The following is a 57,671-nucleotide window of genomic DNA, read 5'->3' as shown; positions in this document are numbered from 1 at the left end:
GCGGCAATTACCGCTACAACCTGATGGACGAAAACATCCGCCGCTTCAACGCCGAGGTTCCGCAGATCTGGCAATGGGACGACCATGAAGTGGTCAACAACTGGTCGCCGGGCAAGCCGTTGGATGATCGCTACAAGATCAAAGATATCCACAGCCTGGTCGGTCGCGCGCGTCAGGCTTGGCTCGAATACGCACCGATGCGGTTGCAGAGCGCCGATGGTGGCGGGCGGGTTTATCGCAAGCTCGGTTACGGTCCATTGCTCGATGTGTTCGTGCTCGATATGCGCAGCTATCGCGGGGCCAATGACGACAACCTGGGTGCCGCTAAACCTTTCCTTGGCCGTGAACAACTGGACTGGCTCAAGCGTGAGTTGAAGGCCTCAAATGCCCAGTGGAAAGTCATCGCCGCCGACATGCCGATTGGTCTCGGCGTATCGGATGGTGAAGTCAGCCCCGGTGTGATGCGTTGGGAAGCCGTGGCCAATGGCGATCCGGGACCGGCCCAGGGGCGTGAACTGGAAATCGCCGAATTGTTGGGTTTTCTGCGGGCGCAGCAGGTGCGCAATTTTGTCTGGCTGACGGCGGATGTGCATTACTGCGCCGCGCACCATTACCACCCGGACCGTGCGGCGTTTCAGGATTTCGAACCGTTCTGGGAGTTTGTCGCCGGGCCTTTGAATGCGGGTAGCTTCGGGCCTGATCAGATGGATAAAACCTTTGGTCCGCAGGTGGTGTTTGAGAAAGCACCGCCGGCACAGAACACCTCACCGTTTGCCGGGTTCCAGTTTTTTGGTGAGGTGAATATTGATGGGCAGACGGGGGAGATGAGTGTGGTGTTGCGGGATCTGGATGGGGGTTCTGTTTTCGAACAGAAATTGCAGCCGGTTTGAAATGAAGTCGCGAGCAGACACCAGATCCCTGTGGGAGCGAGCTTGCTCCCACATGGGATGTGGCGGGGTCAGTAGACGTCGCGGCGGTAACGGCCTTGCTCGATCAGGCGGTCGACCTCTGCAATTCCGAGTATTTCGTTGAGCACGTGATCCACGCCTGAAGCCATCCCTTGCAAGCTGCCGCAGATGTAAATGACCGCACCCTCGGCCAGCCATTTTTTCAACTCGCCCGCCGATTCGCGCAGTCGATCCTGCACGTAGATCTTCTCGGCCTGATCCCGCGAGAACGCCAGGTCCAGCCGCTCCAGATCGCCCGAAATCAACCACTCCTCAAGCTCATCGCGACACAAGTAGTCATGCTCGCGATTGCGTTCGCCGAACAACAGCCAATGACGTTGCTGCCCATCGGCAATCCGCGCCTTGAGCAAACTGCGCAGCCCGGCCAGGCCGGTGCCGTTGCCCAGCAGGATCATCGGTACCGGCTCGGTCGGCAGGTGGAAACCGCTGTTGCGCCGTACGCGCAGGCTGATGGTGGCGCCCACCGGGGCGTGTTCGGTCAGCCAGCCGGAGCCGACGCCCAGGCTGCCGTCAGGATGCAGTTCCTGGCGCACGATCAGTTCGAGGATGCCATCGGCGGCGATCGAGGCAATGGAGTATTCGCGCATGGCCAAGGGCACCAGCGCATCCATTAGCGCCTGGGCATGCAGGCCGACCAGGTGAGCTCTGTTTTCCGGCAGTTGTCGACTGGCGAGGGCTTGCTCCAGAGGTTGCGACAGGCCATCGAGCGCAACCGTGGCGCGACCGTCAATGCCCAGGCCGTCTAGGAAATGTTCGATCGCCCACGGACAATTGCGCGGCAACACTTCCACCAGGTCACCGGCCAGCCAACTGCTGGTGGTGGGGGCGGTGAGGCCGAGCAAGTAAACGCCCGAACCGCTGCTGTCAGGGTTGAGCAGCTCACGGCGGGTCAGGTTCCAGTTGTCATAGCTTGGCGCTTGCCAGGTGTCCACGGGCGCCTGTCCGGTCAGCAGACCCAGTTGCTGCTGCCAGTGACGCAAGGCGTAAGGGTCGCCGCTGTCGACTTCCACCGGGGCGAACAGGGTCTTGCCGCCGTGCTCGCCCAGCCACGTGTGCAAGCGTCGAGCGAAACCGCAGAAATGTTGGTACTGGCGATCGCCAATCCCCAGCACGGCGTAGTTCAGGCTTTCCAGGCTTAACGTCCGGCCCAGCACTTTGCGCTCAAACCCCCGGGCGCTGTCCGGTGCTTCACCGTCGCCGAAGGTGCTGACCACGAACAACGCATTGCTGGAATCACGCAAGTCTTGCTCGCTGACGTCCGCCAGCGGCTGAACCTTCACCGGCAGGCCCGCAGCCTGCAATTGCCCGGCGGTCTGCCACGCCAGTTGCTCGGCAAAGCCGCTCTGGCTGGCGAAGCCGATCAGCCACGCCGGTGCGTCACTGTCCGGTTGTGCGAGGTCTTTGCGGGCATCCTTGATCTGTTTTTTCTTGCGTCGACGATCGAGGTACAACAACCAGCCAGTGACGAAAAACAGCGGCATCGTCAGCGCACTAATCGTCAGGATGATCCGCCCGATGATTCCGAAGTAGCTGCCGACGTGCAGCGCGTAAATGCTGGTCAGCAGTTGCGCCTTGAGGCTCTTGTCGCTGTAGCGATCATGCCGCGCGACGATACCGGTCGCCGGGTCCAGCGAGATCTTGTTCAGTGCGCGGTCGTGGGGCGAGCTGTTCAACAGGTAGAACACGGTGGCCGGTTGTCCGGCCACGGGCGGCATGCGGATGTTGTAGGCACTCAGTGCCGGGCCGGCAGCGCTGTAGATGCTGCTCCACATCGCTGCGTAATCGACGGTGGGCGCCGGGCCGCTTGGCGCCGGGCCGCGACCGCCGCGAACGCGCTCGTTCTGCGGTGAGTCGGAAAGCAATCGGGTCAGGCCCTTGTTGTACCACTCATAGGACCAGGACAACCCGGTGAGCGCTGCCAGTAGGTAAAACACCAGGCACCAGGTACCGGCCACCGAGTGCAAATCCCAGTTGAAGCTGCGGCCCTTTTTCTTCCAGTCGAGGGTCAGCCAGGCGCGCCAGCTTTTCCACTGACGCGGCCAGCGCAGGTAAAGACCGGACAGGCAGAAGAACACCAGAATCAGCGTGCACGCGCCGGTGATCTGCCGACCGGTATCGCCCATAGCGAGGAAACGGTGCAGTTGCAGCATCAGGCCGAAGAAATCCTGGCCAGTGGCGTCGCCCATGAACTCGGCGGTGTATGGGTCGAAGTAGCGCATCTGCCCACGGCGTTCGCCCGGTGGCGGAGTGAAGATCACGCGCGCGGCGTTACCGCTGTCGGTCTCGACCCAGAGCATCGAGACTTTCTTGCCCGAGGCGCCCTCGATTTTCTCCACCAGTTCGGCAGGCGGCAGGACGCCGGCGACCTGCTTCTCGACCTGCAACACAGAAGGGTTCAGCGCGCGCAGGATTTCATCCTGAAACGATACCGTCGCCCCGGTGATGCCCATCAGGGCCAGGACCAGTCCGGCGCTGATGCCGAAAAACCAGTGCAACTGGAACAGGGTTTTCTTCAACACGTCGCTCGCCTTGTTCGTTCGAAAATAATGATCACGGCGCGCATTATGCCGTGGGTTGTCGAGAAACATTCTTTATTACGCACAAAAGCCCCGTTCACCTGGATGAACGGGGCCTGGCCTTATGTAGGAGCTGGCGAAGCCTGCGATCTTTTGATCTTTGGCAATTTCAGCGATGCCAAAGATCGTCCGAACGCGGCCCGAGCCTTCGGCAGCTCCTACAGTTTTGGGCTAGAAGTGGAAGTTGGCGCTCAGCAGGGCGGTACGGCCCGCCGCCACGTGGGCGTAGTGGTTCTGCAGTATCTGATCGAAGTAACGCTCGTCGGTCAGGTTCTGTACGTTGAGTTGCAGGTCGACGTTCTTGGTCAGGGCGTAGCTGGCCATCGCGTCGTAACGCCAGTAGGACGGGATCTCCACCGAGTTGGCGACGTTGCCGAACTGGGAATCGACGTAGGTCGCACCGGCACCGACGGTCAACTTGTCCGGCACCAGATCGTAGGTCGACCAGAACGTGAAGTTGTTCTGTGGAGTGCTCGGCATGTGGTTGCCTTCATCGGCGGCGAGGGTGGTTTTGACCACTTCGCTTTCCATGTAGGTGTAGCCGCCGAAGACCCTCCAGTTACGGGTGAGCTTGCCGCTGTAGCTCAGTTCCACACCATTGACCTGCTGTTCGCCGTCCAGCACTTGAGTGGTGCCGCCGTCCGGATCGTTGATGCGGGCGTTGGTTTTTTCGGTGCGGAACAGTGCGGCGGTCAGCGACAGGTCGTCACCGAAGAAGTCCCACTTGGTGCCGATCTCGTAGTTGCGGTTCTTTTCCGGGTCCAGATCGGTGTTGTTCGCCGCCAGTTCCAGGCCACCATTGCCGCTGGTTTCACCGGACGGGTTGCTGGAGGTGGAGTAGGCCGCGTAGATGCTGCCGTTAGGCAACACGTTGTAGACCACGCCGATCTGGTAGTTGACCAGGTCGCTGGTGTTCTCACGGGAGAAGTCGTTCGCTGGCGCTGTGCTGCTCGCGTTGGCGTGGCCGCTGGATTCGACCTGGTAGTTGTCATAACGCAGGCCCAGGTTGAGGGACCATTGCTCGTTGAACTTCAGCGTGTCGAACACGTAGGCCGCAGCGGTCTTGGTGTCGGTGTCGGTGAACGCGGCGCTGTCGGTGATCGAGCCGTTCCAGTTATCCCCAGGCGTCGGGTTTTGCAGGCTGGTGCAGTCGCCAGAGTTGAACAGGGCGCGGTTGCACCGGGTGCCGCTGGCGGTCGAGGTCAGGATGTACGGGCGGTTGTGGGTGTCTTGATAAGAAAACTCAAGGCCGGTGACCAGGCTGTGCTCGATAGCGCCGGTGTTGAACTTGGCGCTCAGGTCGGTCTGGTTGATCCAGCCGCTGGACGTCGAGTTACGGCTTTTCGCGCCGCGATACACGCTGCCAAGAGCCACGTTGCCCTTGCTGTCGTCCGGGTTGGTGACGATGTAGTCGAGGGTCGAACGGGACATGCGGAAGCTGTTCGACACGGTCAGGTCATCATTCAGATCGTGTTCGATCTTGAGGGTGCCGCTGTCATTGCTGGTCTTGCGATAGTCGCGACCGGTGAGGCCGTAGAAGTTGTCGCGATCGACATGCACAGGTTTATCGACGTTGTACTTGCTGCGGTTGGGGCTCAAGGTCAACGGGAGGCCGTAGTCGGGCATGTCGTCGGTTTCGACGTGGTAGTAGCCGACGGTCAGGCGGGTGTCGGTACCCAGGCCGAACGCGAAGGAAGGTGCCACGCCCCAACGGCTGACGTCCACGGCATCACGGCCGGCGACGTTGGCTTCGTGCTTCATCAGGTTCAGACGGAAGGCCGAGGTGTCGGTCATCTGCTGGTTCAGGTCGAGGGTGGTGCGCTTGGTCTGGTCCGAGCCCCAGGTGAAACCGCCGTTGTAGGCATTGCCCAGTTTGGCGGTCTTGCTCACCAGGTTCAGGCTGCCACCGGTGGAACCGGCGCCGGTGAAGGCTGATCCCGGGCCCTTGCTGACTTCGATCGATTCTACGTTGAAGATCTCGCGGCTCTGGGAGGCCGGGTCGCGCATGCCGTCGATGAACACGTCGCTTTCTGCATTGAAGCCGCGAATGATCGGGCGATCGCCGGCCGGGTTGCCGCCTTCACCGGCACCGAACGTGATACCCGGTGTGGTGCGCAGCGCGTCGACCAGACTGGTGGCACCCGTGTCGCGAATCACTTGTTGTGGAATCACGGTGACGCTTTTCGGCGTTTCGCGCAGCGGCGCGGTGTATTTCTTGTTGGCCGAGGTATCGGTCTTGTAGGAGGTCTCGTCCTGGGCTGCGCCGGTGATATCGGTAGCGCCCAGGGAAATCACGTTGCTCGGTGCTTTTTCGTCGGTCTTTTCAGCCGCGAAAGCCATGTGGCCCGCAGAGCTGGCAGTGATCGCCACGCCAATTGCAGACGCGAGCAAACGCGGTGAACTGACCGGTAATTGTAGTTGTTGGCGTGACATGAGAATTCCCCTCCCCAAGGATTTGAGGCCGCGGAATATAGGGTAAACAGGTATTTGTATCAATTGCGAAACGTTACTATTCGCGAGGAATTTACATTCTTTACAATTTACCCTTACGGTTTTTGCTGTCTCGTACGTCGCGGGGGTTTTACAGGGTCAATAAGAATCAATACCATTGCCGTCTCTTTGTCTTCAGGTGTCATCCCATGCTGCTGCACATTCCCGGCGTGTTCGCGAAAGAAGAAGTGCAGCGCATCCGCGAGGCCCTGGAGCAGGCAGATTGGGCCGACGGCAAAATCACTGCCGGCTACCAGTCGGCCAAAGCCAAGCACAATCTGCAACTGCCTGAAGGTCATCCGCTGGCCAAGGAAGTTGGCGCGGCGATGTTGGAACGGCTGTGGAAAAATCCGCTGTTCATGTCAGCTGCGTTGCCGCACAAGGTCTTTCCTCCGTTACTGAACTGTTACACGGCCGGCGGCAGTTTCGACTTTCACATCGACAACGCCGTGCGCCAGCCCAAAGGCAGCATCGAGCGGGTGCGCACCGATTTGTCGGCCACTCTGTTCTTCAGCGAACCGGACGATTACGACGGCGGCGAGCTGGAAATCCAGGACACCTTCGGCACCCAACGGGTGAAGTTGCCTGCCGGCGACATGGTTCTGTACCCCGGCACCAGCCTGCACAAGGTCAACGCCGTGACGCGCGGCACTCGCTACGCCTCGTTCTTCTGGACCCAAAGCCTGGTCCGGGAGGACAGCCAGCGCGCCTTGCTGTTCGAGATGGACGGGGCGATCCAGCAGCTGACCCAGGACATGCCCGATCACCCTTCGCTGATTCGCCTCACCGGTACTTATCACAACCTGTTGCGTCGCTGGGTCGAGGTATGAGTTATCAACTGCGCCGCGAGGAAGTCCTCGACGGTGATCGGCTCAAGTCCATGCTCGACGAAAGCCCGGCGCGCGCGGCACAGGCGATTCTGATCGCCGCCCGTGAAGGTGTACTCGATGCGCAGGCCTTGCTCGGGCAGATTCTGCTGGATGGGCAGGGTATCGAGAAGGATCAGCCGCTGGCCTTACGTTGGTTCGAGATCGCCGCCCAGGGCGGGCACTTGATGGCGCGCAACATGCTCGGTCGTTGTCATGAACATGGCTGGGGTTGCGTTGCCGATGCTTCGGTTGCTGCGGAGCATTATCGCCAGGCCGCCGAAGCCGGACTGGATTGGGCGATGTACAACTACGCCAATCTGCTGGCCACCGGGCGCGGGGTGATCGAGGATCAGTTGCAAGCGCTGAACCTGTATCGCCAGGCGGCCGCGTTGGGCCATGCGAAGTCGATGAACCTGCTGGGGCGTTATCTGGAAGATGGCAAGGTTTGCCTCGCTGATCCACTCGCGGCACGGCAGTGGTATCAGCGATCTGCCGAAGGTGGGGATTTTCGGGGGCAGTTCAGTTACGCGGCGGTGCTGGCCGATGAGGGGCGAGTCTATGAAGCACTTGGCTGGTTGCGCAAGGCGCTGGTCGGGGGGAATGTGAATTTCTTGCGGGTGAGCAGTGAGTCATTACTAGACGCACATCATCCGCAAATTCGTGAGATGGCTGATGCTTACCGGCAGCGATTTTCCCAGCTGGCCGGCCTGTAACGGTTTATCGTTACTTCTATCTTCTTAATAGCGAAGTTGCCTTGATACGCAGGGTTGCGCAATAAAGAGCACCGCACAACAAGGCTTATTATCTTGGTTCCTATGACATAAAGGTCTGGCGATAAAGTATCCGCCGGGATTTTGCCGTTGTTGTTTAAGTGAGTGATTCGGTCAGTAAGTTTGTGGGGTTCATCTTTAAGTCATGACGTCAAGTCGGGTGAGGGCGATGTTTCTCTTGTGGTTTGTCATGATTTTATATATTTGAACTCTGGTGGATAACTGTGGTGCTGTATTAAAGTCTTTTTGCGCGATATCTGTAATTGAGTGGAGTAAACACTCGTCAGTATCGATGGAAACATAAATTTTATATACATCCGAAGAAGACAAGGAGTCTCTAATGGAATTCAAGGTGGACGATAAGATCGTCCAAGCAGCGGCGAAAGCGCCCAAAGTATTTGTGGAAGCGTCAACTGGCGATGGTGAGGTATATAACCGGGAGCCCGGAATGCAGCTGACCGCACAGCAGATTGTCAGTCTGAGGAAGTATGAAACTTTAGGGTTGTCTCTTCCTGTTCGGCTGCAAGATGTTATTGCGTATTTAAATTATGGCGCAGGTGATGAAGGGGGTGTGGGACTTAAGTCCAGGGATTTTCTACGCACATTCACAATGACATATGATCATGCTAAACGCTGGTCGCCATTGCGCGAGAAGATAATGCTGACAGGCACCGACCTTAAAGTTTTCGGTGGTAGCATTATCAGGATTGGCAAAGGAATTGTAGAGGTCTATGAGGATCTCAAAGCATCGAAATATCTGGAAGAGCACAATATCAACACGCCGGAGGAGTATCAGAAACTTAAAGCCAAGATTCCGAATCTTCCCGATCTTGGCTTGCCTGAGGGTGATGTTCCAGACATCAAGGCATACCTCAATGACATGCTGGCGAAGGTCAAGTTATGTCATGACAAGGCCGAAAGGGTTAGAGCCGAACTGGATAGCTTTGGCACTGATATGCGCGCGGAAGTGTTGCCGGAAATAAAGTTGCGATTAGAGTTTGTTTCCAAAAATACGTATCAGGCTGATATTCAGGTCCTGCAAGCTGAAATTGACCAACGCTCGAAAGAGATTGATGAGCTAAATAAGCAATATGACCAACTGGTACAGGAAGCGATCAAGTCGGCAGCGACCCTCAATATTGGCGGGTTGATTCTCGGCATCTATCAGGGTGTCAAGGCTGAAAAGATACGCAGTGAACGAAATATACTGAAGGAAGGGCAACAAGCCGCTAATCAAAAAATGGCCAGTAAAAGCCAGACACTGAACTCCTTGAACAAGGTGCGGGATGACCTTCAGAATCTGAGCTACGTTGCGATCGAGGCTGAAGTCGCGACTCAAAATCTTATGCTGGTATGGAATGCGTTGGCTACTTATATCAATGCATCTGTCCAAGAGGTCGATAAGCTGGAGGAGGCAACTTCTTTGCGGCGATTTAAAAATCAGATACTCAGTATCATTGATCCTTGGGAGCAGATAAAAGTAAGTTCTGATCAATTGCTGGCTGTGTTCGCAGAGGCAGATAAGGAATATGAGAATAATCGTTTGACTTTCAGGAGTAGGGTGCAGATGTTTTCGCTATTTAATAATTCGGATAATTCAGTTTTCAATATGGCGAACTTGCGTGGCCATGATGCCGCGGTGCAAGGAACGAACACCACTGCACAAATGCTCGTCGAACAATACGATTACTTGCCTGGTACTGTCAGAACAATGAATGGTCTGGCGATGACTATCAATAAGACAACGTCTGATCTGCGCAGTCAGGCGCAGACAAACAGTATCAAATTGGAACGTGCGGAGAAAAAACTGAAAGCCTATCAGGCAGAGCTTGAGTATCCGGACGATGTGGACGAGGTTCGTGAGGATATGGAGGCGGAACTCAAAATTGTATTCAATGCAATGTCCGCACAAACTGAAGATTTAAAAAGTTTTCATGCAAGTATCAGCTCTCCCTATGACAGAACTGCCTCGGAAAAATGGGTTGTTTCGCTGCAGCAGGATCGGGCATTCGCTGAAGCGCTAAAAACCAAATCCGAAGAAAAATTGGCGGAGCTGACAGAGCAGATGAAGTCCGTGTCCGAGGCGATTGACTTGATCGGGAAAGCAGGAGTCGACAAAATTGGTAAAGAGGCGCAGCTATCACTGGAAAATCTAAAAGCACTGGGTATGGCGCCGCCACAGATTCAAGTCGCATTGTTGGCCGTTGATACGATTAAAAAATTGATCTCTGGTATTGGCGAGGCCATTTCGTATCTCAACATGCTGGCGGCGTACAACAGGCTCAAGGATAAAGCGGGCGATCTGAGAGTGCAGTCGCAAAAACACACTAAAGATATCGCCCAGATTGATGGGAAGATTGAATTGGTACAGACGCTGGACAAGCTGGACGATGGGCGCTGGGAATACGTGAATGAATTCTCGAATCTGGTTGCCGACGTTGAAAAGTTCTCTCGCGAATTCAAGCAAGATAAGTCGCTGCCCGTCGAGTTGCGAGCGGATATCGCAATTGCCCGGATCTCAGACGTTGTTAAATACATGAAGACTATTCAGCAGTCATAAGGAGTCGAGGGGGTGGGCCGTACGCCCACCCCTTCTAAAATGAAAGATGAATAGACTTGCCAATGAATTTACCGCGGCGCAGCGGCGTGTATTAGATCGTTACACCAATTTCCTTGGTTCCCTGCAGCCGACATTCAACAGTATACCGGTTGCATTTGAGCGCCGTAGAAACAGCGGCCATCAACTGGCGGTTCTGGCCAAGGATTCGCGCTTGAACAATGCACCGTTTAATACGCGATATCTACAAGAGCTTTGGGGGCGCACTGAAGAAGCCAAGCGTTTATGCAGAACTTATATTGAAGATCTCGTAACGTTTGCCCGCGAATCTTTAGAAATTACCAAGCAAACTTCCAGGAACGAACCCGTTGGTCAAGTGGATTTCAGGTTGTACAGTTTGTCCAGGTCCCCGACCTGGAAGTTATTTCCGCCAAAGGATGTACGAGACTTGGTTCACGAGTTGTTTCTTCGATTTGATGAGCTAAAAGCTGCGATACGACAACTGAAATATACGATTACGGAGCTGTATGTTGAGTCGTTTGGACTGAAATCAGTATTCACGCGGGCGATGGACCATCGATCCTGTAATTGCCATCCACAACCGACTGTTGCGGAAGAGTTGTTTCGCGAGAATAACACTGCACCTGTCTGGGGCTTCGCTTATTCTTCCAGGGACGCTGTGGTCAGGGCAGCAGAATATAAGGCCGATATTGCAGTGTTATTTGATGGGTTCGCTTCTGTTAACTCGCAGATGGGGCTGTTCATCGAGGAAATGTATCAACGTATAGAGGGCGCGATCAACGAGCTGTTGCGGGCAAAGAGTGTGTCCAGACTAGGGGAGTTGAATTTCAAATTGGGCGCGACTATTGAGGGCGCTAATGAATGTATGGCGATGATGGACCACGTTGAGTCATGGCTGCGGAAATAAAAAAGGTCCATGTTTTCATGGACCTTCTATCTTGTGATATCGCTTACACGTAAAACGACTTCAGCGGCGGGAAGCCATTGAACTCAACCGCGCTATAGCTGGTGGTGTAAGCACCGGTCGACAACCAGTACAAACGATCACCAATCGCCAGGTTCAGCGGCAAACCGTACTTGTAGTTTTCGTACATGATGTCGGCGCTGTCGCAGGTCGGGCCGGCGATGACCACTTCTTCCATCTCGCCTTTCTTCTCGGTCCAGATCGGGAACTTGATGGCTTCGTCCATGGTTTCGATCAGGCCGGAGAACTTGCCTACATCCGTGTACACCCATCGCTCTACAGCGGTACGGGATTTACGGGCGACCAGCACCACTTCACTGACGAGGATGCCGGCGTTGGCGATTAGCGAACGACCCGGTTCCAGGATGATTTCCGGCAGTTCGTCACCGAAGTCTTCCTTGAGGAAACGGATGATTTCTTCAGCGTAGGTTTCCAGGCTGTTGGTGCGGGTGATGTAGTTGGCCGGGAAGCCGCCGCCCATGTTGATCAGCTTCAGGTGAATGCCGTCTTCTTCTTTCAGGCGTTCGAAGATCACTTTGACCTTGGCGATCGCCGCGTCCCAGACGCTGATGTCGCGCTGTTGCGAGCCGACGTGGAACGAGATGCCGTACGGCACCAGGCCCAGGTCGCGAGCGAGGATCAGCAGGTCCATGGCCATGTCGGTCTGGCAGCCGAATTTACGCGACAAAGGCCAGTCAGCGGTGGTCGAGCCTTCGGTGAGGATGCGCACGTAGACTTTCGAACCCGGTGCTGCCTTGGCGATGTTGCGCAGGTCGGCTTCGGAGTCGGTGGCATACAGACGCACGCCCTTCTCGTAGAAGTAGCGAATGTCTTTGGATTTCTTGATGGTGTTGCCGTAGCTGATGCGATCCGGGCCGACGCCCTGGTTCATCACTTTGTCGAGCTCGTAGATCGAAGCGATGTCGAAGTTCGAGCCTTTCTCTTTGAGCAGGTCGATGATTTCGACGGCCGGGTTGGCCTTGACCGCGTAGTAGACCTTGGCGAATTCGAAACCGGCGCGCAGGTCGTCATAGGCCTGGCTGATCATCGCGGTGTCGATCACCACGAACGGGGTTTCTTGTTTGTCGGCGAAGGCCTTCATTTTGTTGAAGGTATCGCGCGCGAAATAGTCTTCGACGTTGATCGACATGCTGGGAACTCCTACTGGCAAACTAGATTAATCAATGGGTGCGAGGGTGTGTCATCAATGAAATCGCGAGTGCGTTGCGCCTGAGCGCGTGCCAGGCAAGGCGCAGGCCGCCGCTCATGGTCATTCCCTTCGCAAGGCCTGCAACGCAGCATGGCGCGCGCTCAGGCACAACCCGAAGGGCCGGGCCTGCTTTTGCGCAGGGCTGCGTTGCTCGTCCCTTATTTGGAACAACCAAACCGCGGGCCTCGCGCCTTGCCCTGCGCAAAAGCAGGCTCCGGCGCACTCGTGATTTCATTGATGACACACCCTCCTGAACGTCCTCCGTATCCCCACTTTGGTTCGCCTACTTCCCAAGGCATGTCGCCGAAAGCAAAAAGGCCATGGGAAGCGGTGCTTTCCCTTGGCCTTGCTGTCTCGTCGTCAGTACTTGAGCCGGATGGATCGTTTCCAGCATGGACGTTCGGCGCGAACTTTAGGGCGTGAGGGGCTTGAGATCAACAAAAAATGTCGCGTTTTTGCACGCATCCGTCGTGCGGTGCGCCTCAGTCACCTGTGTAACCGACCTGCATGACAGTGCGATGTTCCCGAGACGCGGATTTTTTGAGGTGGATTCGCTCCACGAGCGATGACAGAACCTTTCCAATCTCCCTCCGCCAAAAATGAACGTTTAGTTTGGCTATAAGTGTTTCCACTTTTATTTCAATAAGATCTTGGTTTGCGGTTTGAACCTGTCATTTGTGACAGTGGTCAGGTGACGGATATTGATAAATACTTAGTTTGAAAGTTGCTCTTGAATGGTAAGTGGCTTTCAAGAGTTAAATCAGGTTTTCTGAGAAATTATCTCTGGCGAACAGGTATTTGTTTGTGGGCGTAAGTTTGTCTGCGAGTGAGCCGTTGCTTGTCGACTGAAATATCAATGAGGAATAGTTCATGTCTACTCGTTCGGCTAGGACGCTGCTGAAGGCTATCGTGTGTTTGTTGTGTGCATCAAGTTCGCCTTGGTTACAGGCAAGCGCCGGTAATGACGTGGCAACGCTGATGACTTATTACTACAACTTCACCCCGAGGGATTGCGGGAACGGTAGGCTTGCCTCAAATTGCTCCGGCTTGATGCTCAGGGGGACCGACAGCGGGAAGGGGTTCCATGTCTGGAATCCAAGCCCGCCGTCAGTCAAAAGTGGCGGTGTTTCAGTTTCTTATCTAAGGAAGGATGCCGAGTATCAGGATCTCGGGTTGCTGAAGAGTAATGGTTTTGTTTTAAAGCCGAATGACTTTTTATCCCGGGACGAAGTAAAGCTTGATGTGAAATGCGCCTTTCCCATTGATGCCTGGACTGATTACAGGACGGACCAGGGATGCGCCGACAATTCAAATACAGCGGAAAAAGAAAATACTTGCCAGGACGTCGGGATTACCACAGCTGCCGATTGGTTTAAGGATTATCGTCGCGTAAAAAGCAATCATCAAAAGCAATGTGGTTTTGTAATGGATGACCGTGGCAGCTTCAATAAGGGCGACGCTTTTTATCAGTTTATAAAGGCACGAGAGCTAATAAAAGACGAGTCGATGCAGACACAGACCGAATTGCGCCTAGGGACTTGGGAGCAGGATCTGCAGCCGAAGTTTCCAGTATTGGGCTTTATTTACACCGCGCCTTCCGGTCTGAAACTCGCTCAAAGCGATCAGAAGGATTGGTACGACGCTACGCTGGCGAAAACCGGCAAAGGCGATTGGATACCGGTTATTGCCGTCAAGCTTCCTAAAACCACTGCGCAGGACGCAACGTTTACCTACAACACAAGCGATCAGGGAGTTCCACCTGGAGACGCAGACAAAGGCTCATGTGAGAAGTACATCGAGAAAGCCGAATGGAATGAAAAATACTTCGAACCTGACATGAAAAAAACTATTCCCTCCCTGATGGAAACGCCGACGGCTTGCGGTAGAACCATTGGGCCGGACAAAACCAACGTAGCCTATGCGGAATTGTTCAACCTTGCGGCCAATAACAAGAACTGGAACTGGGGGCATGACGGCGGCAGCATGCGGCGGCAGTTCTCCTGCCATGTGGCCAATCCGAAGATCGCTCAGGACAAACCCACCTGGAATCTGGAACCCGCCCGCCCTTATGTATCGCATGAAGAGGCCGTTAACATGGATTGCAATCCACGCTGACCTTCGTGCCGGTATTGCGATGAGGGATTGGACTTAATAAAAGTGCAGCCGGGCGCGGGTTTGATAACCCGCGCGCCGACTGTCGTGAGGGCGTCAGGCGGTGGCGGCCTGTTCAGCCACTTCAGCGGGCGAAACAATACTGGTCTTGCCGCCACGGGACTTGCCGGAGCTTAAATACTCGGCAATCGATTCCTGTGTCACTTCACCCAGGAACACCCGCTCGGCATCCATCACCGGCAACCACGAGCGGTTGAATTCGTACATGCGCGACAACAGAATGCGCAAATGCTCGTCGTAGACTGCGGTGGCGTTGAACTCGCGCAGGTATTGCGCGCAGGTGCCGGTCTGACGGTGCAGGTCGCGACGTCGTACATAACCCAACGCCTTGTTCTCACCATCAGTGACCACCACATAACGACGGTCCAGTTCGTCCATCAACTCCAGGGCTTCAGCCACGGGCGTTTCCGGGCTCACCGACGGCGCGTTGTCCGCCGCGTCTTCGGCTTTCACCAGCAACAGACGCTTGAGGGTGCTGTCCTGGCCGACGAAGTTGCTGACAAAGTCGTCCGCCGGGTGCGCAAGCAAGGTGTCCGGGTGATCGATCTGCAACAACTTGCCCGCGCGGAAAATCGCAATCTTGTCGCCGAGCTTGATCGCTTCGTCGATGTCATGACTGACCATGATCACGGTCTTGTTCAGCGCCCGCTGCATCTCGAAGAACTCGTTCTGGATCATCTCGCGGTTGATCGGGTCGACCGCGCCAAACGGTTCGTCCATCAACAGCAGCGGCGCATCGGCCGCCAGCGCACGAATCACGCCGATCCGCTGCTGTTGGCCACCGGACAATTCACGCGGGTAGCGATTCAGGTACTGCTTGGGCTCCAGCTTGATCATGCTCATCAACTCGCGGGCGCGGTCGTGGCATTTCTGTTTGTCCCAGCCGAGCAGGCGCGGAACGATGGTGATGTTTTCCTCGATGGTCATGTTCGGGAACAGACCGATCTGCTGGATCACATAACCGATGTTGCGGCGCAGGGTCACGGCGTCAAGGTCGGTGGTGTCTTCGCCGTTGATCAGGATCTTGCCGGAGGTCGGCTTGATCAGGCGATTGATCATTTTCAGCGTGGTGCTTTTGCCGCAACCCGATGGCCCGAGGAACACACAGATCTCGCCTTCATTGACGGTCAGGCTTACCGAGTCCACGGCTTTCACATCTTTGCCGTTGCTTTGGAAGGTCTTGCTGAGGTTTTGAAGTTCGATCATTTCAGGAGTCCTTTTGGAGTCAGCGTGCGTTGCAGCCATTGCAGAAGCAGGTCGGCGAAGATGGCCAGGAGACTGACCAGCACGGCGCCGACGATCAGCATCGACATGTCGCTGCGGCTGATGGAAGCGAGAATGAGTACACCGAGGCCACCGGCGCCGATGGTGGCGGCGATGGTCATGACACCAATGTTCATGACTACGGCGGTGCGCACACCGGCGAGGATCACTGGCACCGCGATCGGCAGCTCAACCATGTGCAAGCGCTGGCCGAAGGTCATGCCGATGCCGCGGGCGGCTTCGCGAATGCCGGGGTCGACGCCGGTCAGGGCGAGGTAGGTGTTACGCATGATCGGCAGCAGCGAATACAGAAACACCGCGGTAATCGCCGGCATCGGGCCCAGGCCCTGGCCGAACTTGGAGTAGAACGGCAGCAGCAGGCCGAACAGCGCAATCGACGGCACGGTCAACAGCACCGTGGCGCTGGCCTGCAAGGGACCGGCGAGTGTCGGGAAGCGTGTCATCAGGATGCCCAGCGGCACGCCGACCAGAATCGCCAGGGTCACGGCGATGCCGACGAGGGTGATGTGCTGCCCGGTCAGTTGCAGGACCAGCGGCCAGTCGAGATGGGAAAAGGCGTTCAGAAATTCCATGTCTTTTCCTCCTTATTTGATGGGGTGCTGGCGCAGGAAATCGGCGGCAACGGATGAAGGGCTTTCGTGATCGACATCGACCCGCGCGTTGAGCTGGCGCATGGTGACGTCGTCGAACAGTTCGGCCAGCGGCTTGAGCTCTTCCGCGAGTTTCGGATGGACATCGAGGTAAACCTGACGCACCACCGGCGCAGCGGTGTAGTCCGGGAAGTAGTGTTTGTCGTCTTCGAGCAACTTGAGCTTGAAGGCGTTCAGTCGACCGTCGGTGGTGTAGACCAGACCGGCAAACACCTGACCATTGCGCAGGGCGGTGTAGACCAGCCCGGCATCCATCTGGCGGATGTTTTTGCGGGTGAGGTTCATGCCGTAGAGGTCCACCATGCCGTCCAGACCGTCGGAGCGGTTGGCGAACTCGGTGTCCAGAGCAACGAGGTGATTGGTCTTCGCCTCAGCCTGCATCACCGTGTTCAGCTCGCTGATGGTGTTGATCTGCGGATACGCCTTCGCGGTGTTTTCTGGCAGGGCCAGGGCGTAGGTGTTGCTGAATTTCGACGGGGTGAGCCAGATCAGGCCTTTTTTCGCGTCGAGTTCTTTCACCTTGGCGTAGGACTGAGCGCTGTCGAGCTTGTCAGTGATGTGGTTGTAAGCCACCAGCGACACGCCGGTGTATTCCCACATCAGGTCGAGCTGACCACTTTCGTGGGCGCTGCGAGCGAGGTTGCTGCCCAGACCGCCAGTCACCTGAGTGTCGTAACCCTTGGCGTTCAGGTACTGGGACGTGATTTCCGCCAGCAGGGTTTGTTCGGTGAACACCCGGGCGCCGATGCGGATCACCGGTTTTTCAGCGGCTTGGGCGATTCCTGCGAACAGCAGAACGCAGCCTATTAAAAAGCTTAATTTCTTCATAAGTATTCCTTTGCCGAGGCTTAAGACGGGCGCAGGCCGCGTTCGAGCCAGAGGCGGCTGGCGAGTGTCACCAGGCCGTCGAGCAGCAAGGCCAGCAGGGCGGTGCAGGCCGCGCCGAGCAGCAGTTGCGGCTGATTGTTCAAGGCGATGCCAGGGAAAATCAGGCTGCCCAGACTGTTGGCGCCAATCAGGAACGCCAGCGGTGCCGTACCGACATTGATTGCCAGCGCCACGCGCACGCCACCGATGATGATCGGCACGGCGTTCGGCAGTTCGACTCGCCACAGCACCTGAGTCGGTGTCATGCCGATGCCGACGGCCGCTTCCTTGAGCGAACCCTGAACGTTTTTCAGGCCTTCATAGGTGTTGCGCACGATCGGCAACAGCGAAGCGAGGAACAGGGCGAAAATCGCGGGGCCGCTGCCGATGCCGAGAATACCCAGGGCGATGGCCAGTACGGCAAGAGGCGGCACTGTGTTGCCGATGTTGAAGATCTGCATGAAGCGTTCAGCGCGGCCCACCATGGTCGGGCGGCTGAGAAAGATACCGGCGGGTATGCCCACAACGAGGGCGGCCAGCATGGAAGCGAGGACGAGAATCAGATGAGCTTGCAGGTAAAACAACAAATCGTCGCGGTAATGTTCGATCGTGTTGATGCCAATCCAGTGGACCAGCAGGGCCAGAAGGGCGACGACAACCGCACCTCCTATCAGCCCTTTGCCATAGCGAATAGCCACAGGCAGACTCCTTTTTCTTTGTCGGCGAACGCAGTCCCGAGTGGCATGCCATTCCTGGCTGCCGGGAAAAACAACGTTCGCGAGAAGCAGCTCTTCATGCTGATGAAACCGCATGAGATCGAGCCATAAGCGCAGCCTCGTCAGGCCAACTTGCTGATTTTTCAGCCCCTGGTACGAGTGCCGTAACAGGGGAGTGGACGTCTGCACCTTTTAAAAGGTTCCATAATTAGCAGCATTTAGCCACCCTTGATGTTTCTTCTGGCCCGTCGATCGCCGTTGGCGACAGGGCGAACGGTGGTCCGTAGATGTCGGTTTGCGCTATACTCGCCGCCCTTTTTTGAATCACCTGCCAGGCGATTTCCCATGACCAAACAGGCCGCCGAAGTCGCGAAACGCCGCACTTTCGCCATTATTTCCCACCCCGATGCCGGTAAAACCACCATCACCGAGAAGCTCTTGCTGATGGGCAAGGCGATTGCGATTGCTGGCACGGTGAAATCTCGCAAGTCTGACCGCCATGCCACCTCCGACTGGATGGAAATGGAAAAACAACGGGGTATTTCCATTACCACGTCGGTCATGCAGTTCCCGTATCGCGACCACATGATCAACCTGCTCGACACCCCGGGCCACGAAGACTTCTCCGAAGACACCTACCGCACCCTGACAGCGGTTGACTCGGCATTGATGGTTCTCGACGGCGGTAAGGGTGTAGAGCCACGGACCATCGCGCTGATGGACGTCTGCCGTCTGCGTGACACGCCGATCGTCAGCTTCATCAACAAACTCGACCGTGACATCCGCGACCCGATCGAACTGCTCGACGAAATCGAAGCGGTCCTGAAGATCAAGGCGGCACCGATCACCTGGCCGATCGGTTGCTACCGCGACTTCAAGGGCGTTTATCACCTCGCCGACGACTACATCATCGTCTACACCGCTGGCCACGGCCACGAGCGCACCGATGTGAAAATCATCGAGAAACTCGACTCCGATGAAGCCCGCGCGCACTTGGGCGACGAGTACGATCGCTTCGTCGATCAGCTGGAGCTGGTACAGGGCGCCTGTCACGAATTCAATCAACAGGAATTCCTCGACGGCCAACTGACCCCGGTGTTCTTCGGTACTGCACTGGGCAACTTCGGTGTCGATCACGTGCTCGACGCCGTGGTCAACTGGGCGCCGAAACCGCTGGCCCGTGTCGCCAACGAGCGCACCGTGGAGCCAGTTGAAGAGAAATTCGCCGGCTTCGTGTTCAAGATCCAGGCGAACATGGACCCGAAACACCGCGACCGCATCGCCTTCATGCGTATCTGCTCCGGCAAGTACGAAAAAGGCATGAAGATGCGCCACGTGCGCACCGGCAAAGACGTGCGGATCGGCGATGCGCTGACCTTCTTCTCCTCCGAGCGTGAGCAACTGGAAGAAGCGTTTGCCGGCGATATCATCGGCCTGCACAACCACGGCACCATCCAGATCGGCGACACCTTCACCGAAGGCGAAGTCCTGGGTTTCACCGGCATCCCGCACTTCGCCCCGGAACTGTTCCGTCGCGTACGCCTGCGTGATCCGCTCAAGTCCAAGCAACTGCGTCAGGGTCTGCAGCAACTGGCGGAAGAAGGCGCGACACAAGTGTTCTTCCCGACGCGCAGCAACGACATCATTCTCGGCGCCGTCGGTGTGCTGCAGTTCGATGTGGTCGCCAGCCGTTTGAAAGAGGAATACAAGGTCGAGTGCTCCTACGAGCCGATTACCGTTTATTCCGCGCGCTGGATCGATTGCGATGATAAGAAAAAGCTCGAAGAATTCCAGATCAAGGCTGTGGAAAACCTCGCCATCGACGGCGGTGGTCACCTGACCTACCTAGCCCCGACGCGGGTGAACCTGGCACTGATGGAAGAGCGCTGGCCGGATGTGAAATTCCGTGCGACGCGTGAGCATCATTAAGCGCTGAGCTGTAAAACCAAAAGCCCCGTTGCGAAAGCTGCGGGGTTTTTTAATGCCCCGATTTCGCCCGGTTAGGTGAAACCTTGTGGGAGCGAGCCTGTTCGCGAAATCGATAGACCGATCAACATAGGTGTTGAAGCTGAGGGCGCCTTCACGCGAGCAGGCTCGCTCCCACAGGTTCTGTGTTCAGTCACTGCAGTGGGAGTAATGTGCCCTGGTGGAACACCATCTGCCATTGCTCGCCCTGCTTGCGCCAGATCGAACTGCGCAAGCTGTTGGCGGGGGAGCGCTGGCCGATGGCGACGGTGTGACATTGATAAGTCACCAGGGCCGTATTTTCTGAGAGCTGTTTGGCTGCGAACTCACTGATGGTGCGCAGAGAGAACGACTGAAGAGGCAACTGTTCGACCAGCTCGGCCTTGTTCCAGATGCCACCGCTGGCGCCGAACTCGACAAAGTCGTCGGCGATCAGGCAGGAGATTTCTTCTGCGTCGCGCCGGGTTGCCCGTGACAGTAAGCGTTGTTCCAGATGCAGCAGTTTTTGAGACAGATCCATGGCAGTGGCCTTTGTCTGAGTTATTCGGCATTACCTTAACGCAGCACACAAGATGAGCTCGATCCCCAGATTAATCTGGCGCTGATGAGGGATGTTGGCTGGGCGTGAAATTCCTTGCGGTGCGTAAACATCACTAAGCGAAGAGATGTCACCCGAAACTCACGGAGGGCCTATTTTTATCTCTGGTCCGGCCCGAGGCGAAGCATGTGGGATGTTTCTGTAAGCGTTTTTTCTGAGTTCTGTAGCTTGGGTCTGCTTTTCAGTTATCAAGGTTTTGACCAGAGACAAGGGAGTCCTTGACGTCTAGCGTTCGAAAGACATTCGCAAGTAGCGAATATCCACGAACAGGAGCGCTGGACAAATGGATGTGATGAAAAGCGGTACAGATGCACTGGCAACCCGGAGACCTCAGGATCCCATTTCGGTTATCGAGCGCTACTACGATCTGATCGTCGCCAGTGCTCCCGGCTTCGAAGTCAGCGGCAGCGACGATGCTTTCGAACCCTCAATGAGGTTACCTGAGCTGGATCCTCGTATGCAGGCCTTCCTGTCGGTCGCCACAGCGCAGTTTTTTGAAATGGGCCGCTACCGGGGTGTGCCGTTACGTTTGTTCGACCTGAGGCAGAACGCAAATACTCAAACAACAAAGACCTTTGCCTCGACACTAATCGTTGCACGTGCCATCCGGCATATTCAGGAAACCGGTGAAAGCATCCTGTTGTTTTCGCCATCCTCCGGTAACAAGGCGATTGCACTGCGTGATGCAGTTCTGCGTGCATTGAAGACCCAGTTGGCACATCCCGAGCAATTGCGGATTGTCACGCTGACGCCTGCCCAGACGACCGGGAAACTGCGTAGATCCGAACTTTATGACGACCCTCGGTTGCGTGCACTCAACCCTGTATTTGTGCTTGATACCGAGTCGCCGGAAGCGGTGAAGGTTGTCGGACAGCAATTCAAGGCTCTTTTCAATCGCCGTCCATTAGGTGATTCGAAGTTGTGGCATTCCCTGCGGCTTGAGAATTACCGGTTTTCTGACCAGGTCCGGGCGTTTTTTGACTTTGAGTATGGCGACGCCTGGGACACCGATCGCAGGACCGTACATGTGCATGCGGTGTCTAGTGCATACGGTCTTTTGGGATATTGCTCAGGTGTGGAGGTATTGAAACGTCAAAGGACCCCAATTTCCTTACCTTCGTTTTTACTGGTTCAACATCTAGCTACCAGCGATATGGTGCTGCACTTACTTGACGGAAACTTCGAGGGTGCTTCTACACCCAGCTATACCCAAGCTCCAAACGGGTTGTGGGTGCAGGCAGTGTCTGCGCATTTTCCTGCTGCGACCTGGAGTCCCGATGAGGTTCTAGAGCCCACTTTTTATACTCACTTGCCGCCTACGGCAGAAGAAATGACTGGGCACGTCAGGGCCAATGGCGGCTCAGGAATTGTTGTTTCGCTTTATGAGTGCATGCAGCGCTACAGCGAATGCGTTCAGTTGCTCGCAGATACGCCAGTCAGATTGCCAGTCGATCCACGGGACCTGAAAGAGTGGTCATTGGTTATGGCAATGACAGGTTGCATGAATGCGATTGATCGACAGTTACTAGAGGGCATGGACGGTTGCACCATTCATGCTTCGGGCTCCTACTGTCGGGGGGACTACGAAGCCATTCCAGCCGAGGGATTGTCATTAATCAGCAGCGCTGAAGAGATGATGGAGATCCTTTGCAGGTGCTCTAAGTCATGAGTGCGAGACCTTCCATGCCTGGCGAAGCGCTCTGCCACTTCCGTGTTTACAGGGGACATTCCAGAGCGGGAAGACCTGCAAGTCTTGTTTATGTCGGAGTGGCAGAAGGGCTGCTCTACATCGCTCCTTTCGTGGATCAATGTTTTTTCGAGTTTTCCTCTGTAGAGCGGGAAGGGACTCTGGAGTGGAATCAACTTGAGATATTCATAAAGAAGAACCGAACCACTATGTGCGTGTTGATGGCTCCCGAAGAGGTTGTTCATCAATGCCAGCATCAGGGCGATATTGTGGGCGTAAGCCGGATTCACCAGAAAGTCGACGTTTCTGCTGGTTGGGAGCATGTTCTGAGTCAGATCTCTCATCGAGAAAGCAAACGTCGTATTCACGCTGTCAGGCAAGGGTTTGATTTCGACGTATCGCTTGAAGATGAAGATTTTTTCGCCTTCTACCGCTCCATGCATGTCCCGACAATGAGTACTCGCTACGGTTCATTTGCTCGGAGTGTGCCGGAGGATGCGGCTTATCTGGATTTGTTCAAACGAGGAGTATTGTTTCGGATTCATTTGAATGATGAGTGGGTAGCGGGCAGTGTTTCCCAGATTGATAAATCGGTGCGTACCTTGAATGCGCGGTTGATCGGGGTAAAGGGGGGGGGCTGCGGTTTGCCGGGAAAATGGAGCGCAGAACTTTGTTTATCACGCGATTCTGGAATGGGCATCCAATCAACCCTTCATTGATTCTGTCGACTTTCAGGGCTGTGAGCCATTTTTGAGTAAGGGAACATTCCAGTACAAAAAACGCTTTGGGGCCCAGGCCTTTGTTCCGGATAACGCGTTTGGCCAATGGCGGATATTGATTCGAGTGCCAACGCTTTGTGCTTCAACTCGACAATTTCTGATCAACAACCCCCTGATTGGTCTGGATGCTGAGGGTCGGCTCCAGGCGCAGTATTTTTACGATGAAAATCATAAGATTCGTTCGGACATTTCTTTCGTTTCAAAAGGCATTCACAGCCATGTGAGTCTTAATCTGGACCAATGGCATGCTTAGTCGGTTCACCCACATGACTCGGCTGGCTGGTTACTTCTGTTCAATGGCCTGGGTCCTTGCCACGTTGATCTTTATCAGTCGCTTGAGTGCCATGGTCAAACTGTTCATGGCGCTGTACCTGCGTCAGGAACTAGGGTTTTCGATTGAGACGGTTGGCTGGTTGTTATCCGGATACGGGGCCGGCTTGCTGATAGGGTCAATGGTCGGCGGACTGCTGAGTGATCATTTCTCCACGGTGCGGCTCACTGCCGCGTTGTTTTTTGTTTCTGCATGGATACTGGTCTTGTTGGGGCTGGTCACTGATGTGACTTTGCTTGGCGGGTTGTTGTTGCTCAGTGGTGCACTCGACGGTGCGATTCGTACGCTTCATCAACGTTTGCTTATGGAGCATTGCGACGTTAAGCAACGCGCTCGCGCGCAGTCGTTGAGCCGTGTCGCGAGCAACCTGGGGATGGCGGTAGCCGGGGTGGCGGGTGGTGTCCTGGCGCAGACTGATTTTCGCTGGGTGTTTTTTGTCAGTGCGGCGATGACGGTGCTGGCCTTAGTCTGGTTTGTACGGTCGACATTTCATCGCGAAGCTTTTTTGATGGAGGAGAACACGGATACAGCTTCGGGTTTATGCGCACCGTATCGGGACAAGCCTTTCCTTTGGTTGTTGGCGGCTTCTGTGCTGCTGGGCCTTGCCTTTGAACCGGTCTACAGCATGCTGGGCAACTATTTACTTGATTACTATCGGTTGGGTACTGAGTTCATCGGGTGGCAATTCGCACTCAATGCGATGCTCGTGGTGACGCTGCAAATTCCGTTTTCTCACTGGGGGGAGCAATGGGGGGCTCGACGGCAACTGCTGGCCGGCAGTCTTTTGTTGGCTTGCGGACTTGGAATGCTGCCTCTGGGTACCGGAATGTTGTTTGTCTGCCTGTCGACGGTGGTTTGGACGCTTGGCGAAATTCTTTTCATGCCGACCCTCAATGTTCTGGTCATGCAGCGTGCACAGGCGGGAAAGAGCGGGCAGTACTTTGGTCTTTTTGCCATGTGCTGGAGTACGAGCGTGCTGCTTTCGCCGACGCTTGGAAGCCAGCTCTATGGTCATTTCGGTGGGCATAGCGTATGGGTCGCCTGCGCGGCTCTGGCGCTGCTGGCCATACCGCTGATTTATCAGGCGACTCGTTTATCGGAGCCTCGAAGGGTTCTTCCCTCCGCGCGCGGCGAGCCTGCTTCACTTAGCTGATCTGGTTATAGGCATTATTCACAACCAATCTCCCCGCCAAGGGCATTCCGTCCATTCGTTAGCGTCCTATCTGGAGAACCGAGTCAATCGGAACTAGATTTTATTCAGCGCCAGAGAGGCACCGCTGTTTCACCTACAAATGGATGGAATCGGCTATGAACAGGTTGCTACGCGTTGTATTGATGTTGAAAGTATTGGTAATGCTGGCCCTCGGCAGTTCTGCGGTCTGGGCCGAATGCGAGGATCACGATACCCAGGCTTCGAGCGGGCAGGTCGGGCATGGTGAGTTGATGCTCGCCAAGTCCGAATCCGAACCGGGCGATCAGGGGCAGGGTGGCAGCGCAGACGATGACGACTCGACCACTGACGATCCGGACACCGACGAGGATGAAGGGGCTTAAATGACAGCCAAAAGAAAACCCCTCCTGTCGGACTGATGCGCAGCCGAAGAAGAAGGGGTTAGTGAACAGGTCGTATATCCCTGTGGGAGCGGCGGTGCACCGCCGCTCCCACATTTTTATGCCGCGCCGTCGAGGAACTGCTCGGCGTAGTGGCAAGCCACCTGCCGTCTGTCGAGCAGGCGCAGGGCCGGCTCTTCAGTGCTGCAGCGCTCGGTCGCGTACGGGCAGCGCTTGTGGAACGCGCAGCCGGACGGCGGGTTCAGCGGGTTGGGCAATTCGCCGACGATCTTGATTTTCGGCTTGTTCGGGTCCGGGTGAATGGTCGGGGTGGCCGACAGCAGCGCCTGGGTGTACGGGTGCAGAGGACGCTCGTAGATGTCGTTCTTCGGGCCCATTTCCACCGGGCGACCGAGGTACATCACCATCACGTCATCGGCGACGTGTTGCACCACCGCCAGGTTATGGGAGATGAACACGTAAGCGGTGTTGAACTCTTGCTGCAAGTCCATGAACAGGTTCAGCACCTGAGCCTGGATGGACACGTCCAGCGCCGAGGTCGGTTCATCCGCGACCAGCACTTTAGGCTGCAACATCATCGCGCGGGCCAGGGCGATCCGCTGGCGCTGACCGCCGGAAAACATGTGCGGATAACGCTGGTAGTGCTCAGGACGCAAGCCCACCTGCTTCATCATCGCCTGCACTTTCTCGCGACGTTCGGATGCACTCAGGTTGGTGTTGATCAGCAGCGGTTCGCCGAGCTGGTCACCGACTTTTTGCCGTGGGTTCAACGACGCGTAAGGGCTCTGAAACACCATCTGCACGTCTTTGCGCAGTTGCTTGCGTTCAGCTTTGTTCGCACCGGTGACTTCCTGCCCGGCGATTTTCAAGGAGCCGGAGGATGGCTCTTCGATCAGCGTCAGGGCGCGGGCCAGGGTGGATTTGCCGCAGCCCGATTCGCCGACGACAGCGAGGGTCTTGCCGGCTTCCAGTTCGAACGACACACCGTTCAGGGCGCGCACGGTCGCATGGCCCTTGAACAGGCCACGGGACACTTCGTAGTGACGGGTCAGGTCGCGGGCGGTAAGTACGACGGCCATTACGCCACCTCCTGATTCAGCGGGTAGAAGCAGCGGGCGAGGCTGTTGCTTTTCGGGTCAAGGGTTGGACGTTGCTGACGGCAGGAATTCTGCACATACGGGCAACGCGGCGACAGCAGGCAACCCTGCGGACGGTCATAACGACCGGGAACGATGCCCGGCAGCGTGGCCAGGCGCGTGGCGCCCAGGCTGTGTTCCGGAATCGCCTTGAGCAGCGCTTCGCTGTACGGGTGCGCCGGAATGTCGAACAGCTGAGGCACCTGACCCACTTCGACCGCTTGGCCGGCGTACATCACGCACACGCGCTGAGCGGTTTCGGCCACGACCGCGAGGTCGTGAGTAATCAGCACCAGGCCCATGTTCTGCTCTTTCTGCAGGGCCAACAGCAGATCCATGATTTGCGCCTGAATCGTTACGTCCAGTGCCGTGGTCGGTTCGTCGGCGATCAGCAGTTTCGGTTCGCCGGCAATCGCCATGGCGATCGCAACACGCTGGCTCATACCACCGGACAGTTGATGCGGGTAAGCATCCATACGGCTGGCGGCGCCCGGGATTTCAACTTTTTCCAGCAGTTCGATGGCGCGTGCGCGGGCTTGCCTGCCGGACATTTTCAGGTGCAGGCGCAGCACTTCTTCGATTTGGAAACCGACGGTGTAGCTCGGGTTCAGCGCGGTCATCGGGTCCTGGAAGACCATGGCCAAGTCTTTGCCGACAATCTGCCGACGCTGACGGTTGCTCAGCTTGAGCATGTTCTTGCCGTCGAAATTCAGGGCGTCGGCGGTGACGATCCCCGGGTGCTCGATCAGGCCCATCAGCGCCATCATGGTCACGGACTTGCCGGAACCCGATTCGCCAACGATGGCCAGAACTTCGCCCTTGTCCACGGTAATGTCGAGACCGTCGACCACCGGAACGGCGTTCTTGTCGCCGAAGCGAACGTTGAGATTCTTGATTTCTAACAGTGACATTTGAATCTCCTCAGGCGGCGTTCTTGAGTTTCGGGTCCAGCGCATCGCGCAGGCCGTCGCCCATCAAGTTGATTGCCAGCACGCTGAGCAAAATGGTCAAACCAGGCAGACTGACGACCCACCAGGCGCGTTCGATGTAGTCGCGAGCCGAAGCCAGCATGGTGCCCCACTCAGGGGTTGGCGGTTGAACGCCAAGGCCGAGGAAGCCCAGTGCGGCGGCATCGAGAATCGCCGAGGAGAAACTCAAGGTGGCCTGAACGATCAGCGGCGCCATGCAGTTAGGCAGCACGGTGACGAACATCAGGCGCGGCAGACCGGCACCGGCCAGGCGCGCGGCAGTCACGTAGTCGCGGTTCAATTCGCCCATCACCGCGGCGCGGGTCAGACGAACATAGGACGGCAACGAAACCACGGCGATGGCAATAATGGTGTTGATCAGGCCAGGGCCGAGGATGGCGACAATCGCCACCGCCAGCAGCAGCGACGGCAGGGCCAGCATGATGTCCATCAGACGCATGATGGTCGGGCCGAGCAAGCGCGGGAAGAACCCGGCGAACAGACCCAAAAGGATGCCCGGAATCAGCGACATCACCACCGACGACAAGCCGATCAGCAGGGACAGGCGCGAACCGTGGATCAGCCGCGACAGCAGGTCGCGACCCAGTTCATCGGTGCCGAGCAGGAACTGGATTTGCCCACCTTCCAGCCAGGACGGCGGGGTCAGCAGGAAGTCGCGGTACTGCTCGCTCGGGTTATGCGGTGCCACCCAAGGGGCGAACAGTGCGCAGAAAATCACCAGCAGCATGAACATCAGGCCGGCGACGGCGCCTTTGTTCTTGGAGAACGCTTGCCAGAATTCTTTATATGGAGACGGATACAGCAGGCTTTGATCGACTGCTACCGCTGGAATTGAAGTGGTCATGGTCATAATGATCTCAGCGCTGGTGACGAATGCGTGGGTTGGCAAAGCCGTAGAGGATGTCCACCACGAAGTTGACCAGAATCACCAGGCAGGCGATTAACAGGATGCCGTTTTGCACCACGGGATAGTCCCGTGCGCCAATGGCTTCGATCAGCCATTTGCCGATGCCGGGCCAGGAGAAGATGGTTTCGGTCAGGACCGCACCGGCCAGCAATGTGCCGACTTGCAGGCCGACCACGGTCAGCACCGGAATCAGCGCGTTACGCAGACCGTGGACGAACACCACGCGCGACGGCGACAGGCCTTTGGCGCGGGCGGTACGGATGTAGTCTTCACGCAACACTTCGAGCATCGAAGAGCGGGTCATCCGCGCGATCACTGCCAGCGGGATGGTGCCGAGCACAATGGCCGGCAGGATCAGGTGATGCAGGGCATCGAAGAACGCACCGACGTCATCGGCCAGCAGCGTGTCGATAAGCATGAAGCCAGTCCGCGGCTCGATGTCATAGAGCAGGTCGATCCGCCCGGACACCGGGGTCCAGCCCAGGGACACCGAGAAGAACATGATCAGGATCAGGCCCCACCAGAAGATCGGCATCGAGTATCCCGCCAGGGAGATGCCCATCACCCCGTGGTCGAACAGGGATCCTCGCTTGAGTGCCGCGATCACCCCGGCCAGAAGGCCCAGGATGCCGGCGAACAACAGGGCGGCCATGGACAGTTCCAGGGTCGCGGGGAATAGAGAGCTGAACTCGGTCCAGACACTTTCACGGGTACGCAGGGATTCGCCGAGATCGCCGTGGGCCAACTTGCCGATGTAGTCCAGGTACTGGGCATACAGCGGTTTGTTCAGGCCAAGGCGTTCCATTGCCTGAGCGTGCATTTCGGGGTCGACCCGACGTTCGCCCATCATCACTTCCACGGGGTCGCCAGGAATCATGCGAATCAACGCGAAAGTCAGCAAGGTGATACCGAAGAATGTGGGGATCAATAACCCCAATCGGCGGGCAATAAAACTAAACATCTTGTGGTGTACCTCATCAGCCGGTTAGGCGTGCCCGGCATTCCTGGGTCAGGAATGCCGGTAGTTTCTTATCTACTTCACCTGAGTGGTGGCGAAGTTGTTAGTCGTCAAAGGGCTCTGGTGGAAACCCTCGACGTTTTTACGCATGGCGGTGAACATTTTCGGATAAGCCATAGGAATCCACGGCTGGTCTTTGTCGAAAACGTCCAGCGCTTGTTCATAAATTGCCGCCCGTGCAGCCGGCTCAGTGCCGCCGCGGGCCTTGTCGATCAACGCTTGAAACTCCTTGTTGCACCAGCGGGCGTAGTTTTCGCCGTTTTGTGCTGCGTCGCAACTCAGGTTTGGCGTCAGGAAGTTATCCGGGTCGCCGTTGTCGCCGGCCCAGCCTGCCGACACCATGTCGTGTTCGCCATTCTTGGCGCGTTTGAGCATTTCGCCCCATTCCATGACGCGGATGTCGAGCTTGAGGCCGATCTGTGCCAGGTCCGATTGCATCATTTGCGCACCGAGCAGCGGATTAGGGTTGGTCGGGCCGCCGCCGTTGCGAGTGAACAGGGTAATCACAGTGCCTTCCGGTACCCCGGCTTCCTTGAGCAGTTCGCGGGCCTTGGCGAGGTCACGCGGCGGATTTTTCAGGTTGTCGTTGAAGCCTAGCAGGGTCGGCGGATAAGGCCCGGTGCCGATCACCGCGTTGCCTTTGCCGTACAGGCTGTTGACGTAGGTCTGCTTGTCGAAAGCGATGTTGATCGCTTGACGCACGCGTACGTCGCTCATGTATTTGCGAGTGGTATTCATCGCGGTATAGCTGGTGGTCATCGCGGCCAGCTCATCGACCTTCAGGTTCGGGTCGGCCTTGATGCTCGGGACGTCATCGGGTTTAGGGTACAGCGCGATCTGGCACTCGTTGGCCTTGAGCTTTTGCAGGCGCACGTTGTTGTCGGTGGTGATCGCGAATATCAGCGTATCGGCCGGCGGCTTGCCGCGGAAGTACTCAGGGTTGGCCTTGAAGCGTACCTGAGCGTCCTTGTTATAGCGGGTGAAAATAAACGGGCCCGTACCGATCGGCTTGCTGTTGAGGTCGGCCGTTTTATCGGCCTTGAGCAATTGATCGGCATATTCGGCGGAGTAGATTGCCGAAAACGGCATGGCGATGTCGGCCAGGAACGGTGCTTCACGACGCGTCAGGGTGAATACGACGGTGTCTTGGTCGATTTTTTCAACGCTTTTGAGCAGATCCTTGAAGCCCATGCTTTCAAAGTACGGGAAGCCCACGCTCGACTTGTTGTGCCACGGGTGTTTCGGGTCCAGCTGACGCTGGAAACTCCAAAGCACATCGTCGGCGTTCAAGTCGCGGGTCGGCTTGAAGTAATCGGTGGTGTGAAACTTGATGCCTTTACGCAGGTGGAAGGTGTAGCTCAGGCCGTCCTCGCTGATTTCCCAGGATTGCGCCAGTGCAGGAACCACTTCAGTGGTGCCAGGCTTGAAGTCCACCAGGCGATTGAACACTGTTTCGGCCACTGCATCGGCCGTGACTGCAGTTGTGTACTGAACGATATCGAAACCTTCCGGACTGGCTTCGGAGCAAACCACCAGGGGTTTGGCCGAGACGCCAACAGCGGCACTCAGCAACGCGGCTGCGATGGCCGCACGTAGGGGAAGCATTTTCATCAAAGAACCCTCTGCAATCGGTTAGAAGGACAAAAACCGAACGGCCGATTCGTCACTGAATCAGTCGTTCGGCAGGTGCATTACAGAATGTTGAACGGGATGGTGGTCACGAGACGGAACTCGTTGATGTTGCCATCCAGCTGGTTTTCACTCGCGCGGTGAGCGGTGTAGGTGGCGCGAATAGCGGTAGCCTTGAGCGGACCGCTCTGCACGGCGTACGAAGCGCCGATGCCGTACTCATAGTGATGTTCACCGTCCATCGTGGTCACGCTGTTGTAGGCGCCACCTTTATAGTGAGTACCGTCGATACCCCAACCGCGAGCCTGGTAGATGTTGAATTTCAGACCTGGCACGCCGTACTCAGCCATGTTGAGGCCGTAGGCAATCTGGAAGGATTTCTCGTTCGGGCCGTTGAAGTCCGACAGCAGGGAGTTGGCCAGGTAGATACCGTTGGTTTCGTGCAGGTAGTCGAAGTACTCGTTACCGTTCACTTCCTGGTAGGAGAAGGTCAGGCTGTGGGCCTGGTGAGTCAGACCGAGCGACAGGGAGTAGGTGTCGTTGTCGATCTCGCCCAGTACGGCTTTGCCTTCGTCGACGGTTTTGTAGTAATTCAGGCCGGTGGTCAGGCTCAGTACCGAGCTGTCTCCCAGCACGTGGCTGGCGCCGAAGTAGTACTGGTTCCACATGTCTTCGGCCTGAGTGCCCCACACGCTGGTAGTCAGGCTGGCGAATGGCTGGTAAGTGATACCAGCGGTGTTCACGTGATCGATTTCAATGATTTCGTCAGCGTATTCGGAGCGAAATTTACGCTGGCTTTCTTCAGTCCGTGGAGAGTTGCGATCGAAGGTGGCCAAGTCAAAAGTCAGGTTTTCCAGCTCTTCGCTGTGCAGGGCCACACCCTGGAAGCTCGAAGGCAGCGGACGGTTACCGATCACATCGACCATCGGGCTGCTGAAATTCTGGCGGCCAGCGGTCAGGGTAGTGTTGGAGACGCGTGCCTTGACGTTCGCCAGGCCGAGTTTGCTCCATTGGCCTTGTGCGTCGCCGCCTTCTTTGGTCAAGGTACGGTTATTACCGGCCCGTTCACGGTCACCCGGTACGCCGCCGAAGCCGGAGGCCAGTCTTTCTTGATCACGTTCCAGGGCTATCGCGTTGTAAGCCGCGACTTCAGTGCTGAAACCTACAGTGCCCTCAGTAAAGCCCGAGTTGTACTTGATGATGGTGCCTTGTACCCAGTTGATACGACGGTCCGTCGTTTGCAATGTGCCGCCTTTGTTGTAGCGGAACACGCCGCCGCGTTTCAGTTGCTCATTTGCATACCAGTTACGCGTGGAACCGGTGATCGATTGGCCTTCAACAAAGCCGGTGGCTTCGCTTTGGGCGCTCTTTTCTTTCACGGTAACCGGGGTGTACGCCTGGCTTTGGGTTTCTGCGTACGCTGTGGCGGTTACGCTGCTGATGGCCAAGGCCAATAACGCGGTGCTACTCAGTTTCATGGGGTGAAGCTCCTTTTTTTCTTTTTTTTAATGCCGGCCTTTTTTGGTGATCCCGGCTATTTGGTTTACTCATTCAAGGCATCGCAAACGTTTGCTGTAGGCCGGATTGACGAATTACGGCAATACGCTTGCGTGAGGGCAATGCGCCCCCAGTGGTTCTGGCTAATCGGTTATTTTTCTATGCTGACGCCCGAGAACACGTTACGACCGAAAGGACTCACCTTGAATCCTTCGATTTTGGCGCTCAACGGCTGGTTAACCGTCGAGTGGGCGACTGGCGTAATCGGCACCTGCTGCTTGAGGTACTGTTGCGCCTGTTTGTAGAGCACGGTGCGCTGGTCGCGGTCGGTAACGACTTTGGCCTGCTTGACCAGCTTGTCGTAGGCCGGATCACACCACATGGAGTAGTTGTTGCCGCCAATGGCGTCGCAGCTGTAAAGCGTGCCGAGCCAGTTGTCCGGATCCCCGTTGTCACCGGTCCAGCCGATCAGGCTGACGTCGTGCTCGCCGTTCTTGGTGCGCTTGATGTACTCGCCCCATTCGTAGCTGACGATCTTCACTTTGAGGCCGATTTTTGCCCAGTCAGCCTGGAGCATCTCGGCCATCAACTTGGCGTTGGGGTTGTACGGGCGCTGGACCGGCATGGCCCAGAGGGTAATTTCGGTGCCTTCCTTCACGCCGGCAGCCTTGAGCAGTTCCTTGGCTTTTTCCGGGTTGTAGGCGGCGTCTTTGATGGTCTCGTCGTAGGACCATTGGGTCGGCGGCATGGCGTTGACGGCCAATTGACCGGCACCTTGATAGACGGCGTTGAGAATGCCTTGCTTGTTCACTGCCATGTCCAGCGCCTGGCGCACTTCGAGCTGGTCGAAAGGCTTGTGGCGCACGTTGTAGGCGATGTAACCGAGGTTGAAACCGGGCTTCTCGATGAGCTTGAGTGTCGGGTCGTTCTTCAGCGCGGTCACGTCGGCAGGGCGCGGGTGCAGGGTGATCTGGCACTCGTTGGCCTTGAGCTTCTGCACCCGCACCGAAGCATCGGTGTTGATGGCGAAAATCAGATTCTCAAGCTTGACCCGGCTCGGGTCCCAGTACTGCTGGTTGCCGGTGTAACGGATGTTGGAATCTTTCTGGTAGCTCTTGAACACGAACGGCCCGGTGCCGATCGGCTTCTGATTAATATCGCTTGGTTTGCCGACCGCCAGCAGTTTGTCGGCGTATTCGGCGGACAGGATGGCGGCGAAGCTCATGGCGATATTCTGGATGAACGCGGCGTCCACGCTGTTGAGCGTCATGACCAAGGTCAGCGGCCCGGTCTTCTCGACCTTGGCGATGTTCTTGTTCAGGCTCATTCCGTTGAAATACGGGAACTCGGTCGGATAAGCCTTACGGAAAGGTTGCTGTGGATCGAGCATGCGATTGAACGTGAACAGCACGTCATCGGCGTTGAAATCACGGGTCGGCGTGAAGTATTTGGTTGTGTGAAATTTCACCCCCTCGCGCAGGTGAAAAGTGTACTTGAGGCCGTCCTCTGAAATATCCCAGCGAGTGGCCAGGCCAGGTACGACGTTGGTGGCGCCTTTTTCGAACTCTGCCAGTCGGTTGTACAACGGCTCGGCGGCGTCATTGTCGGTCGCGGTCGTGTACTGCGCGGTGTCGAAGCCAGCGGGGCTGCCTTCGGAGCAGAACACCAGGCTGTTATTGGCGGCCTGGCTGATGGAAGTGGCGGCCAGCAGGCCGGTGCCCAGCAATGCGGATAAAACCAAGGTATGGCGCATGACGCTCCCTTTTCTCTTTCGCTAAGTGTTTTCAATGAACAGCCGTCCTGTCCGGGGACGTGGAGGCATCACTGATCTCAAGCCATGACAGGCAGCAATAACCGAGAGCCCACGCACGAACTGGTCAGATCCCGACGGTAGGAGCCGTGGGTCTGGCAGTAAATGCGTAGAGTCCTAAATACTCGTAGGAAATGGCAACGCGTCCGACGCCGCTGCTGTAATGCTCAGCGGAATTGGATGTAGGTTGTTTCCTACTTTCTCGGCAGATAAAGCAACGGCGACGTCAAAAACGTCGCCGTTGCAAAACCTTATTTGCTGACGCTGACGCCGTAGAAGGAGTTCAAGCCAAACGGGCTGATCTTGAAGTCCTGCACGTTGTCGCGCATGGGTTGGAACACCGTCGAGTGAGCGATAGGTGTCATTGGAACGGCATCTTTGAGGACGTGTTGCGCCTGCTTGTACAGTTCGGTGCGCTTGGACTGATCGGTCGTGCGCTTGGCTTCTTTCACGATGCCGTCAAACTTCTTGTCGCACCACTTGGAGAAGTTGTTGCCTTGCAGAGAGTCGCAGCCGAACAGCACGTTCAGCCAGTTGTCCGGGTCACCGTTGTCGCCGCTCCAGCCAATCAGCATCGCGCCATTTTCGCCGCCTTTGGAGCGCTTGATGTACTCGCCCCACTCGTAGGTCACGATCTTGGCCTTGATACCGACCTTGGCCCAGTCGGACTGCAGCATTTCAGCCATCAGCTTGGCGTTCGGGTTGTACGGACGCTGCACCGGCATCGCCCACAGGTTGATCTCGGTGCCTTCCTTGACGCCGGCTTCCTTGAGCAGCTCTTTGGCTTTCTCAGGGTTGTACGGCGCATCTTTGATGGTGGTGTCGTAAGACCACTGGGTCGGCGGCATGGCGTTGACGGCCAGTTGACCTGCACCCTGGTAAACCGAGTCGATGATCTGCTGCTTGTTGACGGCCATGTCCAGTGCCTGACGCACTTTCAGTTGGGCCATCGGGTTCGGCTGATCGCTGCCCTTGATCTTGTCCATCACGTTGTAGGCGATGTAACCCAGGTTGAAACCAGCCTGGTCAGGCACTTTCAGAGTCTTGTCTTCCTGAAGAGCCTTCAGGTCGGCTGGACGTGGGAACAGAGTGATCTGGCACTCGTTCTTCTTCAGCTTCTGGATACGTACCGACGGGTCGGTGGTGATGGCGAAGATCAGGTTGTCGATCTTGACGTCGTCAGGCTTCCAGTAGTCCTTGTTCCCGGTGTAGCGGATGTTGGAGTCTTTCTGGTAGCTCTTGAACACGAACGGACCAGTGCCGACCGGCTTCTGGTTGATGTCGGCGGCTTTGCCTTCTTTCAGCAGCTGGGCGGCGTACTCGGCGGATTGGACGGAAGCGAAACTCATGGCCATGTTCTGGATGAACGCGGCGTCGACTTCTTTCAGGGTGAACTTGACAGTTTTGTCGTCGACTTTATCGATCTTGGTGATGTTGGTGTCCATCCCCATGTCGGTGAAGTACGGGAATTCGGTTGGGTACGCCTTACGGAACGGGTCGTTCTTGTCAATCATGCGATTGAAGGTGAACAGCACGTCGTCGGCGTTGAACTCACGAGTTGGCTTGAAGTACGGGGTGGTATGGAACTTGACGCCTTCACGCAGGTGGAAGGTGTAAGTCAGGCCATCATCGGAGATGTCCCATTTGGTCGCCAAACCAGGAATAACGGCGGTGCCGCCGCGCTCGAACTGAGTCAGGCGGTTGAACATGGTTTCTGCAGAGGCGTCGAAGTCGGTTCCGGTGGTGTACTGACCAGGATCAAAACCGGCCGGGCTCCCTTCGGAGCAAAACACCAGGTTAGTCGCCGCTTGGGCGAAAGGTGCGCTAGCTAACAAGCCTGCGCCGACTAAAAACGGAATGACCGCGTGTTTAAGCATGGTGGCCTCATGATTTGTTGTCATTTTTGGAATTAGAGGACGACCTCGTGAGTCGTTCCTGCGGATACTTATGCAGGGGCCATACCCATTGCAAGATCCGGAGCGGCCACAAGTCTTAAACAGTGGCACGAACGTACCTTAATGTCGCATTTGTATAAATTCAGGCGCATTTGACCGTTTGCGCAGGTTTTTTTCAGTGCAAATCGCGCACCGACAGAGGGCAGTCGGGGCGCCTGGTGCACCCGGTTAGAGCGCGGTGTTACTTATTTATACCCATTATTGAGGGGGGTGAATGGGGAGGGCGGGCGTGAATGAGATTGAGTTCTAGTTTGTTGGGTAGGTGTTTGTTGTTTAAAGAGTTGTTGTGTCTGTGGGGGCAGATTGTTCCGTTACTGTTTGTCAGTGGACATCTGTGGGTGATGCTTGGCTTTGGGATTTGGTGGGGGCTGCGTGGGCGTATTGGTAGTACCGGGGGTGCAACCTTTGCTGCTTGCGGTAGCGCTTTTGGCTTTTTTCCAAGTGTTGAGCGTTTGATAAGCCAAATGTTGGGAGCAAGCCAAATAGCCGACCAGTCTCTTTCAGGTGTACATATCCATTCCTGCGGTAACGGCCGCTTAGGGTTTTGCCCTTAACGGCGAGTCCCTTTTTGATCGTTCCCACGCTCCGCGTTCCGCTTTTTAAGCCTTCGGCAACTCCTACAGGGGGACTACGTGGGTTTTGGTCTGGCATAAAAACGGCGATCACTTCGGTGATCGCCGTTTTTGTGTACGGGTTATCGAATCAAGGCATCAACACTTCAATCGAACCATCCGCCGTCATGCTGACCTGACTTGTACCAGCTTCGACTTCCGGCGTAACCGGCGCACCGTCCATGCTCGCCGCTTTCATCATCATCGGCCCACGCATGTACGGTTGTGGATAACCGTTGCTGTTCAAATTCAGGTTAACGATTTTATAACCCTTGCCACCCAACGCGTCGGTCGCCAATTGAGCACGGGCCTTGAAGGCTGTCACGGCTTCTTTAAGCAGCGCATCTTCGCTGGCCTGGCGGGTTGGTGTGGCGATGGCGAAGTCCATGCCACCCATTTTCAGGTCGGTGAGCAGTTCGCCGGTCAGTTTCGACAGCGCCGCGAAGTCGGAGCTTTCCAGGCGCAGTTCGGCGCGTTCGCGCCAGCCGGTGATTTTCTGGCCCTTGGTGTCGTAGATCGGGTAGCTGTTGCGGCTGCCCTGGCGCAGGGTGACTTCCTTGACCTGTTTGGCCTGGGCCAGCGCTTTGTTCATGGTGGTGCTGACGTCGGCGGCGAGTTTGGCCGGGTCGGTGTTTTGTTCTTCGGTGTAGAGGGTCACGATCATCAGGTCGCGGGCCACTTCCTGACTGACTTCGGCGCGCAGGGCGATCTGGTTGTAATGAAGTTCGTCGGCGGCCAGGGCCGGGAGGCTGGCGACGGTGCCAACGCTAAGGGCAAGAAGGGCGGCGCTGCGGCGGAAACTGTGCATGAAAACTCCTTGGACGGTGCGCAGGGGTTAAGGTCCGAGCCTGCGTGAAACCATCAGACTCTAGCTTTTATGATCCGGTTCGCACAGTTACAACTTCTATACAGATCGACGTGATCCTGGGGTGTGTGTCGGCCAATGGCCTGTGGCCGTTTGCCGCACTTTTGCCTGACTGCCCCCGTGCTTGGTTATACTCCGTGCGATCCGCCTGGAGCGCTCATCAGGAGAGCTCATGCTCGCCCCCGTTCAAATCACTTCCGCAACTCGCCAGAATCTCTGGCGGCTGACGTTTATCCGCACCTTGGTGTTGGCCGCTCAGGCCGGCTCCGTGGGCCTGGCCTACTGGCTCGACTTGCTGCCGCTGCCTTGGTTTCAACTGGCCGCGACCCTCGGTTGCTCAATGTTGCTGTGTGCGTTCACGGCGATTCGCTTGCGCACCTCATGGCCGGTTACCGAACTCGAATACGCCGTGCAACTGGCCTGCGACCTGTTTATCCACAGTGCCTTGCTGTATTTCTCCGGCGGCTCGACCAACCCCTTCGTCTCTTATTACCTGGTGCCGCTGACCATCGCCGCCGTGACGTTGCCGTGGCGTTATTCGGTGATTCTGTCCGGTATCGCGTTGACGATGTACACCTTGCTGCTGGCGCGCTTCTATCCGCTGCAAACCTTCCCGATCGCTCGGGAAAACCTGCAGGTTTACGGGATGTGGCTGAGTTTCGCCCTGGCCGCGGCGGTCATCACCTTCTTCGCTGCACGCATGGCCGAAGAGCTGCGCCGTCAGGAAGAACTGCGTGCCATCCGTCGCGAAGAGGGCCTGCGCGATCAGCAACTGCTGGCCGTCGCCACCCAGGCCGCCGGTGCTGCCCATGAACTGGGCACTCCGCTGGCGACCATGAGCGTGTTGCTCAAGGAAATGCGTCAGGACCATCACGACCCGATGTTGCAGGACGACCTGAGCGTGCTGCAGGATCAGGTAAAACTCTGCAAGGAAACCTTGCAGCAACTGGTGCGCGCCGCCGAGGCCAATCGTCGATTGGCGGTGGAAATGCAGGACGTCACCGATTGGCTCGACGAAGCCCTGAACCGTTGGCACCTGATGCGCCCGGAAGCCAGTTATCGCTTCCAGCGCTTGGGCCAAGGCGCCGTGCCGCGCATGGCGCCGCCACCGGACCTGACCCAGGCGCTGCTGAATTTGCTCAACAATGCCGCCGACGCTTGCCCCGAAGGGCTGCAAGTGACGCTGGACTGGAATGCCGAGGACTTGACCATCAGCATCCGCGATCACGGCGCCGGTGTGCCGCTGGCCATCGCCGAGCAGATCGGCAAGCCGTTTTTTACCACCAAGGGCAAAGGTTTCGGCCTGGGCCTGTTTTTGAGCAAGGCCAGCGTGACACGCGCCGGCGGCTCAGTGAAACTCTACAGTCATGAGGAAGGCGGCACGCTCACCGAGCTGCGCCTGCCCCGTGTCGCCCGAGGAGACGAACATGAGTGACGAGATCCAAGTCGAAGGCGAAGGCGAAGAACTGCCGCATTTGCTGCTGGTAGACGACGACGCAACTTTCACCCGGGTGATGGCCCGTGCCATGTCCCGCCGCGGCTTTCGCGTCAGCACCGCCAGTTCCGCCGAAGAAGGTCTGACCATCGCTCAGGCCGACCTGCCGGATTACGCTGCGCTGGACCTGAAAATGGACGGCGATTCCGGCCTGGTGCTGTTGCCCAAGCTGCTGGAGCTGGACCCGGAAATGCGCGTAGTGATCCTCACCGGTTACTCGAGCATCGCCACCGCCGTCGAGGCGATCAAGCGCGGCGCCTGCAATTACCTGTGCAAACCGGCGGACGCCGATGACGTGTTGGCCGCGCTGCTCTCCGAGCACGCCGACCTCGACACGCTGGTGCCGGAAAACCCGATGTCGGTGGATCGCCTGCAGTGGGAGCACATCCAGCGCGTGCTGACCGAGCACGAAGGCAACATCTCCGCTACTGCCCGCGCCCTGGGCATGCACCGCCGCACCTTGCAGCGCAAATTGCAGAAGCGCCCGGTTCGTCGTTGAGTTGTAGTTTTTTTGAGGGAGTGGCGAATAAACCATGCTCATGGAGTGTCGTTTATTCGCCCCTTTATGCCTCTACGGCAAGATCCGGACGGTCAATGGATCAGAGAGGTGTTCAACACCTTCGGATTTCATGTAGAACTTGATTTCGACTTCTCGATGGATGTGCGGGCGCATTTCGTTGATAGGCAAGTCGGCCTTTAATGCATTCGCTGATGATGTGTAGCCACTGTCCCATTTCTTGTCAGTCCCTAGAAAAACGGCTTGAAACTTGTATTCAGCACCTGGTGGCCATACACCCCCGGAGCCAATTCTGATCTCAGTGGTTTCACCTAATCCACTGAGGAAGAACGCTCCATTTTTTACGGCTGGCGCCTCTGGCATCGGGTATGTAGGCTTGGTTTTATTGTTCATCGAAATAGCTCCTTTGTATGCGTTTTAACCAGATTGCCCTGCGCACGTCATGGCGACGGGTTGCGATCAGTAGGCCCGAGATATCGCTACCTCTCTACTGTCATATCTGACAGTGGCGACCGGCGGCAACCAATTGGGGATTACTTGTCAAAATGGCCTCAACGCTGAACCGCCCCTGAACAATTGTTGTCACACAGCGTTACAACACATGCCGATCATCTATGATCGGTTCGTGTGTGTTCTTTTCTTTATCGAGCCTTTTCCATGAATCAGAACGCTGAATATTCCGCGGTCAATGATGCTGTGCGCGGGCAGTTTTTTCGCAAAGTCTGGGCGATGACCACGCCTTACTGGCGCAGTGAAGAGAAGGGCAAGGCCTGGACGTTGCTGATCGCCGTGATCGCGCTGTCGCTGTTCAGTGTGGCGATTTCGGTGTGGATCAACAGTTGGTACAAGGATTTTTACAACGCCCTGCAAAAGAAGGACGAGGCAGCGTTCTGGCAGTTGATCCTGTATTTCTGCGGCATTGCGGCGGTGGCCATTCTCGGCGCGGTGTATCGGCTCTACCTGACCCAGATGCTGACGATTCGCTGGCGGGCCTGGCTCACCGAGAAGCATTTTACCCGTTGGCTCGACAACAAGAATTACTACCAGCTGGAGCAGGGCGGTTACACCGATAACCCGGACCAGCGGATTTCCGAAGACCTCAATAAATTCACCACCAACACGTTGGGCCTGGGGCTCGGGTTGATTCGCAACATCGTCAGCCTCGTATCGTTCTCGATCATTCTGTGGGGCGTGTCGGGCAGTATCGAAGTGTTTGGTTTCACGATTCCCGGTTACATGTTCTGGTGCGCGCTGGTTTATGCCGCCGTCGCCAGTTGGCTGACGCATTTGATTGGCCGTCGCTTGATAGGCCTCAACAACAACCAGCAACGCTTCGAAGCCGACCTGCGTTTCTCCATGGTTCGGATTCGCGAGAATGCCGAAAGCATTGCGCTGTACAACGGCGAGCCTAATGAGAACCGCCGCTTGAGCAGCCGTTTCGGGATGGTCTGGCACAACTACTGGGACATCATGAAAGTGTCCAAGCGCCTGACCTTCTTCACTTCCGGTTATGAGCAGATCGCAGTCATCTTCCCGTTCATGGTCGCCGCGCCGCGTTACTTCACTGGCAAGATCGAGCTGGGTGAGCTGATGCAAATCAACTCGGCGTTCGCTAACGTCCAGGACAACTTCAGTTGGTTCATCACGGCGTACCAGGACCTTGCCGAATGGCGCGCCACCTGTGATCGACTGCTGAGTTTCCGCCAGGCCATGACCGACAACGAAGAGCGTGCGCCGGCCATCGATGTACAGAATTCGGGGTCGGCGTTGAAGGTGCATAACCTTGGCCTCGACCTCGCTGACGGTCGTCACCTGCTGACCAACGCCGACATGACCGTGGAGGAGGGCGAGCGCGTCATGCTCAGCGGCCGCTCCGGCAGCGGTAAATCCACTTTGTTTCGAGCGATGGGGCACCTTTGGCCGGCTGGCCACGGCAGTATTCGTCTGCCGACGGGGCGTTATCTGTTCCTGCCGCAAAAACCGTATCTGCCGATTGGCAGCCTGCGTGAAGCGCTGAGTTATCCACAGTCGGGCGATACGTATCCGCACGAGCGCTACGTTCATGTGCTGGAAGCCTGCCGTTTGCCGCATCTCGTTGCCCGTCTGGACGAAGCCAATCACTGGCAGCGCATGTTGTCGCCGGGTGAGCAGCAACGTCTGGCCTTCGCTCGTGCGCTGCTTTACGCACCGCAATGGCTGTACATGGACGAAGCGACCTCGGCGATGGACGAGGAGGACGAAGCGTCGCTGTATCAGACCTTGATCGATGAGATTCCGGGCTTGAGCATTGTCAGCGTCGGGCATCGCAGCAGCCTGAAGCGCTTCCATCCACGGCATGTTCGTATCGAGAATGGCCATCTGGTGGACCAAGCCGTGACCGCGTAAACACCACAACCTCTGTAGGAGCAGCCTTCGGCAGCTCCTACGGGTCGGGGTGATCGTACAACCGCGTTGAGCTATGATGCGGTTTCAGCCGCAACTTTCGAGAAAGACGTTCACCATGGAAAACCCGATCGACGCACCACGCCTCCCTCGCAAGCGCCGCAGCCTCGCTCAGGAACTGGTGACGGTGCTGTCCGAGCAGATCCGCGACGGTCACCTCAAGCGTGGCGACAAGTTGCCCACCGAGTCGGCGATCATGGATGCCCATGGCGTCAGCCGCACCGTGGTGCGCGAAGCGATTTCCCGTTTGCAGGCAGCAGGCCAGGTTGAAACCCGCCACGGCATCGGCACCTTCGTGCTCGACACCCCAAGCCCGAGCGGTTTCCGTATCGACCCTGCGACCGTGGTCACGCTGCGTGACGTGCTGGCGATTCTGGAACTGCGCATCAGCCTGGAAGTGGAATCCGCCGGCCTTGCCGCGCAGCGCCGCAGCCCCGAGCAGTTGGCATTGATGCGAGCTGCGCTGGATGCATTGAATGAAAGTGTCTCCCATGCCAGCGATGCCGTGGCGTCCGACTTCCAGTTCCACCTGCAAATCGCCCTGGCGACCGGCAACCGCTATTTCACTGACATCATGACCCACCTGGGCACCAGCATCATTCCGCGCACACGCCTCAACTCCGCGCGCCTGGCCCATGACGATCAGCAGCACTACATGAATCGTCTGAGCCGTGAGCACGAAGAAATTTACGATGCAATTGCGCGCCAGGATTCGGATGCGGCGCGGGCAGCAATGCGCTTGCATCTGACGAACAGTCGGGAGCGGCTGCGCCATGCGCATGAAGAGGCGGAGGCGCAGCGGGGTTAAGGCTTAGGTTTATAAAGCTCGGTTTCAAGTGTGACGCGTTCGATCGGTTGATCGATTTCGAAAGGGATGGTCAGCGTTCTTTTGGTGACGATGTACTGCTCATCGAGACCTTCGAATTGCAGTACGTCCGTCGCATAAATAATGCCGTCGAACATGAAGTTCTGACGTTTGCCGATGGGATGCTTCAATGTATAGGTAATGTTCACGCTCTACTCCTGCGTCGTGAGCGGCTGCGCCATGTGCATGAAGAGGCAGAGGCGCAGCGCTGATTGCGGTTTATGGTTTTAGTTGAACAACCAGATCAGCGGAACGAGCCTGATTACCAGAGGCACTGGTTACGCTGTATTGCAGTTTAGCGGTGGCGTCTAAAACTAGACCTTTCGCAAATGTTTCTTTCGGAATAGAGAAAGTGACGGGTTTTCCCACCGAGGCTTGCGTCAGTGCGATCGAACCGACCCAAGTATTGCCGGTTGAAGTTTGTACCGTGAATTCAACATTGTCGCCTGCTGCAGCATACGGATATGGCCAAACCACACCATGTGCCGGGTCAATCAGGTTATGAACGTAAAGTACCCCTTCGACGGCTTCTTTAAGCACCGGTGCTTCGAGGGCTTTCAGTTGTGCAGTCATGATCAAAATCCTTTTAACGTTTTATCAAACCGTTTGAATAGGCGCGAATGCAGTGCTGCGTTGGCGGAGCCGGTTCGTTAACCCCGGAACCATTTAGGCCGCAGCGACAGTTGTTCGGCTACTGTCATAAATGACAGTGCCGACGAGTGGTGGGTGAAATGGGCTGAGTAATGAGATCGTTCCCACGCTCTGGGAACGATCAGGTGCGGGGAATCAGCCGGTCCTGAGAATCGAACGATCCACTCTTACGGCCCACTCAGAAGCCCCAGCTTTGGCATCGAATGTCACATGCCCATGCTCATCAACTACCGCCCGAGCAATCGGCACTCCCTTGGCCAACAACTCCAACGGCGCCCCCTTCAGCGATTGGCCCGAGGCCAGTTCCAGTGTCAATTTGATAGTCATCATCGATCTCCTTATCAGGCAACGTTGCCAGTCGGTTTGTAATCCTTGAGCAGCAAATAAGTGCTCCAGCCCCACCAGTCATCGACGGTGGCGGTGTCGTTCAGGTTGTTGACGTCCTTGCGCCGCAGCACCTTGTTGCCCTCGATCCTGAACAGCGGCGAGAAGTTGGTCGCCAAGTTCAGTACCGCTGGCAGATCAGGCATCTTTTTCAAGGCGCCGAAATTGGCGGCCGACGCGGCGATTCCACTGAGATACGCCGCGAACACTTCATCCGCAGACACCTGAACCGCCTGATTCACCTGGGTGCGATTGGCGCTGGAGAGGGCGTCGAAGTAGCGTTTGTCCCCATACGCACGCCATTGATCGCCGTTGCCATTGCGCACATTGAGGCCGAACTTGCTGTCTTCGTCGTGCATGAATCGCGTGATCAACGAACCCAGATCGCTGGGTGTAACCACCGCTGCCAATTGCTTGCGCGGCACTCGCAGGTGGCCGGCGGAAAACAGGTCGGTCAGGTAGTGATCGGCAAAAGCGTTCATCGCATAGGCCAGCTCCAACTGCTTTTCATCGCCGCTGGTGTGGGCCAGCACCGCTTGTTGCACCGCTGCGGTGTGCCCGGCGATATAGGCCAGCAGCGCCCATTCGGCGAAGTGATCGGCATTGTTGGCGGCCAGTTTCAGGTAGCGGCCAAATGGGAACAACGCCGAGACGACACTGCCGCCGCCGGTGATCTTGTTCCACTCTTCCGACAACGTATCACCGAGGGCGTCATAGGCTTCGTGAGGTTGTTTACCGTCCTTGATCGCCTGCTTGATCGCGGCGATTTCCTTTTGCATAACACCGAGGATCAGCTTGGCCTCGGCGCTAGAAGCAGGCAGTACGGCCAGCGAGTTAAAGGCGTTGGTAAAGCGCTGGATTCGGTCGGCGCCTGTCGCGCCTTCGCTGATCGGTTGATCGGGAATTCCATAAAAATCACCCCCCAGTGCAACGACCTGGCCATAGGTCAGCGCCAGCCCATTGGGTAAATGCAGTTCCACCTGCGCAGCCGGGATAGCAGGTGCGTCCTTGATGAAACGCAGCAGTGTGCTGTCGCCGATAGAGGTGTGTTCGCCACCCTCGAACCTCAGCTGTGGCTTGCCTTTCAGGGCTTTACCGGAGGTAGTGGGCAGAGGCGCGGGAAGGGGAGTCGTAGGGCTGTAATGATCAGCAACTTGCAAGACCACGTGTGGGTTATCCCCGATGAGAGGGATGCCATGCTCGGTAAAAAGATCATCCAGTTCTGCAATGACCTGTTTCGGTTTTTCCTTCGGTTGTGCGTGTAGACCTGACATTTCTATCTCCTTGATATGTCGTCGGTACGATCAAAAATAACTGTATGCATATACAGTTATCTGGATCATAGATGAGAAATTTCCTACGTCAAGAAAATACCTTTCCGACTCAAATTCTGCGGTTGGCGATGAAATGCAGTTGACGGTTATTATTTAAGTTGTACGATGACCTACAACTTCGGCGAAGACTGAACGGTTTTCTCACACACACACACATACGTCGCTACCCAGGGTGTTCGAATAATGAATCCACAAGAACTGAAGTCCATCCTCTCTTCCGGTCTGCTGTCTTTCCCGGTTACCGATTTCAATGCTCAGGGCGACTTCCATCGCGCGGGCTATATCAAACGTCTCGAATGGCTGGCCCCATACGGCGCCTCGGCATTGTTCGCCGCGGGCGGCACCGGTGAGTTCTTCTCTCTGGCGGCCAGCGAATATTCGGAAATCATCAAGACGGCCGTCGACACCTGCGAAACCAGCGTGCCTATTCTGGCCGGTGTTGGCGGTTCCACTCGTCAAGCCATCGAATACGCTCAGGAAGCCGAGCGTCTGGGCGCCAAAGGCCTGTTGTTGCTGCCGCACTACCTGACCGAAGCCAGCCAGGACGGCGTTGCGGCCCACGTTGAAGCCGTGTGCAAATCGGTAAAAATCGGCGTGGTGGTTTACAACCGCAACGTCTGCCGCCTGACCGCGTCGCTGCTGGAACGTCTGGCTGAGCGCTGCCCGAACCTGATCGGCTACAAGGATGGCCTGGGCGATATCGAGTTGATGGTGTCGATCCGTCGCCGCCTCGGTGATCGCTTCAGCTACCTGGGCGGTTTGCCGACCGCCGAAGTCTACGCCGCAGCCTACAAGGCACTGGGCGTACCGGTTTACTCCTCGGCGGTGTTCAACTTCATCCCGAAGACCGCGATGGATTTCTACCACGCCATTGCCCGCGAAGATCACGCCACCGTTGGCAAGATCATCGACGACTTCTTCCTGCCGTACCTGGACATCCGCAACCGCAAAGCCGGTTACGCGGTGAGCATCGTCAAGGCCGGGGCAAAAATTGCAGGCTTCGACGCAGGTCCTGTGCGTGCGCCGCTGACTGATCTGCTGCCAGAAGAGTACGAAGCTCTGGCCGCGCTGATCGACAAGCAAGGCGCGCAATAACAACCGATTAAACAAGGCCGCTGAGTGATCAGCGGCTTTTTGTGTGAGGACTTCTTTTTAAGGGGAAAGTCTGTGACTGATTCAAAGCGTTTCGATAACTACATCGGTGGCCAATGGGTTGCCGGCGCCGACTACTCCACCAACATCAACCCGTCCGAACTGACCGATACCATCGGCGAGTACGCCAAGGCTGATCTGGCTCAGGTTCACGCCGCCATCGACGCCGCTCGCGCCGCGTTCCCGGCGTGGTCCATTTCGGGCATTCAGGCACGTCACGATTCCCTGGATAAAGTCGGCAGCGAAATCCTCGCCCGCCGCGAAGAGCTCGGCACCTTGCTGGCTCGGGAAGAGGGCAAGACTCTGCCCGAAGCCATCGGCGAAGTGACCCGCGCCGGCAACATCTTCAAGTTCTTCGCCGGTGAATGCCTACGCCTGTCCGGCGACTATCTGCCGTCGGTGCGTCCGGGTGTGAACGTCGAAGTGACTCGCGAAGCGCTGGGCGTGGTCGGTCTGATCACACCATGGAACTTCCCGATCGCGATCCCAGCGTGGAAAATCGCCCCGGCGCTGGCCTACGGTAACTGCGTCGTGCTGAAACCGGCCGATCTGGTGCCGGGTTGCGCCTGGGCGCTGGCTGAAATCATTTCCCGCGCAGGCTTCCCCGCCGGCGTGTTCAACCTGGTGATGGGCAGCGGTCGAGTGGTTGGCGATGCGCTGGTTCAGAGCCCGAAAGTCGACGGCATCAGCTTCACCGGTTCCGTGGGCGTCGGTCGTCAGATCGCGGTCAGCTGCGTGTCGCGCCAGGCCAAGGTCCAACTGGAAATGGGTGGCAAGAACCCGCAGATCATTCTCGACGACGCCGACCTCAAGCAAGCGGTCGAGCTGTCGGTGCAGAGCGCGTTCTACTCCACCGGCCAGCGTTGCACGGCATCGAGCCGCTTCATCGTCACCGCCGGGATTCACGACAAGTTCGTCGAAGCCGTGGCCGAGCGCATGAAGTCGATCAAGGTCGGTCACGCGCTGAAAACCGGCACCGACATTGGTCCGGTGGTTTCCCAGGCTCAGCTTGAACAAGACATGAAGTACATCGACATCGGCCAGTCCGAAGGTGCACGTCTGGTCAGCGGCGGTGGTCTGGTGACTTGCGACACCGAAGGTTACTACCTCGCGCCAACCCTGTTTGCCGACAGCGAAGCCGCGATGCGTATCAGCCGTGAAGAAATCTTTGGTCCGGTGGCCAACGTTGTTCGCGTTGCCGATTACGAAGCAGCGCTGGCCATGGCCAACGACACCGAATTCGGCCTGTCGGCGGGCATTGCCACCACGTCGTTGCAGTACGCCAACCACTTCAAGCGCCACTCCCAGGCCGGGATGGTGATGGTCAACCTGCCGACGGCGGGCGTTGATTACCACGTTCCATTCGGTGGGCGTAAAGGTTCATCCTATGGCTCCCGCGAGCAAGGTCGCTACGCGCAAGAGTTCTACACCGTGGTGAAGACCAGCTACATCGGCTCCTGATACATCGCGGTGTCCGGCTCAACCGAACACCGCAACCCCCTGTAGGAGCTGTCGAGTGCAACGAGGCTGCGATCTTTGCTTTTAAAGATCAAAAGATCGCAGCCTCGTTGCACTCGACAGCTCCTACAGGGAATGCACCCGTTTCACCCGCGCATAAAAATAATCAGTGGGAGTACATCTACATGCAAGCGACCAAACCGACCCATGTCCGCTATTTGATTTTGCTCATGCTTTTCCTGGTGACCACGATCAACTATGCCGACCGGGCTACCATCGCCATCGCGGGCTCCAGCCTGCAAAAAGACCTCGGCATCGACGCGGTCACCCTCGGTTACATCTTCTCTGCATTCGGTTGGGCCTACGTGGCCGGGCAAATTCCCGGTGGCTGGTTGCTGGACCGTTTCGGCTCGAAAAAAATCTACGCGCTCAGCATCTTCACCTGGTCGCTGTTCACCGTGCTGCAGGGCTATGTCGGTGAGTTCGGCATGTCCACGGCGGTGGTTGCGCTGTTCATGCTGCGCTTCCTGGTGGGCCTGGCCGAAGCGCCATCCTTCCCCGGAAACGCACGCATTGTGGCGGCCTGGTTTCCGACCGCTGAACGCGGTACGGCGTCTGCGATCTTCAACTCGGCACAATACTTCGCCACGGTGCTGTTTGCGCCGCTGATGGGTTGGATCGTTTACAGCTTCGGCTGGCAGCACGTGTTTATCGTCATGGGCGTGATCGGCATCATCTTCTCGGGGATCTGGCTGAAGGTGATCTACAGCCCGCGCCAGCACCCGATGATCAACGACGCCGAGTTCAAGCACATCGCCGACAACGGCGGCATGGTCGACATGGACCAGGACAAAGGCAAAAAAGGCGACGGTCCGAAGTGGGACTACATCCGCCAGTTGCTGACCAACCGCATGATGCTCGGCGTGTACCTTGGCCAATACTGCATCAACGGCATCACCTACTTCTTCCTGACCTGGTTCCCGGTGTATCTGGTGCAAGAGCGCGGCATGACCATCCTCAAGGCCGGTTTCATCGCCTCGTTGCCGGCGATCTGCGGCTTCATTGGTGGCGTGCTCGGCGGCGTGATTTCCGACTACCTGCTGCGCAAAGGCCATTCCCTGACCTTCGCCCGCAAGGCGCCGATCATTGCTGGCTTGCTGGTCTCCAGCAGCATCGTGGCCTGTAACTACGTGGACGTTGAATGGATGGTTGTCGGCTTCATGGCCTTGGCATTCTTTGGCAAAGGCGTGGGTGCGCTGGGTTGGGCCGTGGTGTCTGACACCTCGCCAAAACAGATAGCCGGTCTCAGTGGTGGTCTGTTCAACACCTTCGGCAACATCGCTTCGATCACCACGCCGATTGTCATCGGCTACATCATCAGCTCCACTGGTTCGTTCAAATGGGCGCTAGTGTTTGTCGGTTGCAACGCCCTGGTGGCGGTATTCAGCTACTTGGTAATCGTGGGTCCGATCAAACGTGTAGTACTCAAGGAGCCGCCCGTCAGCGGTCCTGAAACCAATAACAAATTGTCTCAAGCGCATTCCTGAGGAGCGGCGTCATGCAGTTGATTGAACATTCCGACTCGCCGCGCTACATCCGCCTGCACGAGCGGGACAACGTCGTGATCGTGGTCAATGACCAAGGCGTCCCGGCCGGTACCGAGTTCCCGGATGGCCTGGTGACGGTGGACTTCGTGCCGCAGAGCCACAAGGTCACCCTCGAGGACATTCCCGTGGGTGGCCAGGTGATTCGTTACGGCCAGACCATCGGCTACGCGTTGCAGTCGATTCCGCGCGGCAGCTGGGTAAAGGAAGATCAACTGCGCATGCCCACCGCGCCACCGCTGGACAGCTTGCCGCTGTCCACCGAAGTGCCGGCGGCGCAGGCACCGCTGGAAGGCTTCACGTTCGAGGGTTATCGCAACGCCGACGGCACCGTCGGTACGCGCAACATTCTCGGGATTACCACGACTGTTCAGTGCGTCACCGGCGTGCTGGACCATGCGGTCAAACGCATCAAGGATGAATTGCTGCCCATGTATCCGAACGTCGATGACGTAGTCGCGCTGACCCACAGTTACGGCTGTGGTGTAGCGATTACCGCGACTGACGCGTACATCCCGATCCGTACGGTGCGCAACCTCGCGCGCAACCCGAACCTGGGTGGCGAGGCGCTGGTGATCAGCCTGGGCTGCGAGAAATTGCAGGCCGGGCAGGTGATGCACGAGAACGACAGCTCGGTGGATTTGAGCGATCCGTGGCTGTACCGCTTGCAGGATTCCAGTCATGGTTTCACCGAGATGATCGAGCAGATCATGGCGTTGGCCGAAACCCGTTTGAAGAAGCTCGATCAGCGTCGCCGGGAAACCGTGGCGGCGTCCGAGCTGATTCTGGGTATGCAGTGCGGCGGCAGCGATGCGTTTTCCGGCATCACCGCCAATCCGGCGCTGGGCTATGCCTCGGACCTGTTATTGCGCGCAGGTGCGACGGTGATGTTTTCCGAAGTCACCGAAGTGCGCGACGCGATTTACCTGCTGACTTCCCGCGCAGAGACTGAGGAAGTTGCTCAGGAACTGGTGCGGGAAATGGATTGGTACGACCGTTACCTGGCCAAGGGCGAAGCGGATCGCAGCGCCAACACCACGCCGGGGAACAAGAAGGGCGGGTTGTCGAACATTGTCGAGAAGTCCCTGGGCTCGATCGTCAAATCCGGCAGCAGCGCAATCAACGGGGTGCTGGGCCCTGGCGAGCGTTTCAAGCGCAAAGGGCTGATCTTCTGCGCAACCCCGGCCAGTGATTTTGTCTGCGGGACGTTGCAGTTGGCGGCGGGGATGAACCTGCATGTTTTTACCACCGGGCGTGGCACGCCTTATGGGTTGGCGATGGCGCCGGTGGTGAAGGTGTCGACCCGGACCGAGCTGGCGCAGCGTTGGCCGGACCTGATCGACATCGATGCCGGACGGATTGCGACCGGGCGCGCCTCGATTGAAGACCTTGGCTGGGAGTTGTTTCACTACTACCTGGATGTGGCTAGTGGGAAGCAGCAGACGTGGGCGGAGAAGCACAGGCTGCATAACGACATTACCTTGTTCAACCCTGCGCCCATCACTTAAGACCGAGTCGCCTGCATCGCGAGCAAGCTCGCTCCCACAGTGGATTTTCGCCGTGCACAGATTTTGTGTTCGACACTGGACAAATGTGGGAGCGAGCTTGCTCCGGGCGGCGCTCCGACGATAGCGGTCTAACAGACGCCAGAGGATTGAGTGGCTTATCATTAGCCCCCTAACGACGCTCACCCAAGGTTACCCCAGGCATGCTGGCTATCTTCCTCGAAACCCTGAACATCACCGCGCCGGTGTTTGCCATGCTGTTTCTGGGTGTGCTGCTCAAACGCATCGACTGGATCAACGACAACTTCATCCACACTGCGTCGGCCCTGGTGTTTAACGTCACCATGCCGGCGTTGTTGTTTCTGGGCATCCTGCATGCCGACCTGCACGCCGCGTTGCAACCGGCGCTGCTGATCTATTTCTCGCTGGCGACGCTGGTGTGTTTTGCCATCGCCTGGGGCTGGGCGATCTGGAAGTGCCCGCGGGAAGACCGGGGGATTTACACCCAAGGCGCCTTTCGCGGTAACAACGGGGTGATCGGCCTCGCGTTGGCGGCAAGCATGTACGGCGACTACGGGATATCCCTCGGTGCGATTCTCGCGGCGTTGGTCATCCTGTTTTACAACACGCTCTCGACCATCGTGCTGGCGGTGTACAGCCCGGTGATCAAGTCCGACCCCTGGAGCATCTGCAAAAGCGTGATGGTCAATCCGCTGATCATTAGCGTGTCTGCCGCGGCGCCGTTTGCCTACTTCCAGATCAGCTTGCCGGGATGGCTGGAGACGTCCGGTCAATACCTGGCGCAAACCACCTTGCCGTTGGCACTGATCTGCATTGGCGGCACGCTGTCGCTGGCGGCCCTGCGCAAAAGCGGCAACATGGCGCTCAGCTCAAGCCTGGTGAAGATGATCGGCCTGCCGGTTCTGGCGACACTGGGTGCATGGCTCTGGGGCTTTCGTGGTGCGGAGTTGGGGATTCTGTTCCTGTACTTCGGCAGCCCGACCGCCGCGGCCAGTTTTGTCATGGCCCGTCAGGCCAATGGCAATCATGAACTGGCGGCAGCGATCATCGTGATCACCACGTTGATGGCAGCGGTCACCACCAACATCGGAATCTTCCTGTTGCAGTGGGGCGGGTGGATTTAGCTTCAAGATTTGCGGTGTTTTGAAGGGCCTCATCGCGGGCAAGCCCGCTCCCACATTTGGAATGCATTCCCCTGTGGGAGCGGGCTTGCCCGCGATGGCGTTGGACCTGCCACCGTAAATGCCGGCGACTTACTCCGGCTTCTGGTAAGTATCGATCACTTCCTGCGCCGCGCGAAACGCATCGATGGCCGCCGGTACACCGGCATACACCGCGCAATGCAGCAGCGCTTCACGAATCTCTTCCACGGTGCAGCCATTGTTCAGCGCACCGCGCACGTGACCTTTCAATTCCTGCGGGCACTTCAACGCGGTCAGCGCGGCGAGGGTGATCAGGCTGCGGGTTTTCAATGGCAAACCTTCGCGGTTCCAGACGCTGCCCCAGGCGTGCTCGTTGACGAAATCCTGCAGCGGTTGAGTGAACTCGGTGGCATTGCCCAGCGCACGGTCGACGAAGGCGTCGCCCATTACTTGGCGGCGTACTTCAACGCCAGGCTTTTTATCATCGGTCATGGCAATTCCTTATTGTGGTGTTGGCGACGCCAGGCGCGCAGCGACGTGAACAGCAAAAACGCCATCAGCGCCGGCAGGACAAAAAACAGCATCAGGTGTTCAAGCTTGCCGGCCAGCGGCATGCCGGTGGTGAATGACACCACGTGCAGACCGTAAGCCAGATACAAGCCCAAAAACAGCAGACCTTCGGCGCGGGTCACCCGGTAACCGGAATAGAACACCGGCAGGCACAACACTGCGACGCCGAGCATCACCGGCAAGTCAAAATCCAGGGCGTTGGGCGATACCGACAGCGGCGACGGCGCGACCAACGCGGTGAAGCCCAGCACGCCCAAGAGATTGAACAGGTTGCTGCCGATCACGTTGCCCACGGCGATGTCGCGTTGACCGCGCAAGGCGGCGATCAATGAGGTGGCCAGTTCCGGCAGGGAGGTGCTGACAGCGACAATGGTCAGGCCGATGATCCGCTCCGACAACCCCAGATCGGTCGCGACCGAAACCGCCGCGCCCAGCAGCAGGTGCCCGGCGTAGACCAGCATCGCCAATCCCGTGACGATCATCAGCAGACTGCTGAGCCAGGGCGCTTGCGGGACTTCGTGGGTCGTCGATTGCGGGCGGGCCGAGTGTCGCGACTGGCGCAGCAGCAGGCCCAGATACAGCGCCAGTGCCGCGAGCAGCATCACGCCATCGGCGCGGGTCAGTTCTTCGTTCCACGCCAATACGAACACCAGCAGGCTGGCGCCGATCATCAGCGGAATATCCAGGCGCACCAGTTGCCGTGAAACCCGCAGCGGGATGATCAGCGCCGAGAGCCCGAGTGTGACGAGGATGTTGAAGATGCTACTGCCGATCACGCTGCCGACGGCGATGTCGGCGTTCTGCGCCAGGGTGGCTTGCAGGCTGACTGCCATCTGCGGTGCGCTGCTGCCGAGGGCGACGATGGTCAGGCCGATAATCAGCGGTCGTACATGCAGGCGCGCGGCGAGGCGCACGGCGGCGCGCACCATCAGCTCGGCGCCGGCGATCAGCAACAGCAGGCCACTGAGCAATTCAATCACGCTGATCAGGGGTAAATCGGCAAGTCCGAAAATGGTCAGCGCTCCGTCTATCAGTCGTCGAGGGCTTGCACGCGAACCTTCGCGGTGCCGCTTCTGAGCATACCCAGTTGTTCGGCCGCTTCATGTGAAACATCGATCAGGCGCCCACGGGTGTGCGGCCCGCGATCGTTGATGCGAACCACGCAGGACTTGTCGTTGTTCAGATTGGTGACCTTCACCCGCGTGCCAAAGGGCAACTGGCGATGGGCGGCGGTCAGGGAATTCTTGTTGAAACGCTCGCCACTGGCGGTGCGTTTACCTTGGTGTTTGGCGCCGTAATACGAGGCAACGCCGGTCTTGTCGTAGCCGTGTGGATCAACAACATCCGTGCTGGCGCAACCGGCCAGCAGAGAGAGCAGGGCGCAGGCACTGAACAGACGTTTCATAAAAAAGTGTTCCCGAAACAAATGTGGGAGCGAGCCTGCTCGCGATGGCGGACTGTCAGTCACATCAATGTTGGATGTGCCGCCGTCATCGCGAGCAAGCTCGCTCCCACAGGGGGTAGAGCCAGTTTTGAGTGCTGGCTCCATGCTCATCAGCCTTCGAGCTTGCTTTTCAGCAGTTCGTTAACCTGTTGCGGGTTGGCCTTGCCTTTGGAGGCTTTCATCGCCTGGCCGACGAAGAAGCCGAACATCTTGCCGCGTTTGGCTTCGTCTGCCGCGCGATATTGTTCAACCTGTTCGGCATTGGCCGCGAGCATTTCGTCCAACACTGCCGAGATCGCGCCCGTGTCGGTCACTTGCTTCAGGCCGCGCTTGTCGATGATCTCGTCCGCGCTGCCTTCGCCGTTGGCCATCGCTTCAAACACAACCTTGGCGATTTTGCCGGAGATAGTGTTGTCGGTGATGCGCAGCAGCATGCCGCCCAGTTGTTCGGCCGAGACCGGCGACTGATCGATGTCCAGGCCCTGTTTGTTCAACAGGCTGCCCAATTCAACCATCACCCAGTTGGCCGCCAGCTTGGCGTCGCCGCCGATGCTCACGACTTTCTCGAAGTAATCGGCTTGCTCACGGCTGGTGGCCAGGACGCTGGCGTCGTAGACCGACAGACCGAACTGCGCCTGGAAGCGCTCGCGTTTCTGCGGTGGCAATTCCGGCAGGGTGGCGCGCACGTCGTCGAGGAACGAGTCTTCGATGACCACCGGCAGCAGGTCCGGATCGGGGAAGTAACGGTAGTCGTTGGCTTCCTCTTTGCTGCGCATCGGACGGGTTTCGTCCTTGTTCGGATCGTACAGACGGGTTTGCTGGATCACCCTGCCGCCGTCTTCGATCAGCTCGATCTGACGCTGCACTTCGGTGTTGATCGCCTTCTCGATGAAACGGAACGAGTTGACGTTCTTGATCTCGCAGCGCGTGCCGAATTCAACCTGGCCTTTCGGACGGATCGACACGTTGCAGTCACAACGCAGCGAACCTTCGGCCATGTTGCCGTCGCAAATGCCCAGATAGCGGACCATCGCGTGGACAGCCTTGACGTAAGCCACGGCTTCCTTGGCACTGCGCATGTCCGGCTCGGAAACGATTTCCAGCAGCGGCGTGCCGGCGCGGTTCAGGTCGATGCCGGTGGCGCCGCTGAATTCTTCGTGCAGGCTTTTACCGGCGTCTTCTTCCAGGTGCGCGCGGGTGATGCCGACGCGTTTGACCGTGCCGTCTTCCAGCGCGATGTCCAGATGGCCTTTGCCAACGATCGGCAATTCCATCTGGCTGATCTGGTAGCCCTTCGGCAGGTCCGGGTAGAAATAGTTTTTACGGGCGAACACGTTGTGCTGGCCGATCTCGGCATCGATGGCCAGACCGAACATCACCGCCATGCGCACTGCTTCCTGGTTCAGCACCGGCAATACGCCAGGCATACCGAGGTCAACCAGGCTGGCCTGGGTGTTCGGCTCGGAACCGAAGGTGGTGGAGCTACCGGAAAAGATTTTCGACCGGGTGGTGAGCTGGGTGTGAATCTCCAGCCCGATCACGACTTCCCATTGCATGTGTTTCTCCTCAGAAGCCGGTTGGGGTGCGGGTGTGCCAGTCAGTGTTGAGCTGATACTGGTGGGCAACGTTCAACAGGCGACCTTCCTGGAAATACGGGGCGAGCAATTGCACGCCGACCGGCAGGCCGTCGACAAAACCTGCCGGCATGGACAAGCCCGGCAGACCGGCGAGGTTGGCGGTGATGGTGTAGACGTCTTCCAGGTACGCAGCAACCGGGTCGCTGCTCTTGGCGCCAAGCTTCCAGGCCGGGTTTGGTGTGGTTGGGCCGAGGATGATGTCGACCTCATTGAAGGCAGCCATGAAGTCGTTCTTCACCAAACGGCGAATCTTCTGCGCCTTCAGGTAGTAAGCGTCGTAGTAACCGGCGGACAACGCGTAGGCGCCGACCATGATCCGGCGCTGCACTTCCGGGCCGAAACCTTCGCCACGGGAACGCTTGTACAGGTCTTCCAGGTTTTTCGGGTCTTCGCAGCGATAACCGAAACGCACGCCGTCGAAACGCGACAGGTTGGAAGACGCTTCTGCCGGGGCGATCACGTAGTACGCAGGGATCGCGTGTTGCATGTTCGGCAGGCTGATTTCCTTGACCACGGCACCGAGCTTTTCCAGCTCCTTGACGCTGTTGTGGATCAGCTCGGCAATGCGCGGGTCGAGACCGGCGCTGAAATACTCTTTAGGAACGCCGATGCGCAGGCCTTGCAGCGAACCGTTGAGGCCGGCGCTGTAATCCGGCACGGGCTCGTCGATGCTGGTGGAGTCTTGCGGGTCGAAACCGGCCATGCCTTGCAGCAGGATTGCGCAGTCTTCGGCCGTGCGCGCCAATGGGCCGCCCTGATCGAGACTGGAGGCGTAGGCGATCATGCCCCAGCGGGAAACGCGACCGTACGTCGGTTTCAGACCGGTCAGGTTGGTAAACGCGGCCGGCTGGCGGATCGAGCCGCCGGTGTCGGTCGCAGTGGCGGCCGGCAACAGGCGAGCGGCAACGGCCGCGGCCGAACCACCGGACGAACCGCCGGGCACGTGTTCCAGGTTCCACGGGTTTTTCACTGCGCCGTAGTAGCTCGACTCGTTGGCCGAACCCATGGCGAATTCGTCCATGTTGGTCTTGCCCAGCGTCACGGCACCAGCGGCGGCCAGCTTGGCAACGACAGTGGCGTCGTACGGTGCTTTAAAGTTGTCGAGCATCTTCGAGCCGCAGCTGGTGCGGATGCCTTGGGTGCAGAACAGGTCTTTGTGGGCGATCGGCGCACCAAGCAGGGCGCCGCTCTCACCATTGGCCCGGCGTGCGTCAGCGGCTTTCGCCTGCTGGAGCGCCAGGTCTTCGGTGAGGCTGATGAAACTGTTGAGCTGCGGATCGAGCTGGGCGATACGCGCCAGCAGGGTTTTGGTCAGCTCTTCGGAAGAAAACTTTTTATCGGCGAGACCGCGGGCGATCTCGGCCAGAGTCAATTGATGCATTGCAGGCTCTTTCCCTTTAGTCGATGACTTTCGGAACCAGGTACAGGCCGTTTTCGACCGCTGGTGCGATGGACTGATAGGCCTCGCGATGATTGGTCTCGGTCACGACGTCTGCACGCAGGCGCTGGCTGGCTTCCAGTGGGTGGGCGAGCGGCTCGATACCATCGGTATTGACCGCCTGCATTTCGTCGACCAGCCCCAGAATGCTGTTCAGGGCCGAAGTGATGTGTGGAAGATCGGCATCATTAAGGCCAAGACAGGCCAGATGAGCGATTTTTTCCACGTCGGAGCGTTCAAGCGTCATGGGATTCTCCAGTGGAAGGAAAACAGAACGGATGCTATCCGTGTGTTAGATTGTCGGAACACTACCGCATTTCTACGGTCATAAGGCCGCGATTGTGGGGGTTGGTGCACAGAAAAGCGGCCAATTTAACATATTGGCGCCTTGCCCAAAATCCCTGTCGTTGTTAGAGTTTGCCGCACTTTTTTACCCACGCGTTGCCTAGGGTCCCTTTCCCATTTTGAAGAAACTTCGTGGCATTTTTTACAGCGATCTTTACATTTACCTGGGCACTTCCAAAAACCTTATTTAAGTGCCCGAGCGCG

Annotated in this window: 48 protein-coding genes (1 of these 48 running past the window's edge); 20 read left to right on the top strand and 28 right to left on the bottom strand. The window is 57.4% G+C overall.

Features of this window, described 5'->3' with window-relative positions; all coding sequences use genetic code 11:
• Positions 1-890, top strand: the 3' portion of a protein-coding gene (locus tag ACIQU2_RS21360) for an alkaline phosphatase D family protein (RefSeq protein WP_403143806.1). 652 nt of this gene lie to the left of the window's left edge; only the last 890 of its 1,542 coding nucleotides appear in the window; its start codon lies off the left edge, out of view; it ends in the stop codon at positions 888-890.
• Between the two features lie 68 nt (positions 891-958).
• Here the strand turns inward: ACIQU2_RS21360 and ACIQU2_RS21355 are convergent, their stop codons facing one another.
• Together ACIQU2_RS21355 and ACIQU2_RS21350 are read right to left on the bottom strand one after the other, a co-directional pair.
• Complete coding sequence (locus ACIQU2_RS21355) at positions 959-3,487, bottom strand: PepSY domain-containing protein (RefSeq protein ID WP_403143805.1); 2,529 nt, start codon at positions 3,485-3,487, stop codon at positions 959-961.
• Positions 3,488-3,715: 228 nt separating this feature from the next.
• Positions 3,716-5,977 carry a TonB-dependent receptor gene (locus ACIQU2_RS21350; RefSeq protein ID WP_403143803.1) on the bottom strand — a complete coding sequence of 754 codons (2,262 nt, stop codon included), beginning with the start codon at positions 5,975-5,977 and terminating at the stop codon, positions 3,716-3,718.
• Positions 5,978-6,183: 206 nt separating this feature from the next.
• On the opposite strand from ACIQU2_RS21350, the gene ACIQU2_RS21345 reads away from it, so the two are divergent.
• The 4 genes from ACIQU2_RS21345 to ACIQU2_RS21330 all read left to right on the top strand — a co-directional run bounded on the left by ACIQU2_RS21345 (position 6,184) and on the right by ACIQU2_RS21330 (position 11,158).
• Positions 6,184-6,864 carry a Fe2+-dependent dioxygenase gene (locus ACIQU2_RS21345; RefSeq protein WP_008148973.1) on the top strand — a complete coding sequence of 227 codons (681 nt, stop codon included), beginning with the start codon at positions 6,184-6,186 and terminating at the stop codon, positions 6,862-6,864.
• Positions 6,861-7,616, top strand: coding sequence for a tetratricopeptide repeat protein (locus tag ACIQU2_RS21340; RefSeq protein WP_403143802.1), 756 nt, complete (start codon positions 6,861-6,863; stop codon positions 7,614-7,616). The genes ACIQU2_RS21345 and ACIQU2_RS21340 overlap by 4 nt, the downstream gene beginning before the upstream one ends.
• A 397-nt stretch (positions 7,617-8,013) precedes the next feature.
• A complete protein-coding gene (locus tag ACIQU2_RS21335) occupies positions 8,014-10,233 on the top strand; it encodes an alpha-xenorhabdolysin family binary toxin subunit A (protein ID WP_403143800.1) in 2,220 nt (739 codons plus the stop codon).
• 46 nt (positions 10,234-10,279) lie between these two features.
• A complete protein-coding gene (locus tag ACIQU2_RS21330) occupies positions 10,280-11,158 on the top strand; it encodes a hypothetical protein (RefSeq protein ID WP_403143799.1) in 879 nt (292 codons plus the stop codon).
• A 43-nt stretch (positions 11,159-11,201) separates the two neighbouring features.
• Here the strand turns inward: ACIQU2_RS21330 and ACIQU2_RS21325 are convergent, their stop codons facing one another.
• The gene (locus ACIQU2_RS21325; RefSeq protein ID WP_033058084.1) at positions 11,202-12,365 is read right to left on the bottom strand and encodes a type III PLP-dependent enzyme; all 1,164 of its coding nucleotides are present in this window, start codon (positions 12,363-12,365) and stop codon (positions 11,202-11,204) included.
• Between the two features lie 930 nt (positions 12,366-13,295).
• Between ACIQU2_RS21325 and ACIQU2_RS21320 the strand changes: the two genes are divergently transcribed.
• Positions 13,296-14,540: a DUF2599 domain-containing protein gene (locus tag ACIQU2_RS21320; protein WP_403143798.1), complete on the top strand. Its 1,245-nt coding sequence runs from the start codon at positions 13,296-13,298 to the stop codon at positions 14,538-14,540.
• Positions 14,541-14,633: 93 nt separating this feature from the next.
• Here the strand turns inward: ACIQU2_RS21320 and ACIQU2_RS21315 are convergent, their stop codons facing one another.
• Genes ACIQU2_RS21315 through ACIQU2_RS21300 form a run of 4 tightly spaced genes read right to left on the bottom strand, consistent with a single transcriptional unit; the run spans position 14,634 to position 18,096 of the window.
• Positions 14,634-15,803: an ABC transporter ATP-binding protein gene (locus ACIQU2_RS21315; RefSeq protein WP_347803570.1), complete on the bottom strand. Its 1,170-nt coding sequence runs from the start codon at positions 15,801-15,803 to the stop codon at positions 14,634-14,636.
• Complete coding sequence (locus ACIQU2_RS21310; protein WP_403143796.1) at positions 15,800-16,453, bottom strand: ABC transporter permease; 654 nt, start codon at positions 16,451-16,453, stop codon at positions 15,800-15,802. Before ACIQU2_RS21310 ends, ACIQU2_RS21315 begins: the two co-directional genes overlap by 4 nt.
• 12 nt (positions 16,454-16,465) lie before the next feature.
• Positions 16,466-17,359 (bottom strand): glycine betaine ABC transporter substrate-binding protein, encoded by an 894-nt coding sequence (locus tag ACIQU2_RS21305; RefSeq protein ID WP_403143795.1) that lies wholly within the window; start codon positions 17,357-17,359, stop codon positions 16,466-16,468.
• Between the two features lie 20 nt (positions 17,360-17,379).
• Positions 17,380-18,096, bottom strand: a complete 717-nt coding sequence (locus ACIQU2_RS21300) for an ABC transporter permease (protein ID WP_008148956.1) — start codon at positions 18,094-18,096, stop codon at positions 17,380-17,382.
• 363 nt (positions 18,097-18,459) lie between these two features.
• Here ACIQU2_RS21300 and ACIQU2_RS21295 point away from each other — a divergent pair, with 363 nt between their 5' ends.
• Complete coding sequence (locus tag ACIQU2_RS21295) at positions 18,460-20,043, top strand: peptide chain release factor 3 (RefSeq protein WP_347803568.1); 1,584 nt, start codon at positions 18,460-18,462, stop codon at positions 20,041-20,043.
• 190 nt (positions 20,044-20,233) lie between these two features.
• Here ACIQU2_RS21295 and ACIQU2_RS21290 read toward each other — a convergent pair whose 3' ends face one another.
• Positions 20,234-20,599, bottom strand: coding sequence for a DUF4440 domain-containing protein (locus ACIQU2_RS21290; RefSeq protein ID WP_403143792.1), 366 nt, complete (start codon positions 20,597-20,599; stop codon positions 20,234-20,236).
• A 361-nt stretch (positions 20,600-20,960) separates the two neighbouring features.
• Between ACIQU2_RS21290 and ACIQU2_RS21285 the strand changes: the two genes are divergently transcribed.
• The 4 genes from ACIQU2_RS21285 (at position 20,961) to ACIQU2_RS21270 (ending at position 25,028) form a co-directional block, all read left to right on the top strand.
• Positions 20,961-22,346, top strand: a complete 1,386-nt coding sequence (locus ACIQU2_RS21285) for a DUF6002 family protein (protein ID WP_403143791.1) — start codon at positions 20,961-20,963, stop codon at positions 22,344-22,346.
• The gene (locus ACIQU2_RS21280) at positions 22,343-23,083 is read left to right on the top strand and encodes a hypothetical protein (protein ID WP_403143789.1); all 741 of its coding nucleotides are present in this window, start codon (positions 22,343-22,345) and stop codon (positions 23,081-23,083) included. Before ACIQU2_RS21285 ends, ACIQU2_RS21280 begins: the two co-directional genes overlap by 4 nt.
• Positions 23,084-23,388: 305 nt before the next feature.
• The gene (locus ACIQU2_RS21275; protein WP_347803564.1) at positions 23,389-24,627 is read left to right on the top strand and encodes an MFS transporter; all 1,239 of its coding nucleotides are present in this window, start codon (positions 23,389-23,391) and stop codon (positions 24,625-24,627) included.
• Between the two features lie 155 nt (positions 24,628-24,782).
• Positions 24,783-25,028: a hypothetical protein gene (locus ACIQU2_RS21270; protein ID WP_347803563.1), complete on the top strand. Its 246-nt coding sequence runs from the start codon at positions 24,783-24,785 to the stop codon at positions 25,026-25,028.
• Positions 25,029-25,144: 116 nt separating this feature from the next.
• Here the strand turns inward: ACIQU2_RS21270 and ACIQU2_RS21265 are convergent, their stop codons facing one another.
• From ACIQU2_RS21265 to ACIQU2_RS21225, 9 genes are all read right to left on the bottom strand, one after another.
• Positions 25,145-26,125, bottom strand: a complete 981-nt coding sequence (locus tag ACIQU2_RS21265) for a peptide ABC transporter ATP-binding protein (protein ID WP_403143787.1) — start codon at positions 26,123-26,125, stop codon at positions 25,145-25,147.
• On the bottom strand, positions 26,125-27,093 hold the full coding sequence (locus ACIQU2_RS21260) for an ABC transporter ATP-binding protein (RefSeq protein ID WP_347803562.1): 969 nt from the start codon (positions 27,091-27,093) through the stop codon (positions 26,125-26,127). The genes ACIQU2_RS21265 and ACIQU2_RS21260 overlap by 1 nt, the downstream gene beginning before the upstream one ends.
• A gap of 10 nt (positions 27,094-27,103) precedes the next feature.
• Entirely contained in the window at positions 27,104-28,015 is a 912-nt protein-coding gene (locus ACIQU2_RS21255; protein WP_150658847.1) for an ABC transporter permease subunit, read from the bottom strand.
• Between the two features lie 13 nt (positions 28,016-28,028).
• The gene (locus ACIQU2_RS21250; RefSeq protein ID WP_007900379.1) at positions 28,029-29,039 is read right to left on the bottom strand and encodes an ABC transporter permease subunit; all 1,011 of its coding nucleotides are present in this window, start codon (positions 29,037-29,039) and stop codon (positions 28,029-28,031) included.
• Between the two features lie 72 nt (positions 29,040-29,111).
• On the bottom strand, positions 29,112-30,707 hold the full coding sequence (locus tag ACIQU2_RS21245) for an ABC transporter substrate-binding protein (RefSeq protein ID WP_347803561.1): 1,596 nt from the start codon (positions 30,705-30,707) through the stop codon (positions 29,112-29,114).
• An 80-nt stretch (positions 30,708-30,787) separates the two neighbouring features.
• A complete protein-coding gene (locus ACIQU2_RS21240) occupies positions 30,788-32,203 on the bottom strand; it encodes an OprD family porin (RefSeq protein ID WP_403143783.1) in 1,416 nt (471 codons plus the stop codon).
• A 170-nt stretch (positions 32,204-32,373) separates the two neighbouring features.
• Positions 32,374-33,975: an ABC transporter substrate-binding protein gene (locus ACIQU2_RS21235; RefSeq protein WP_403143782.1), complete on the bottom strand. Its 1,602-nt coding sequence runs from the start codon at positions 33,973-33,975 to the stop codon at positions 32,374-32,376.
• A 308-nt stretch (positions 33,976-34,283) separates the two neighbouring features.
• The gene (locus ACIQU2_RS21230) at positions 34,284-35,909 is read right to left on the bottom strand and encodes an ABC transporter substrate-binding protein (protein ID WP_347803558.1); all 1,626 of its coding nucleotides are present in this window, start codon (positions 35,907-35,909) and stop codon (positions 34,284-34,286) included.
• 780 nt (positions 35,910-36,689) lie between these two features.
• A complete protein-coding gene (locus tag ACIQU2_RS21225; protein ID WP_403143780.1) occupies positions 36,690-37,406 on the bottom strand; it encodes an SIMPL domain-containing protein in 717 nt (238 codons plus the stop codon).
• A 229-nt stretch (positions 37,407-37,635) separates the two neighbouring features.
• On the opposite strand from ACIQU2_RS21225, the gene ACIQU2_RS21220 reads away from it, so the two are divergent.
• On the top strand, positions 37,636-38,898 hold the full coding sequence (locus ACIQU2_RS21220) for an ATP-binding protein (RefSeq protein ID WP_008148927.1): 1,263 nt from the start codon (positions 37,636-37,638) through the stop codon (positions 38,896-38,898).
• Positions 38,891-39,457, top strand: coding sequence for a response regulator transcription factor (locus ACIQU2_RS21215; protein ID WP_403143778.1), 567 nt, complete (start codon positions 38,891-38,893; stop codon positions 39,455-39,457). The genes ACIQU2_RS21220 and ACIQU2_RS21215 overlap by 8 nt, the downstream gene beginning before the upstream one ends.
• 72 nt (positions 39,458-39,529) lie before the next feature.
• Here the strand turns inward: ACIQU2_RS21215 and ACIQU2_RS21210 are convergent, their stop codons facing one another.
• Positions 39,530-39,868, bottom strand: a complete 339-nt coding sequence (locus tag ACIQU2_RS21210; protein ID WP_347803555.1) for a hypothetical protein — start codon at positions 39,866-39,868, stop codon at positions 39,530-39,532.
• Between the two features lie 264 nt (positions 39,869-40,132).
• Between ACIQU2_RS21210 and ACIQU2_RS21205 the strand changes: the two genes are divergently transcribed.
• Both ACIQU2_RS21205 and ACIQU2_RS21200 read left to right on the top strand, forming a co-directional pair.
• Complete coding sequence (locus ACIQU2_RS21205; protein WP_403143776.1) at positions 40,133-41,860, top strand: ABC transporter ATP-binding protein/permease; 1,728 nt, start codon at positions 40,133-40,135, stop codon at positions 41,858-41,860.
• A gap of 115 nt (positions 41,861-41,975) precedes the next feature.
• Complete coding sequence (locus ACIQU2_RS21200) at positions 41,976-42,725, top strand: FadR/GntR family transcriptional regulator (RefSeq protein ID WP_046045828.1); 750 nt, start codon at positions 41,976-41,978, stop codon at positions 42,723-42,725.
• On the opposite strand, the gene ACIQU2_RS21195 is transcribed toward ACIQU2_RS21200, so the two are convergent.
• From ACIQU2_RS21195 to ACIQU2_RS21180, 4 genes are all read right to left on the bottom strand, one after another.
• Positions 42,722-42,931, bottom strand: a complete 210-nt coding sequence (locus tag ACIQU2_RS21195; RefSeq protein ID WP_347803553.1) for a hypothetical protein — start codon at positions 42,929-42,931, stop codon at positions 42,722-42,724. The genes ACIQU2_RS21200 and ACIQU2_RS21195 overlap by 4 nt on opposite strands.
• 70 nt (positions 42,932-43,001) lie before the next feature.
• Positions 43,002-43,355, bottom strand: a complete 354-nt coding sequence (locus ACIQU2_RS21190) for a hypothetical protein (RefSeq protein WP_403143774.1) — start codon at positions 43,353-43,355, stop codon at positions 43,002-43,004.
• A gap of 213 nt (positions 43,356-43,568) precedes the next feature.
• Positions 43,569-43,760 (bottom strand): hypothetical protein, encoded by a 192-nt coding sequence (locus ACIQU2_RS21185; RefSeq protein ID WP_403143772.1) that lies wholly within the window; start codon positions 43,758-43,760, stop codon positions 43,569-43,571.
• A 14-nt stretch (positions 43,761-43,774) separates the two neighbouring features.
• Positions 43,775-45,091: a phospholipase gene (locus ACIQU2_RS21180; RefSeq protein ID WP_403143770.1), complete on the bottom strand. Its 1,317-nt coding sequence runs from the start codon at positions 45,089-45,091 to the stop codon at positions 43,775-43,777.
• A gap of 243 nt (positions 45,092-45,334) precedes the next feature.
• Here ACIQU2_RS21180 and kdgD point away from each other — a divergent pair, with 243 nt between their 5' ends.
• The 5 genes from kdgD to ACIQU2_RS21155 all read left to right on the top strand — a co-directional run bounded on the left by kdgD (position 45,335) and on the right by ACIQU2_RS21155 (position 52,015).
• Positions 45,335-46,246 carry a 5-dehydro-4-deoxyglucarate dehydratase gene (kdgD, locus tag ACIQU2_RS21175; RefSeq protein ID WP_403143769.1) on the top strand — a complete coding sequence of 304 codons (912 nt, stop codon included), beginning with the start codon at positions 45,335-45,337 and terminating at the stop codon, positions 46,244-46,246.
• 72 nt (positions 46,247-46,318) lie between these two features.
• Positions 46,319-47,764, top strand: coding sequence for an aldehyde dehydrogenase family protein (locus tag ACIQU2_RS21170; RefSeq protein WP_403143767.1), 1,446 nt, complete (start codon positions 46,319-46,321; stop codon positions 47,762-47,764).
• 182 nt (positions 47,765-47,946) lie between these two features.
• A complete protein-coding gene (locus ACIQU2_RS21165) occupies positions 47,947-49,308 on the top strand; it encodes an MFS transporter (protein ID WP_403143765.1) in 1,362 nt (453 codons plus the stop codon).
• Between the two features lie 11 nt (positions 49,309-49,319).
• Positions 49,320-50,873, top strand: coding sequence for a galactarate dehydratase (gene garD, locus ACIQU2_RS21160; RefSeq protein ID WP_403143763.1), 1,554 nt, complete (start codon positions 49,320-49,322; stop codon positions 50,871-50,873).
• A gap of 200 nt (positions 50,874-51,073) precedes the next feature.
• On the top strand, positions 51,074-52,015 hold the full coding sequence (locus ACIQU2_RS21155) for an AEC family transporter (protein WP_403143761.1): 942 nt from the start codon (positions 51,074-51,076) through the stop codon (positions 52,013-52,015).
• Between the two features lie 129 nt (positions 52,016-52,144).
• Here the strand turns inward: ACIQU2_RS21155 and ACIQU2_RS21150 are convergent, their stop codons facing one another.
• The 6 genes from ACIQU2_RS21150 to gatC form a co-directional block, all read right to left on the bottom strand.
• Positions 52,145-52,525: a carboxymuconolactone decarboxylase family protein gene (locus tag ACIQU2_RS21150; protein ID WP_123365263.1), complete on the bottom strand. Its 381-nt coding sequence runs from the start codon at positions 52,523-52,525 to the stop codon at positions 52,145-52,147.
• Positions 52,522-53,583: a calcium/sodium antiporter gene (locus tag ACIQU2_RS21145; protein ID WP_403143759.1), complete on the bottom strand. Its 1,062-nt coding sequence runs from the start codon at positions 53,581-53,583 to the stop codon at positions 52,522-52,524. The genes ACIQU2_RS21150 and ACIQU2_RS21145 overlap by 4 nt, the downstream gene beginning before the upstream one ends.
• Positions 53,584-53,633: 50 nt before the next feature.
• Entirely contained in the window at positions 53,634-54,008 is a 375-nt protein-coding gene (locus ACIQU2_RS21140) for a septal ring lytic transglycosylase RlpA family protein (protein WP_347803543.1), read from the bottom strand.
• Between the two features lie 149 nt (positions 54,009-54,157).
• A complete protein-coding gene (gene gatB / locus ACIQU2_RS21135; RefSeq protein WP_095129458.1) occupies positions 54,158-55,603 on the bottom strand; it encodes an Asp-tRNA(Asn)/Glu-tRNA(Gln) amidotransferase subunit GatB in 1,446 nt (481 codons plus the stop codon).
• 10 nt (positions 55,604-55,613) lie between these two features.
• A complete protein-coding gene (gene gatA, locus ACIQU2_RS21130) occupies positions 55,614-57,065 on the bottom strand; it encodes an Asp-tRNA(Asn)/Glu-tRNA(Gln) amidotransferase subunit GatA (RefSeq protein WP_129438508.1) in 1,452 nt (483 codons plus the stop codon).
• 16 nt (positions 57,066-57,081) lie between these two features.
• Positions 57,082-57,369 carry an Asp-tRNA(Asn)/Glu-tRNA(Gln) amidotransferase subunit GatC gene (gene gatC / locus ACIQU2_RS21125; protein ID WP_008026876.1) on the bottom strand — a complete coding sequence of 96 codons (288 nt, stop codon included), beginning with the start codon at positions 57,367-57,369 and terminating at the stop codon, positions 57,082-57,084.
• Positions 57,370-57,671 lie beyond the last annotated feature (302 nt).

The organism is Pseudomonas sp. NPDC098740 (assembly GCF_044760065.1).
GTDB lineage: Bacteria > Pseudomonadota > Gammaproteobacteria > Pseudomonadales > Pseudomonadaceae > Aquipseudomonas > Aquipseudomonas rossensis.
The sequence above is the reverse complement of the archived record's forward strand: the minus strand, read 5'-3'. Positions and strand labels throughout refer to the sequence as shown.

Bases quoted from the DNA above. Each gene is read 5' to 3' on its own strand.
- ACIQU2_RS21350 (WP_403143803.1), bottom strand. From the start codon at position 5,977: ATGTCACGCCAACAACTACAATTACCGGTCAGTTCACCGCGTTTGCTC.
- ACIQU2_RS21345 (WP_008148973.1), top strand. From the start codon at position 6,184: ATGCTGCTGCACATTCCCGGCGTGTTCGCGAAAGAAGAAGTGCAGCGC.
- ACIQU2_RS21340 (WP_403143802.1), top strand. From the start codon at position 6,861: ATGAGTTATCAACTGCGCCGCGAGGAAGTCCTCGACGGTGATCGGCTC.
- ACIQU2_RS21335 (WP_403143800.1), top strand. From the start codon at position 8,014: ATGGAATTCAAGGTGGACGATAAGATCGTCCAAGCAGCGGCGAAAGCG.
- ACIQU2_RS21330 (WP_403143799.1), top strand. From the start codon at position 10,280: ATGAATAGACTTGCCAATGAATTTACCGCGGCGCAGCGGCGTGTATTA.
- ACIQU2_RS21325 (WP_033058084.1), bottom strand. From the start codon at position 12,365: ATGTCGATCAACGTCGAAGACTATTTCGCGCGCGATACCTTCAACAAA.
- ACIQU2_RS21320 (WP_403143798.1), top strand. From the start codon at position 13,296: ATGTCTACTCGTTCGGCTAGGACGCTGCTGAAGGCTATCGTGTGTTTG.
- ACIQU2_RS21315 (WP_347803570.1), bottom strand. From the start codon at position 15,803: ATGATCGAACTTCAAAACCTCAGCAAGACCTTCCAAAGCAACGGCAAA.
- ACIQU2_RS21310 (WP_403143796.1), bottom strand. From the start codon at position 16,453: ATGGAATTTCTGAACGCCTTTTCCCATCTCGACTGGCCGCTGGTCCTG.
- ACIQU2_RS21305 (WP_403143795.1), bottom strand. From the start codon at position 17,359: ATGAAGAAATTAAGCTTTTTAATAGGCTGCGTTCTGCTGTTCGCAGGA.
- ACIQU2_RS21295 (WP_347803568.1), top strand. From the start codon at position 18,460: ATGACCAAACAGGCCGCCGAAGTCGCGAAACGCCGCACTTTCGCCATT.
- ACIQU2_RS21290 (WP_403143792.1), bottom strand. From the start codon at position 20,599: ATGGATCTGTCTCAAAAACTGCTGCATCTGGAACAACGCTTACTGTCA.
- ACIQU2_RS21285 (WP_403143791.1), top strand. From the start codon at position 20,961: ATGGATGTGATGAAAAGCGGTACAGATGCACTGGCAACCCGGAGACCT.
- ACIQU2_RS21280 (WP_403143789.1), top strand. From the start codon at position 22,343: ATGAGTGCGAGACCTTCCATGCCTGGCGAAGCGCTCTGCCACTTCCGT.
- ACIQU2_RS21275 (WP_347803564.1), top strand. From the start codon at position 23,389: ATGCTTAGTCGGTTCACCCACATGACTCGGCTGGCTGGTTACTTCTGT.
- ACIQU2_RS21270 (WP_347803563.1), top strand. From the start codon at position 24,783: ATGAACAGGTTGCTACGCGTTGTATTGATGTTGAAAGTATTGGTAATG.
- ACIQU2_RS21265 (WP_403143787.1), bottom strand. From the start codon at position 26,125: ATGGCCGTCGTACTTACCGCCCGCGACCTGACCCGTCACTACGAAGTG.
- ACIQU2_RS21260 (WP_347803562.1), bottom strand. From the start codon at position 27,093: ATGTCACTGTTAGAAATCAAGAATCTCAACGTTCGCTTCGGCGACAAG.
- ACIQU2_RS21255 (WP_150658847.1), bottom strand. From the start codon at position 28,015: ATGACCACTTCAATTCCAGCGGTAGCAGTCGATCAAAGCCTGCTGTAT.
- ACIQU2_RS21250 (WP_007900379.1), bottom strand. From the start codon at position 29,039: ATGTTTAGTTTTATTGCCCGCCGATTGGGGTTATTGATCCCCACATTC.
- ACIQU2_RS21245 (WP_347803561.1), bottom strand. From the start codon at position 30,707: ATGAAAATGCTTCCCCTACGTGCGGCCATCGCAGCCGCGTTGCTGAGT.
- ACIQU2_RS21240 (WP_403143783.1), bottom strand. From the start codon at position 32,203: ATGAAACTGAGTAGCACCGCGTTATTGGCCTTGGCCATCAGCAGCGTA.
- ACIQU2_RS21235 (WP_403143782.1), bottom strand. From the start codon at position 33,975: ATGCGCCATACCTTGGTTTTATCCGCATTGCTGGGCACCGGCCTGCTG.
- ACIQU2_RS21230 (WP_347803558.1), bottom strand. From the start codon at position 35,909: ATGCTTAAACACGCGGTCATTCCGTTTTTAGTCGGCGCAGGCTTGTTA.
- ACIQU2_RS21225 (WP_403143780.1), bottom strand. From the start codon at position 37,406: ATGCACAGTTTCCGCCGCAGCGCCGCCCTTCTTGCCCTTAGCGTTGGC.
- ACIQU2_RS21220 (WP_008148927.1), top strand. From the start codon at position 37,636: ATGCTCGCCCCCGTTCAAATCACTTCCGCAACTCGCCAGAATCTCTGG.
- ACIQU2_RS21215 (WP_403143778.1), top strand. From the start codon at position 38,891: ATGAGTGACGAGATCCAAGTCGAAGGCGAAGGCGAAGAACTGCCGCAT.
- ACIQU2_RS21210 (WP_347803555.1), bottom strand. From the start codon at position 39,868: ATGAACAATAAAACCAAGCCTACATACCCGATGCCAGAGGCGCCAGCC.
- ACIQU2_RS21205 (WP_403143776.1), top strand. From the start codon at position 40,133: ATGAATCAGAACGCTGAATATTCCGCGGTCAATGATGCTGTGCGCGGG.
- ACIQU2_RS21200 (WP_046045828.1), top strand. From the start codon at position 41,976: ATGGAAAACCCGATCGACGCACCACGCCTCCCTCGCAAGCGCCGCAGC.
- ACIQU2_RS21190 (WP_403143774.1), bottom strand. From the start codon at position 43,355: ATGACTGCACAACTGAAAGCCCTCGAAGCACCGGTGCTTAAAGAAGCC.
- ACIQU2_RS21185 (WP_403143772.1), bottom strand. From the start codon at position 43,760: ATGACTATCAAATTGACACTGGAACTGGCCTCGGGCCAATCGCTGAAG.
- ACIQU2_RS21180 (WP_403143770.1), bottom strand. From the start codon at position 45,091: ATGTCAGGTCTACACGCACAACCGAAGGAAAAACCGAAACAGGTCATT.
- kdgD (WP_403143769.1), top strand. From the start codon at position 45,335: ATGAATCCACAAGAACTGAAGTCCATCCTCTCTTCCGGTCTGCTGTCT.
- ACIQU2_RS21165 (WP_403143765.1), top strand. From the start codon at position 47,947: ATGCAAGCGACCAAACCGACCCATGTCCGCTATTTGATTTTGCTCATG.
- garD (WP_403143763.1), top strand. From the start codon at position 49,320: ATGCAGTTGATTGAACATTCCGACTCGCCGCGCTACATCCGCCTGCAC.
- ACIQU2_RS21155 (WP_403143761.1), top strand. From the start codon at position 51,074: ATGCTGGCTATCTTCCTCGAAACCCTGAACATCACCGCGCCGGTGTTT.
- ACIQU2_RS21150 (WP_123365263.1), bottom strand. From the start codon at position 52,525: ATGACCGATGATAAAAAGCCTGGCGTTGAAGTACGCCGCCAAGTAATG.
- ACIQU2_RS21140 (WP_347803543.1), bottom strand. From the start codon at position 54,008: ATGAAACGTCTGTTCAGTGCCTGCGCCCTGCTCTCTCTGCTGGCCGGT.
- gatB (WP_095129458.1), bottom strand. From the start codon at position 55,603: ATGCAATGGGAAGTCGTGATCGGGCTGGAGATTCACACCCAGCTCACC.
- gatA (WP_129438508.1), bottom strand. From the start codon at position 57,065: ATGCATCAATTGACTCTGGCCGAGATCGCCCGCGGTCTCGCCGATAAA.
- gatC (WP_008026876.1), bottom strand. From the start codon at position 57,369: ATGACGCTTGAACGCTCCGACGTGGAAAAAATCGCTCATCTGGCCTGT.